A 57,671-nucleotide genomic window follows, 5' to 3' on the forward strand; every position below is an offset into this window, starting at 1 on the left:
ATTAAGCCAAATTTTACTTCTTGTAAGGAAGCTTGAGAGTTGCTTGCTGTACTGCCATCTGTAGTACCTTCTGTTGCATTGTCATTACTATTGTTACATGCAACCATTACAAAACTTAAAGCACTAATGAGTAATACTAACCTTAAATACTTGAACATCTTTTCTTCCCCCTTAATCATGATTTCATAAAATTATTGGTGCCGCTCAGACCAAACCGTTAATTTTCTTTCAATAACTCTTATTAATTGATCTGTAATCCAAGCAAGCAAACTAATTAAAATAATTGATATAAAAATCATGTCAGTACGCAAGTATCGTTGCGCAATGATCATGTAATATCCAATTCCTTCTTGTGCACCAATAAACTCAGCAGCAACAACGAGTCCAAATGAAGCAGCAGCTGCTACTCTTACAGACCCAACAAGTGCTGGTACAATAGCAGGTAATATAATCGTTCGATATATTTCACTAGACTTTGCACCTAACGTTCTCGCCGCATTTATATAGATTTTCGGCACATTTCGAATCGACTCGACGGTTGAAACGACTAGAATAACGAAACAGCCAAACACTACTAACAAAATTTGTGGTAAAGCTCCAATTCCTAACCATAGAATTAACATTGGAATAATCGCCAATGGTGGGATAGGTCGCAAAATTTCAATCAATGGATCCAAGAAAGCTTCAATGTATTTGTTCGATGCGATGAATAAGCCGACGATAATTCCTAAGGCAGATCCAAGCATAAAACCGATTACTTGTCTTAATAACGTATAGCCCATATGTTCTGCAAGATCCATATATGACGTTGTCAAAACTTCAAATAGTTGAACAGGACCTGGTAAAAACAACGGATTTACTTTCGCTATCATTGTCAAATAGACCCATGTCATTATAAGTAAAAATATAGATAAAGAACTTAACAATTTATACTTCATCGCTTGACCTCCCCAGACATTTATTCTCTATCCCAAATTTCTCTTAATTTAATCCGAAAATCATAAAATTCCTTTGATTCTCTTAATTTACTATCTCTCGGTCTGGCAAAAGGAACATCAATGATATCTTTAATACGTCCTGGTCTTGGGCTTAATAAAACAATCCGATCTGATAATAGCATCGCTTCTTCGATATCGTGAGTAACAAAGATAATGGTCGTCTTCTTAGTCGACCAAATATGTAAAAGCTCTTCCTGCATATTTTCACGGGTCACAACATCTAAAGCACCAAACGGTTCGTCCATTAATAATATTTCAGGGGCAACAGCATAAGCCCTGCCAATATCAATTCGTTTTCTCATCCCACCGGATAATTCCTTTGGGTAAACATTGGCGAAATTCGTTAGTTCTAGAAGCTCTAATAAGTCATTTGAAATTTCTGTTCGCTTTTCCTTCGCGATTTTTTTAATTTTCAATCCATATTCAATATTGTCACGAACACTTAGCCATGGGAATGTCGCATCTGATTGAAATACAACAGCACGGTCTGGACCGGGGCCACTAATTGTTTGACCATTAAGAACAACAGAACCTTCAGTATAATCCGTAAGTCCTGCAACAATATTTAGCAGTGTAGATTTTCCACACCCAGATGTTCCGACAATTGAAACAAATTCTCCCTCTTTAACATCTAAATCAATCGATTCCAAGGCAACTATGTCTCTTGAATGGGCATGAAATACTTTGGATAGATTTTTAATCTGTAATTTAGTGGTCATGTTCATCCCTCCATCTCAAACTATAGAATAGAAACACCTTCAAGGAACTGAATATCTGGTTGGGTGTAGCTTAACGATAAAACAGCTATTCCATAGATTGCTGCAGTATCAAAAAGGTCAGTAACTTCAATGTTGACATGATTTTTTGAAAACGTATGTTTTCGAAGTAGATCGTTTACCTTGTCTAAGAATAAATCCGCAGACCTAGTTAATCCACCAGTTAAGACAATCTTTTCCGGATTTGCTAAAACAATGATGTTATTGATAGCAATAGTTAAATAACTAATAAATTCATTCACAACTTTTAGAGCGTCATTATCTCCAGCCCTTGCTGCATCGAATAGTGCTCTCGTTGATTGGTGTACAGTCTTTGCCTGCTGGATTATACCTGAACCAGAGGCTAACGTTTCAAAGCACCCTTTATCACCCCAGTCTTTGTAAAGATGATCTTCGTTAAATAACATGTAGCCAATCTCCCCAGCAGCATTCCCAGCACCGCGGATAATCTTGCCATCTATAAGCATTGCCGCACCAATTCCAGTTCCCAACGAAACTAAAACAGCACTTTGAACGTTCTTGCATTTGCCTTTCCAAAATTCACCGATCAGTGCAGCACGGACATCATTGTCTACTACAACTGGGACTTGGAATACATTTTCAATGGCTTGTTTTAAATTAAAATGCTTCCAGTTTGGGAGATTCGGAGAACCTTCAATCACAATTCCGTTTGCAAAATCAATAATACCTGGGCTCGCAATACCAATAGCCTTTAGTTCGGAAAGCGACTTATTATTTTCGTACACTAATGCACGGATCTCAACGATTAATCGATAAACAAATATATCCCGATCTTTTTCTTCAAACGTTTGAATTGTTTTTTTAGCTATAAGATCACTGTTATAATCAAATAATCCTAGCGAAATTTTCGTACCGCCAAGGTCAATCCCAACAACATATCCATAATTTGGATTGTATTTTAACAAAATCCCTTTCCGCCCTACTGTTCCCTCCTTCACATCTGTTTCAAGAATTATCCCATCATCAATCAATTCTTGAACGATTTGTGAGGTAGTAGCCCTTGTTAAGTCCGCTTCTTTAGCTACATGTGCTCGCGAGATAGGACCTTTATTCTTTATAATATTTGTCACTAAAAATCTATTTATCTCCCTTAGTGTACTTGGTATGACTGATTTCAACATAAGCTCCCCTTTTACAACAAATTCCGATTCCGTGTATTTGTTTGTATTATAAACAAACAAATGACAGATAGTCAATATAATAGTAATATTCTAATAAAACAAAATCGTAAAAATAGTATAAAATTCTAATAATTCTTTTGCTAAATATACTTTTTTTATATTTTTACTTATTTTAGATTAAAGCAAATTGGACAAGGAAATAATAAAAAAGTGTTTATGAATAAAAAAAAGAAAGGAGAGGTTTACATGCCACAAGGAGCTACTGAAACAAGCACCTTAAAAGTTGGTGATCAAGCACCGGATTTCACTTTGGAAGCTCATGGTGATCGTACCGTTACTTTAAGTGACTATCACGGCAAAAAAAATGTATTTCTTTGTTTTTATCCGTTAGATTGGACCCCTGTCTGAGGCGCGCAAATGCCTTCATACGAGGATGATTTACCTCGTTTTGAAGAATTTGATACTCAGGTTCTGGGTATTTCAGTTGATAGTGTCCATAGTCATAATGCATGGCAAAAATCAATCGGAGGTATTTCTTATCCGCTTCTTTCCGACTTTTATCCGCATGGAGAGGTTGCGGAAAAATATGGGGTCCTTCGAAAAAATAAAAACGAGGATGCTTATGGAGCTTCAGAGCGTGCCCTCTTTATCATTGATAAGGAAGGAATTGTTCAGTGGATTGATGTTCATCCAATAGGTAAGCAACCTGATAATGAAGAGTTATTCGATGTATTGCGAAAGCTTTAAGTAGATAAGTAGCTTGCAGAAAAAAGGAGGATGTGTATGGAACTATCAAGAAAAGCAATCCCATATACACCTAGTAGTAAACCACTGCACGAAATGACCATTATGATCGTTTCAACTTCTGGCGTCCATATGAAGGATCAAGAACCTTTTAATACGGATCCTGCAGAAGGAGATGCAACCTTTCGCGTTATACCGGGTGATGTTGCCGCAAAGGATTTAATGGTCACCCATGCAGCCCCAAAGGAGCATTATAATACCGATGCCCCCAATGAAGATATAAACTGCGTTTTCCCTATCGACCGCCTGCGTGAAATGGTTGATGATGGAGACCTTGGTGGAGTAGCTGAAAAACATCTAACTATGATGGGATATTCAATGAGATTGGCTAAAATTAATAATGAAACCATTCCAGCCCTTGTAAAAGAAGTTGTTCGTTCCAAAGCGGATGCAGTCATTTTGACTGCTGGCTGACCTCTCTGTCATCGCACTGTAGTTACAGTGCAGCGAGGTATTGAATCACAGGGAATTCCAACATCATTAATTACGTTGGATGTTGAACAATCAAGCTTAATGAGACCACCTCGGGCGATACATCCAGTAGGATTCGATTTCGGACATTCCTTAGGAAAGCCTCATGATAAAACAACACAAACGAAAGTATTAGTTGCAGCACTGGAAGAATTAAATCAAAAACAAGAGCCAGGGAATATTCATGAAGCTCATTTCCCAACCTATTAAAAAAATCTAATTTACCATAACGGAAATTATAGTATCAGCGCTATGGATTAATCCTTTATCATGGTCTTAAATATTAAAAAGGGGGCTGTCTAAAAAGTCATAATGAATGACTTATCGGACAGCCCCTTGGACCTATTCTTTCCGTTTATCGTAATGTGAATCCCTTACTTTCTATGAATTCCCGCATATGCGGTCTTCGCTTGTCCCTTAAGAAATCAGCCATCATTTTTGTCCAATTCGTTTCCTTTGCATTACTAGACCGTGCTTTATAATAATCATTCATCCTGCGATCATACTCATTCAATGCATCTGGATATTTTCCCTCATCATATTCATTTTCATGGAGGATGATTTCGTGTGGCAGCCTAGGTTTAACTTCGTTTCTATTCACAGGTACTCCTAAGCATAAGCCAAATAACGGAAATACTTTATCAGGAAGTCCAACCAATTCACTAATTTGCCCAGGATTATTACGAACACCGCCAATATAACAGCCGCCATAGCCTAGTGATTCAGCGGCAGTAATAGCATTTTGAGAAATTAAAGCTGTGTCAATAACAGCTACTAAGAAATTTTCAAGCGTATCATGTTCAATATCTACCCCATGCTTTTTACATGCGTATTCCAAACGTTTTAAATCCCCACAAAATAAGAGGAAATCTGAACATTCGCTAACCTGCTTCAGATTGTTAGATAGTTCAGCAATTTTATTTTTCTTTTCCTTATCAGTCACATGAATAATAGAATATGCTTGGACAAAATTAGATGATGGAGCGCTTTGGGCAGCTCGAATAATTTCAAGTATATGCTCTTTAGGAATTGAATCAGAAGTAAAACTACGAACAGAGACATGATTCTGCATAACACTAATTGTTTCCGATAGTAAATTTTGTTTTGTCATTTGAAAGATCACCTTTTCTATTTTATTTATTAAAACGTCGATAATCCACTCCACTCTTGAAAACGATACATCCAATATTTTATTTTTGAATCATCCTTATACTTTTCATATTCTATTGTATAATGACCGTCTATATTTTCCCAAATTCGCTCAAAATAACTTTCTACCTCTTTGACAATAGAGTGATTATTATTGGCTATAATTTTCACATCTGCTTCTAAATTGAAATCTCCGATATTTCGTCTAGTGAAATTTGAAGAACCACCAATAATTACACTTTCTTCTTGCTTTTTTACGAAAAGTAACTTTGTATGATATTGTTCACCGTGAGTATCATACCACTTTAATTTGACTTTATTATGACTTTTCGCTATTAATTCATTTGCTACAGGGCGGTTAGGAATTCCGTTCTTTTCCATTCCAAATGCATCTTTGTTCGGATCAAGAACGATTTGTATTGATACATCTCGATTTACCGCGTCTAACAGTGCTTCGATGAACTCTCGGTCTGAAAGATAAAACATACCTAGATATATTTCATCACCTTGTTTAGTTTCATTTACAACTTGGAGGATATGCTTTTTTATTTTCCCTTCTGTAAGAAAGCTTACCTTTGCGTTTTCCTGATCGGTTCCTGCTGCATCTTTATTTTCTATTTCTCCGCTTGCCATTACTGGAATATGATTTTGTTCTATCATCTCACCTGACATCAGCGCCACATTTTTTTCTGAGGTAATGATATCCTCAATAATATTTCCTTTAACTATAAATGCAATATTAGAATGGTATCCACTAGCATCATGCGGATTAGCGGACGTAATAAGCGCTTGTTTTTCAGTTGCGATTAATTTTCTATGGTTCGCTTTGAAATTTAATAAATTTGCATAAGATTTTAGTTTTACTTTGGGAGAATCTTGACTAAAAGGATTTGGAAGCCAACCTTTTTCAAAATCTCCAATCCAACTAATAAATGCACGATAAAAACCAGAGTAAGTTGGATTAGAATCTCTTAATTGATCTAAATCTGTAAAGACTATATTTACACCACTGTTAATCATTTGATCTATATATCTTGTAGAATATGAATCATAAAATGTATTGATATCATCCGTTATAAAGGTGATTTTCAGATCCCGGTTTTCCTTCTGTTTATTAACGAGTGCTTTCGATAAGCGTTCCGTTAAACTTGGATATTGAGCAGTTTTATCATAATCATCGTTAAACAAAAACATATCTAATATAATATATTGTTCTGCATCATCAATCGTCTTTAAAATATGATCAAAAATAACTTGTTCGCTTGTTTTCTCTCCCTCCTTTAAGTATGTTAAGTCATATAAAAACTCGACATTTGAAGCTACATGTTCTTCACCTTCAAAAGACAGTCCTGCTGGAACGCTTTTATTGTACCCATATACAGAAAACATGAAAGCAACAGACAAAATCACAAGGAGAAAGTAACGCTTTTTCCATCTGAATTTTTTCAATTTTCACCATCCTTTTTTTGCTTTACTACTATTGTTATAATAATCATTTTTTGAAGTATTAGCTACACTATTTGTAATTATGCTATACCAAAATGGTCAATGTAATATGAGAAATATTCTACAGTATTAAAGAAGGCCTTTGAGTAATTTTTTTACCCAAAAGCCTACTTTTATTTCCATGGTATTAATTTTCGTTCTAGCCACTGTAGTCCTCTGTTAAAAAGTAATCCTAAAAATGAGAGAATGAGTACACCAAACATAAGCTTTGTTGTAATCATTAAATTTCCGTAATGAAGGACCATCGCGCCAATTCCATATTGGGCAGCAATCATTTCCGCTGAAACTAAAAGTAACAATGCTGTACCAGCTGATAACTTAAGCCCAGCAAAAATAGTTGGAAGTGCTCCTGGTAGAATTACCTTACGGATGACGTTGAAGTGATTGGAGCCAAATGTAACAGCTGCCTTTATTAAGCTTGGATCTACACTCTTCACACCTGAAAAAGTATTGATTAGTACTGGGAAAAAGACCCCCAGTGCAATGATTGCCACCTTAGGCATTTCACCAATTCCAAACCATAAAATGATAAGCGGCAATAACGCGATTTTTGGTATTGGATAAATCGAGTATATAATCGGTGTAAAGATAGCATCTGCCCATTTCGAAAAGCCGAGAATTAAACCGACAATAATGCCTACAGTTGCACCAATTACGTATCCACCAAAAATCCGATATAAACTTGCCGTTACATTTTTTAATAATTCACCACTACTAATCATTTCCCATCCATCGGCCAATATCGAAGTCGGAGCCGGAAGAAAAAGCGGTGGTACAAAATTCATTCGGCAAACAAGCTCCCATAACAATAGAATACTTGTAATCCCTAGAACCGATGCAAAGGGTGGAATTTTCTTTTCTAAAAATTCTACTCTATTTTTAATAACTTGTTTTGTTTGTGCCATGCTGTTACGCCTCCTTAAGCGCTTCTTGCGCATCTTGGCGTATTAAATCCCAAATTTCATTGGAATATTGTTCAAATTGATCACGATATATTTCTTGGTCGCGGCCCATTTTTGGTAAATCAATTTTTATAATTTCTTTGATTCGTCCAGGCCGTCTCGATAATACAATAACACGATCACCAAGATATACAGCTTCTTGAATATTATGAGTAACATAGAGCGTACTTAAGCGTGTTCGATTCCAAATCGTTAATAGCTCCTCTTGCATTAACGTTCGGGTTTGAGCATCCAATGCTGAAAAAGGTTCATCCATTAACAATAAATCCGGTTCAACGGATAAAGCACGGGCAATCCCCGCCCGTTGCTTCATCCCACCAGAAAGTTGTTTTGGATAAGAATTTTCAAAGCCTGTAAGGCCCACCATATCGATGTAATATTGACCCTTTTCCTCGCGCTCTTTTTTACTTACCCCTCGTTCTTCAAGTCCAAAAATCACATTTTCATAAACTGTTCGCCAAGGGAAAAGGGCGATTTCTTGAAATACAATCCCTAAATTCGGCTCTTTTCCTTCTGTGCCTTCAAAATATACTTGCCCTCTACTTGGTGACATTAAACCACCCACAATATTTAACAGGGTAGACTTTCCACAACCACTTGGGCCAACTAGAACAACTAACTCTTGCTCCTCGATAGTAAAGTTTATATTTTCAAGTGCAGTTACTTCTCGTTTTTTATTATCAATAAACTTTTTCTCGACATTGTCAATTACAATTCTCACGCTGTCACTTCCCTAGTTATTCAATGCTTCCTCTAAAAATCCAGTATTTACGATTTCAGTTGCATCAATTGCTTTATCAATTAGGTTTTCTTTTGCATACCAATCAATTTGCGTTTGAATGTCGCTTTCTAGTAATCTACCCTCGCGATCCATGTATGGTAACCCTTTTTTTATACGTTCAGCATCTTGATCTGTGTATTTTGCAATAATATTAACTACTTCATCATAGTTTTCGCCAGGTACTAATTCACCATCTTTTTTGGTTAAAACAGCGTCATAATAATATTGAGTTGCTTTTGTGTAAACCTTCATGAAACGAACAGCTAAATCTTTATTTTCTGCAAAAGCAGGAGAGAAGAAAATACCTGATGTTTGGTAATCAATTTCATCGCCTACTTGAGTAATTACTTTTCCGTACCCTTCAGCAACAACTGTTGAAATATTTGGTTCATTTAAAATTACAGCATCAACTTGTTTACTCTTAAGTGAATCCATTAATCCTGGAATACTGTTTAGAGGTACTAATTCTACATCATTAATTGTTAGTCCGTGGTTTTCGAGAATTCGCCCTACCATATAATGGAACGTTGAACCTGTTTGTGTGATCCCGATTTTCTTTCCTTTTAAATCCTCGATTGCAGCTACCGATGAATCATTTGGTACTAATAAAGCAGATGAAGAAAATCCTTTTTGTTCTCTTCCTTTATCTGCAACAATCCATAGTTGTTGACCACCTGCGACCATGTTATAGAGACTAGCTGTGATTCCTGTTGCTCCTACATCTACACTACCTCCAGCTGTTGCAACAGCAATTGGTTGTGCAGCTTCAAACCATGTTTCTGAAGCATTAATATTTTCTTCCTCAAAAAATCCTTTTTCTAAGGCAATGAAAAGCGGAGCAGAGCTAGTTAATTTTAGCATACCAATTTTTACCTGATCTTTTTCTTGAGGTGTCACTTCTGTTCCTGTCTCTGATTCTGTGGCTTCGTTTGTGTCTTGGTTATTTCCACAGCCAGCAATCGCTAGCATTAAGGCAGAAATAATTGTAAGAAATACTAGTAATGTCTTTTTCACATGAAATACCCCCTGATTTGTAATATTTTGCATAAATATATTAAAGCATACATAATCCTAAAATTCGACATAATATTCAAAAAAGATTGTACAATTGATTTAAAAAATCTTATTTTAGGATATTACCAAAAATTCACTGAACCTCATCTTCGAGTGTGGTAAAAATAGAAGACACACCTTTCCACCAATTTGGATCCTCAGCATATTTGCGATTAATCCATTGAAAAGGATCTGCATTTTCTGGGCGTTCCTCACTTAAATTTATAATGGTTTTAGCAGCAATTTGACTAGATTCTAGAATATTAGTATTAAAATCCTGCCAGCTGTGAAACACATTAAATGGGTTGTTCGCAATTTCAGTTGCATTCTCATGTGTTCTTGGCACAAATCCTTGCTCTTGACCAGTAATTGCAAATAGTAAAAACGGATGAAGATTATGACGATTGGCTACTGTAACAATAGTTGAAAAATAGGGCTCATCGGCTAAGATCGAGTTACGACCATCGAGCCATGTACGTAATGCAGACTCATTAATAGGTTCATATTGTAAATAGCTCGGTAGTTCATTTGCTGGTCTTATATAAGTCACGGCATTGGCTTCAATTATTTCAACATTATTTATCTCGTTAGAAGTCTCAAATGCACGATCCACTATAGTAGCTAAGATAATCATGATTAAAAAAGCAACAATCGCTACCAGCATATTTTTTTTCTTGCCTCTGAATGGTTTTTCCGGGAAAACATTTGTATGTAAATCACCAAAGCCTAGCGAACGATTTTCAGCTACATCCGTATAACTTGTGGCAGCAATTTCACTATAACTTAGGACAGAACGAACATTCTGTTTACTATCCCTTTTTAGGTTTTGTTGTGGAATTAGAAATTCGTCCTTTCCACCTCTCGTCATTTCATTTTCAATCTTTGTACGCTCCTCTATAAGATTATTTACATAATTTTCAATACTAGTAGGCTCTATATTAAACTTGGACTGAATCCATCTCGGCAAGCTTGTCTCAAGCTCCTCATTTCTAGCTATATGAATGCTAGTATCAATGATATCCTTCGAATTTATTGTGAACGAATTCGGAGAAAGCTTTGTAACTAGTAAAGCATTTCGAACGTTTTTCTTCGTAGTATTTGAATAATTAGGTAGAGATTGGTCTATTTTGTTATGAATCATCGTTGCCAGCTTAAATGCTTTTTGTTTTGAAGTATAGTGTGGAAATTGTAAATTTATTTGCTGTTGAATTTGTTGAATAAGCATTGGATTTACTATTTCTTCTTGGGATAATTGTTTATTAATTGAATTCAACACTTTCACACCTCTACCAAGAATAGGATATTAATATAATTTCGACCAGAAGCTTGGATTTTCCTGCCTATTCTTAGATCATGTGAGGTTGTTGGTAGTTGTATTTCAAAATAAGACACCTTATTTAGATACTTTTTCTGATTATTTATTCAAAATGAATTGAATCGCTAGCTGCAAGAACAAAAGCTATAGGCGCCCTGATTAGCGACGTATAAACTAAGAGCGCATCGACTGAGATAAACAAAACACGTCGAGGGACGAGTCGATGTTGACTTATCGCAAAAAAGATGAGCGAAGTTTACTAGTCGATTGGCGCTTGCGCTGGTCGACTATTCTCTGTGCTATAGTATTGATCCACAGGATCAAATTTTATAATTTCCCAAACAATAATAAAAGGGAATTGCAACATTTGCTGCGATCCCCTTTTTCTAATTAAACTTATAAAATACCAGACTTTTTCCTCTTTTTCCTTCGTGCTGAATCCATTTTAACCTGACCCGTTTCTTGATTTGTAGTTCCCTGTCCTTCCGTTTCAGATGAACCTAAACCAATCGTTGATGCATCAGCTTTAATCTTTTTCAATGTGTACACCTCCCTATCCGTAAGGTGTCCATTTTCAGAAAAAATCATCCAATACTAACGATTTTAGTTCAATTGCGAAATTATTGTTTTGCATTTTTCGCCTGGTGCCATAGAGGTGTCCATAGTAGTGTCCATAGAGGTTCCTGACCCCTCCATTATTTGGTATTAATTGCAAAATTTTTCAATCACTCCAAAATGAAATTTTGCAGTTTTGCGTCGATAAACCGTAAAGCCAAACCTTTCAAAGCGGGCACTTTTCCAATGATCCTTGAGAACCACCCTTGCTTTAGCTACACGAAGTGCCTGCTCAATTGCTTCATCTACTAGATCTTCGTAAATCGCCATCGATCTTAGCCCTTTAATGCCATCAGACTCTACGATATTTTCTTCAAACATTGGGTCAAAATAAACGACATCGAACGAAGCAGAAGTTTGTTGTTGTAAAAAAGTTAAATGGTCAGCTTGAATTATTGTAATTTGTCTCATTGCTTGATTAATAGGCTCATGACCACTTTCCCATGTCTGTAAACCAATTGAAAGTAAATATGCAATATATCGATTCCCTTCAATTCCTACGACACGACCTGTAGGTCCAATAACGCTACTTGCAACAATACTATCGGATGCAAGACCAATTGTACAATCCAAAAAAGATGTTCCTTTTTTTAACTTAGTTGCTTGGATAAACGGGTCTTCCTCACCCCTTACTATGCGCTTGACTCGAAACATTGCCGAGTTTGGATGAAAAAAAATCGGATTTGAGGGATCTTTTAATGGGTATATAACTAACCGATTTTTCCCTACCACTAGCACATCATCCTGTACTGCCGTTATTATTTTTTCAATTGATACTTTCTTACGCTCAAGATATAAGATCTGTAACTCTTCAGCAACTCGCTTTGCGATCTCGATCATGTGATGATTTGTTCTACCGCCTGTTGTTACTATCATTTTTGTCACACCTAACTACTTACTTAAAAAGTAGGAAATTTTTTACTAATCAAAATTACAGTCTATAAATTCTAGTGTAAATATACTATAGTAAAGTTAGGTAGAAAAGACTAAGGGGTGAATTTGTACACTCAGCTTATGAAACATTACATAAAAATTTGGACGATCTTATTTATATTTAGCGCAACACCTATCATTGTAAGTAACCTTTTACAATCCTTACAAATTGAAGATCAGTCCAACGTACTAATTGCAAAAAAAGCCTCACCCATATTAAATTCAACGAAAATAGAAAAACAATTACCATCCACTAATTTAGATCGATACAAAAAGGCTAAAAAATTATTGTACTTAACCTTTGATGATGGACCAAATAGTCATACAATAGAAATTTTAAAAGCCTTAAAATCAAAAAATGTTCAAGCTACTTTTTTTCTATTAAAAGCAAATATTGATAAACATCCAGAGATTTTGAAACAAATAATTGCTGCTGGGAACTCAGTAGGGTGTCATGGGGTATCCCATCGTATTGATATTTTTTATTCGAATGTCAATACAGCAATAACTGAAATGAAAACATGTCAGCGGGCGATTTATGATGTTACTAGGGTTAACACGCAATTAATACGGGTACCATTCGGCAGCTATCCACACTTAACACATGAAATAAAAGATGGTCTCAATAATGCTGGCTTTATATATTGGGATTGGAACATCGATAGTGAGGATTGGACCGTTGAGGATGAACATAAGGTTTTTGGAAACATAATTAAACAACTGCAATTAATTGAAGCCAGAGGGAAAACTCCGACAATACTGCTTCATGATAAAAAAGTAACAGCTAAAATGTTGCCAAAATTATTAGACGAATTACTTGCGAGAGACTATGAAATGAAAGCTCTATCAAGTGGAATAAAACCTGTACAATTTGATCGTTTTCAAACACCTGTCCAAAAATAAGACAGGTGTTTATTTTTTTTGACATAAATTCTACCACTTCTGTATATAAATAAGAGAGGGTTTGTTTTCTCATGAACTGAATACGTTATTTTGCTCCTGTCAACTTCGAGAACTTCAGCTTTGTTTAGGAGGGAAAATGATGGATAAGAAAAAGAGTATGGGCATGGCGCATAAGCTTATTTTAAGCTCTGCAATCGCTTCTGTCGCTGTTGCTACTCCTCATCTTTTTGTTGATGCTTCTTCTGAAGGAGATAAAATAGTAGACAAGAAAACATTACGCTATGGCCATGTAGGTTCCTCTGTCCGTATTTTACAAGAGGGACTTAAGAGAATGGGATATTACCCATTTCAAGTAGATGGCATATTCGGTCCTCACACCCAAGCGGCAGTTCGGAAATTCCAATTATATACGGCTCTATCTGTGGATGGTATTGCTGGTCCACAGACTTTAAGTCGAATTTTGACATTATCATCACAAAATGAGCTAGCCCAGAATGCAATTCGTAAAAATGAAATACAAAATCATATACAGGATCAAACAGAAGCGAATGTAAATTTAGCTTCAATAAATAGTAATGAGCAAGTTCCAAAGTTAATCGTACCTCTTCAATTAGGAACTAAGAGCCTTCAAGTAAACGATGCTCAAACGATCTTAAAAAAACTGAACTACTATACATTCAAGATTGACGGTATTTTCGGTAAAAGAACGAAAAATGCCGTCATTCACTTTCAAAAAAATCATAACCTTCCTGCAACAGGTGATATTGATGAGGCTACATGGAAAAAGCTTCATTCCAATAACTTAGTTTCATATGAACCCGATCATATTCCAGTAATAAATGATAGGTACGGTGTTGATACATCACTAATTCAATATGCGACAAAGCTAGTCGGCACTCCCTTTGAATGGGGTGGAACGACCCCAAACGGCTTTGACTGTAGTGGTTTTCTAAAATATGTATATTCCGAAAAAGGTATTAATATCCCAAGAACCGTAAACGAGATCTGGAATTATGGTATTGACGTTGGGAATCCAAGCATAGGAGACCTTGTCTTTTTCCAAACGTATAAACCAGGACCATCTCATGCTGGAATTTATATCGGTGATGGAAAATTCATTCACTCTAGTTCATCCAAAGGAGTTACCATTAGTAAACTAAATTTAAACTATTGGAGTAAACGATATTTAGGTGCAAAGAGAATCGTTCAATATAAATAAACAGGATGCTCAAACATCGAGCATCCTTCTTTAATGAATGGTGCCAGGGCGGTGTCCATAGTGGTGTCCATAGTGGTGTCCATAGAGGTTCCTGACCCCGGAAAAATATGGTATTAGCCGTTGAGCATTGTCTTTAGTACTTCGTTTCTTTCCTTTTGTTCTGCTTCACCTGCTAAATCATATTTCTTTAACAAATGAAAAATTTCGTTAAGTGTTTGTTGGGGTAAATCTGTTTGAAGGTATGCTTTTACTTTTTCATATAGGTCACTTGGTAAAAAATTCTTTTGGCTTTCTAGTTTGCTAATGACATCCTCTTTTGAATGATTGATACTGCATGAGCTCATAAATTGCGTCCCCTTTCTAGTGTTGTAATCTACTACTAGCTTAATTCGTATATGGAAGACTTATAACCCTTCATACTATTTTTGACTTTGAATTTTTTCAACGAGCTCAGAAAGCTCTTCCCATCGTTCCATCGCTTGTTCTAGTTCAGCCGTTAAACGTTGTTCTTCTTCATATAATGGCTGGACTTTGGCAAAATCATGTCCTGCATTTGCAATTTCAGCTTGAATATTTTCGATTGTTTCCTCTAGTTGTGTTATTTTATCTTCAATCGTGTCCCATTCCTTTTGTTCCTTATATGAAAGTTTGAGCTTTTTTGGTTTTTCATTCTGTGCAAGTGCCGTCTGCTCATTCTCGATTTTCTTTTCTTTTCCTTCTTCTTTTTTGCTGACAGCCATTTTTTGCTTTTCTTCTTCTAAAAATTCGCTATAACTACCAAAATAAATTCTAATCTTTCCATTTCCTTCAAACACAAATAATAAATCGCTCGTTTTATCTAAAAAGTAGCGATCATGCGATACGGTTAAAACTACTCCTGGAAAATCGTCTAAATAATCCTCTAAGATTGTTAACGTTTCAATATCCAGATCATTTGTAGGCTCATCTAAAAGAATAACATTTGGTTCAGTCATTAAAACCTTTAATAAATATAATCGCCTTCGCTCACCACCAGAGAGCTTTTTTATATATGTATATTGCATTGCTGGTGAAAATAAAAAACGCTCGAGCATTTGTGCCGCAGTAATTTCATGACCATCAATTGTACGGATGATTTGAGCCGTTTCTTTAATGTAGTCAATAACCCTCATATCTTCGTTCATTTCTTCATTTTCTTGGGTATAATAAGCAACTTTTACAGTTTGCCCTATATCAATAAGTCCTTCATCTGGTGTATCTTTACCAGCTAAAAGATTTAACAATGACGTTTTCCCAGAACCGTTCGGACCAACAATACCGATCCGTTCATACGGTTTGACAATATAAGAAAAGTCTCGAATTACAGTTTGATCGCCATACTGCTTCGTTATATTTTCAAGCTCAAATACTTTTTTGCCAAGCCGGCTACCGCCAATGGCAATATCAAGGTCTTCCTTTTTACGATAGTTAGATTGATTTTGCAATTCTTCAAACCGTTGAATTCTTGCTTTCTGCTTAGTTGTTCTCGCTTTCGCCCCACGGCGAATCCATGCAAGCTCGCGCCTAAGGAGATTTTTCCGTTTATCCTCACTCGCTGCTTCATTTTGTTCGCGGACCGCTTTTGCTTCGAGAAATGTGGAGTAATTACCTTCATAGCTATAAAGCTTTCCTTGATCAAGCTCAATAATTCGATTGGTGACACGGTCAAGAAAGTATCGGTCATGAGTAATAAGGAGAATGGACCCTGGATAACGCGTCATATAGTCTTCCAACCACTCAATCGTTTCTATATCAAGGTGGTTAGTTGGCTCATCTAAAATTAACAAATCAGCTGGCTGAATTAAACTTCTTGCAATGGCCACCCGTTTTTTTTGACCACCTGATAACTGACTAACATGTTGAGAATGGTCTTCTATTCCAAGCTTTGTTAATATCGATTTCGCTTGTGTACTTGCATCCCACGCATTCATTGCGTCCATTTGCTGTTGAATTTTAAAAAGAGCTTCTTGGTAACGGTCATTATCCGGATCAGCTTGTAAGTTAGCCAATGTCACCTCATAGCTTTTTAGAAGCCGAATGAACGGTGTATCCCCGTGAAAAATTTCATCTAAAATTGTTCCCTCTTCTGCAAACTCAGGATTTTGCGCTAAATATTCAATTGTATACGACTTTGGCTTTTTGACTTCGCCACTGTCCTCGGGTTCTATACCGGCAATAATTTTTAATAGCGTCGACTTCCCAGTGCCATTTACGCCAATAACACCAATACGTTGTTTTTCTGCAACGCTAAATGAAATATCCTGAAATAATACTTTTTCTCCATAACTTTTTGATAAATTTTCAACCGTTAATATACTCATTGTCTTTTACCTTTCCACAAGCTTTCATTTAAAATTAAATTAGATGATTTCAATAGTGATAAGTTTACTTGTTACCTAGATAATACTACTTCGAATTATATCGTACATGTAATTGAGAACTATAACATTTAATCTAATGGGCCTTCCCACTCATTATAAAAATCTGTTAAAAATTGCTCCATTAATGTATGGCGTTTTTCAGCTAGTTCACGAGCTGTATTCGTATTCATTAAGCCCTTTAGCTTTAAAAGCTTTTCATAAAAATGATTGATAGCCGTGGATTTACCATTTCGATATTCTTCCTTCGTAAGGTGATCACGCAGTGCAATTTTCGGATCATAAATTAGATCACCGTGCGCCCCAGCATAGGCAAATGTCCGTGCAATGCCAATTGCTCCGATAGCATCTAACCGGTCTGCATCTTGGACTACTTTACCTTCTAGCGTTTTCATTTGTGGTCGATTCCCACCTTTAAAAGACATCGTTGAAATGATCTCCAGCACTTTCTGCGTTGTATCGTCCGTTACATGTTGGGATTCGAGCCAAGCTTTCACTCTACTCAAGCCCGCTTCTTCCCCACCGACAGGATTTAATTTTTCATCAGCAATATCATGTAGGAGTGCCGCAAGCACACATATAAATTCATCTGCACTTTCTTTTTTTGCAATGTACTTTGCCAATTTCGTAACACGGGCAATATGCCACCAATCATGTCCACTTGCATCTTCTTCTAATTCGTTTCTTACAAAAGTTGTAGCATTTACGACTAATTGGGCTTTGTCCATGTTCGATCCTATATCCCCTTTCACTTATATAAAGAAATTTTATCATTTTACAGCAAAAACCTTCAACTGTTACATAGGTCGGTGCATATTCTAATAATAGTAAGTAACAGCTTTTTACTTTCTCAGAAATTGTATTGATTTCCTTTAAAAGTTAACTGCTTTTCTCATTGATTCTGTAATTTACTCAGAAATTTTAACCACCTAACACAGATATTATCTTTCTTTTTCTCCAATTGGAAAGGACGATGTAATATGCACTCTTCATACAGGCAACAACAAATAATAGGTACAGCATGGGTTGGTCGTCATGTTGTAATATTACGTTGTAACACATATAGGAATCAACTTTTATCTTTAGAAAAAAGCTTCGTGGCACCACTAGAACCTGCTCATCCAAACTGTGCTGAAACATTATCAAGATTTCTAAGTATTGGCTATGAAATTTATCATACAATTATGATCTCCGCAACAGAAATACAATATATATTAATTAAGAATAACCATTAATTTTCAACAGAAAAATGGTCTGTATGTTTTGAACACTGAAACTTATTTTTTCTTACTGAACATAAATTAACTAGCTTATTTTACAAAGAGCCAACCCCTTTACTACTAAGAAGTTGGTTTTCTTTACTATTTCAGCGCTCAATTCGAAATGAAAAAAACAGCACCTGAAACTGTACTTCGTTTCAAGCGCTGTTTCCATTTTTTGCCGGGGTCAGGAACCTCTATGGACACCACTGTGTCCCTCCATTTTATACCATCACTTTACAAATATCATTTGTAAATTCGACTGGATCGTTGATTGGTAAGCCTTCGATTAATAGAGCTTGGTTATATAATAAGTTTGTATATAATGTCAGCTTGTCTTTGTCGGATGTAAATGCTGCTTGTAATGATTTAAAAACGTCATGATTAATGTTAATTTCGAGAATTTTGTCCGCTTTGACCTTTTGTCCGTCTGGCATCATGCTTAGTACTTTTTCCATTTCGATTGATAATTCACCTTCTGAAGTTAAGCATACCGGATGAGACTTTAACCGTTTTGATATGCGGACATCCTTTACTTTATCCCCAAGAACACCCTTCATGTAGTCGAATAGCTCTTTGTTTGCATCTTGGTCAGTATCTGTCTTATCAGTTTGAGTTTCATCTGCTTCAATGCCAAGATCACCGCTGGAAACAGAGCGGAATTCCTTATCTTTATACGTCATCAGCATTTTGATCGCGAATTCATCAATATCCTCAGTGAAGTAAAGGATTTCGTACCCTTTATCCGCGACAAGCTCAGTTTGCGGTAGCTTATCGATACGTTCATTCGTTTCGCCAACAGCATAGTAAATATATTTTTGCTCCTCTGGCATTTTTGATACGTACTCATCTAATGTCACCATTTTCTTTTCTTTCGAAGAATAGAACATGATCAAATCCTGCAAATCTGCCTTGTTGCTGCCAAAGTCACTATAAATACCGTATTTCAATTGTCTACCAAATGATTTGTAAAACTCATCATACTTCGCGCGGTCATCTTTTAAAAGCTTCTGCAGCTCATTTTTAATTTTCGTTTTAATGTTTTTAGCAATGAGCTTTAATTGGCGGTCATGTTGTAGTATCTCACGGGAGATGTTCAACGATAAATCTTCAGAGTCAACCATCCCTTTAATGAAGCTGAAATAATCCGGAAGTAAATCCGGGCATTTTTCCATTATTAACACGCCATTTGAGTAGAGCTCCAAGCCTTTTTCAAATTCCTTTGAATAGTAGTCAAATGGAATTTTCTCAGGAATAAACAAAATCGCGTTATATCTTACCGCACCATCTACACTGATGTGAATATGCTTAATTGGCTTATCAAAACCATAGCGTTTTTCCGCATAAAAATTTTCGTAATCCTCGTCCTTTAGCTCATTTTTATTTTTTCGCCAAATTGGAACCATGCTATTAATAACTTGTTCTTCAACAACATCCTCGAATTCATTTTCGCTATCGTCTTTTAGTTTACTAGTCGTGATATCCATTTTAATTGGATAACGGATAAAATCCGAGTACTTTTTGATAATTGACTTCAAACGATACTCTTCTAAATAATCGCCGTACTTTTCTTCCTCTGTATCCTCTTTAATTTTTAAAATGATTTCTGTACCCACTTCGTCTTTTTCAAACGGAACAATTGTATAACCATCAGCACCTTTTGACTCCCACTTGTACGCTTCATCACTGCCGAGAGCTTTACTAATTACCGTCACCACATCCGCAACCATAAACGCTGAATAAAAGCCGACACCAAATTGACCGATTATATCAAATCCGTCCTTGATCTCATTTTCATTTTTAAATGCCAACGAGCCACTTTTCGCAATAACCCCAAGGTTATTCTCAAGCTCCTCTTTTGTCATTCCGATGCCTGTATCACTAATTTTTAAAGTTCTTGTTTCCTTATCAGCCGATACTTTTATGTAGTAACTATCTTTGTTAAAGGATAATGAATCATCTGTTAATGCTTTATAATAGATCTTGTCAATCGCATCGCTTGCGTTAGATATTAACTCTCGTAAAAAAATCTCTTTATGAGAGTATATCGAGTTGATCATCATCTCGAGAATTCGTTTGGATTCTGCTTTAAATTGTTTTTTGGCCATCACAATTTCTCCTTTCAGAAGTTTGATTCTTTACATACTCAACCCACTACAAATTTTTGGTTAAGTACTAATAGGTTAAAAATGATCGATCATGTGTTAGCACTCGTAACCAAAGAGTGCTAACAATAAATTTAATAACATAAAACTCTAGTAAATGTCAATGAATTTGGAGCTAGTTTTATAATCATCTACTTTCAATTTATCAATACTTCTTTTTGCTGTTCTATTAACGTTGTTTATTTGATTTCGCCTTACCAATTGATCGCATCCGACTACTATTATTTTTTAATTTAGGATCGTTATTCTTGTTTGTACTTTCATTTTTGTTTGTCTTTCTAAAGTTTTGACGTTCAAATGAGGCTTTTTCGTGTAGTCGATTTTTGCCTGTTGTTTTATCTTTGGCGCGTTTTTCATTATTGCCTTGTTTAACTGCAGAATTACGTTTTACTTTAGAAATTGTACGTTCAGAATCACGCTTCGTGATCTGTTCATCAATCATTTCACCTCTATAAAGCTCTTTTTTCATCATAGCTAGCTTTAGTTCTTTCCCATACTTCAATAACATCTTTTCTTCACTAGACGTTACGATGGAAACAACAGTCCCTGACGCACCCATTCTCCCTGTTCGACCCGAGCGATGAACGTATTGCTCGATTTTCTCAGGCATATCCAAATGGATGACATGAGTAAGGTCCTCTATATCCATCCCACGAGCTGCAATATCTGTTGCTAACAAAAGGGAAAGCTTCCCTGCTCGAAATTGCTGAATGGCGGCTGCTCGTTCCTTTTTATTAGCTTCACTGTGCAAAATCCCAACAGGAATTTTCTTATAACGAAGCTTGTCCGCTATACGATCAATATGAAGTGCATCGTTGATAAAAATTAAAGCCTTCATTTTTTCATCCATTTTATAAAACTTCCGCAAAACCTCGATCTTATCCCGCTGCTCACACACAAAATATATGTGATCGACATTTGCATTTTCCTTGCGAGCAACCTTAATATATAGCGGCGCTGTCATCATTTCATTCGCTATCCCTTTAACATCATCAGTAATTGTTGCTGAAAAAAATAATAGTTGGCGATCCTTTAACGTTGATTTGACAATCATTTTGACATCAAAAGATAAACGCTGTGCAATCATTTGGTCGACTTCATCAACTACTACCGTTTTCACTTCGTGCATTTTCATTTTTTTCTTATCTATTAACTCATTAATTCGTCCTGGAGTGCCAACTACAATTTGCGGATTCTTTTTTAATCGATCAATATGGCGCTTTATGTCAACACCTCCGATAAATGCTGCACTTACGATCGGACTGTTCAATGTAAAAGTTTGGATAACTTGATGAATCTGCATAGCTAATTCCCTAGTTGGTGACAAAACTACCACCTGAATCTGTTTAAGCTCAGGATTAATGTTGTTTAACAACGGTAGTAAGTAGGCTAACGTCTTCCCTGTACCGGTTGGTGATTCAGCCACGATGTCTTTCCCTTCCAATATATGTGGTATCGATTCCTCTTGTATTTGCGTTAACGTTTCAAAACCTGCCTTTTCCCATGCATCTTTCAAAAATGGGCCCATTGAAGCTAATAAGTTCATATTTTCGATCTCCTTTTAAAAATTGCATCAATTAATTTTTGTTTAATATTTCATTTAATCGATCAATTGATTCGACCATGTGATCAACTATAATTGGCAGATCCCCAACCTGTGCTTCAGCAATTTTTCGATCAAACTTTAAACAAATTGAATTCGATAGTTGTTTCGTACGATCTTCATAAAAAAACGACAGTTGTTGCGTAATCGATGGTCTATTCCCCCAGATTGTTAATAGTGAAAGTTGAATAGCAGAACAGTCATTTTCAATGTCATTCACCTTTGTAAAAAATGTAACCTCGACAGTACATCCTAAATCATTGTCTTCGATATCTTTTTCTAGTATTTCTGAAGATAAGTCGTGAGCACCAACATCAATTTGAAGCTTTCCCTGAACAGAATTTTGTGACACATCCGCTCTTCGGAACGTAATCGAATAATGTCGTGATAGCTTTGCTAAATCAACTTGATCAACGCGATTTGTTACGACAATCTGGCCGATTAAATCTAAATCATATACCGCTCCTTCAGCGACGACCTTTAAATTTTCAAAAATAGTTGGATCAAACATAACCACGTGTCCTCTCTTACTATTACCAATTTTTTCAGATTTCCTTGCATCTGTCCAATCGTACAACCCTAAATGGTATATTTTCTTCATTTACTAAAGTACCTTTACCCATTGTATCGGAAATTTTTCCAATCCACGAATTTTTTCATATACAAGATTGTTATTTTATAAAGTATACTTTAACTATTATTTTAATTTTCCAGTGGCTAAATTTACATATATTATTATGTTTATTTATTTTCAACTGCTGTTTTTTTGTTTTTTGATTGAACAATTACTTTAATCTTTCTATAATAGATTAATCAAACAATTTCACTAGCCTTTGCGGAAATTGATTTATCATCTTTCCAAAAAAATCTGTTTGTATATATACATTACAAATTCTTTAATGGCATTAATCGCGTATAATCGTACTTAAAGGGGGGTTTTTTATGCCTATAAACATTCCAAAAAATTTGCCTGCAAAAGGTATCCTTGAAAATGAGAACATATTTATCATGGATGAAGAGCGCGCCTATACACAAGACATTCGTCCTTTAAATATTGTTATTTTAAATTTAATGCCAGAAAAAGAAAAAGCAGAGACCCAATTGTTACGTCTGTTGGGTAACTCGCCATTACAGGTGAATATCACACTTATGCATCCAAGAACTCATCAATCAAAAAACACAGCGAGCGAACATCTTAGAAACTTCTACCGGACATTTGATCAAATTCGCAATCGCAAGTTTGACGGGATGATCATTACTGGAGCACCGATCGAGCATTTAGAGTTTGAAGATGTGAATTACTGGGATGAATTAAAGGAAATTATGGATTGGACCGTTACAAATGTCACATCAACTTTGCACATTTGTTGGGGTGCACAAGCAGGGCTTTTCCATCATTTCGGAATTCCAAAATATCCGTTACCAGCAAAAATGTTTGGTGTTTTTAAACATAAAACGTTTTTACGAAAAACACGCCTTCTTCGTGGCTTCGATGAAGTGTACCTTGTACCTCATTCTAGACATACTGATGTTAAAAAAGAAGATATTGATAAAGTGGAAGAGCTTGAATTACTTTCCCATTCAGATGAAGCAGGTGTTTGTCTTGTTGCATCAAAGGACCGGAAGCAAATCTTTCTAACTGGTCATCCAGAATACGATGCTACAACTTTGCGAGATGAATACTTACGTGACAAAAACAGAGGATTAGATATCGCAATACCAGTTAATTATTTCCCTAATGACGATCCTAATAAACAGCCATTAAACATGTGGCGTTCACATGCAAATTTGCTGTTTGTAAACTGGCTCAATTACTATGTATATCAAACAACACCGTATGTTTGGGAATAAAATTATGATGTCCTTCATCGACAGAATGAAGGACATTTTTTTTGTATTTATCTTATCTAGTTTTGGGCTTCATCGCCTGAATGAAATTTCCCAACCAAAATTTGGACTTCATTTTCAGGATTGATGATTATTTCATATTTTAACCTTCATATACTTTTGTAGCTTTTCTCCCTTTTTCTTTCTCATCACATTCAAAGCAACTCAAAGTTCCGTTTCCCTTTACTACTCCATTTAAAAACCCATCTAGACAATATATCTCTTTCCCACATATTTGGCAGACGCCTACCTTTTCCTTCACACAAAATCCCCCCTGTTTTTGACCGTTTGTAAATGCAATCCAAAACACACCAACACACCTAGTAATGAATACCAAATATAATAAACTTCTATCGACCTATCTAAGCTACCTATTTGGAGCGAGAAAGTTTGTTACAATAATTTTATACTTACTAAACATATAAAAAAAGCATTTTTTAGTATTTTAAACATAATTATATTGTTTTCAGCAAAGATTGATCCTTAGTTAATTCATAACTAAAAGTTATTAATTTAATGTTTATTAACAATTAGAAGTTATGATATTGATAAAGTATGATATTTTATAAATAAACACGAAAAACATATGAGGTATTAAAATGGAATGGCATCAAATAACTTATTTTCAAATGGTGGCAAAAACAGAGCATATCACACGGGCTGCAGAACAATTATCGATTTCACAACCAGCTTTAAGCAGAGCAATATCAAAGCTGGAGGATGAATTGGGGGTTAAACTTTTTCAACGCAAAGGGAGAAATATTTACTTAAACCGCTATGGAAAAATGTTTTTAAGCAGGGTTGAACAATCAATTAGCCAAATTGAAATAGGAAAACAGGAATTACTAAATGAAATTCATCCAGATAATGGCACGATTTCACTGGCTTTTCTACCTTCACTTGGAATGGGGATAGTTCCTGAAATTTTAAGCTATTATAGAGGTAATTTTACGAATGTAAAGTTTGTTTTGAATCAAGCGTCTAATCAAGAAATTATTAAACAATTAAAGTCTGGTATGGTCGATCTAGCTCTAGTTGCCCTTTTAGACGATGATAACGAAGTGATATGGGAACCACTTTTAAGCGAGGAATTGTTTCTGATTGTTTCGGACAACCATTCATTAGCAGCTTATGATGAAGTGGATTTACAAGTCATTGAAAGCGAACCGTTTATTTCTTTTAAAGAAGGATATGGATTACGAACGATTATTCAAAATATTTGTTTAGAAGCGGGTTTACAGCCTGATATTGTCTTTGAAGGTGAAGATATCGGAACGGTTTCCGGATTAGTAAGTGCAAAATTGGGGGTTTCCTTAGTTCCTGACATACCTGTGTTAAATAAAAATAACGTAAAGCTTATTCGTGTAAAAAATCCGATATGCAAGCGAGAAATAGGTATTGCTCGTTTAAAGGATAGCTATGTTTCACCTGTCACCCAACAATTTATCGAATATGTAAAAGGTTTATTTTAAATCAGTTAAAGGGGTATGCTTCAATTATGCAATACATTCAGCGTGGAACACGCACATTTAAAATGGTAAACGTTGCTTTATTTGTAGGGGGATTTAATACTTTTGCAATCCTTTGGGGGACACAACCAATCCTACCAGAAATAAGTAAAGAGTTTCATATTTCACCTGCTATTTCTAGCTTAAGCTTATCGTCTACTACAATTGCTTTAGCGATTAGCATGTTAATTGCAGGCTCCTTATCCGACGTATTTGGAAGAAAATCAGTCATGACTTTTTCTTTGGTGGCGTCATCAATTCTTGCAATTTTAACGGCTTTTAGCCCAAGCTTTCATCTTTTAATTTTGGGCAGAATATTTCAAGGTATTACTCTTGCCGGATTACCGGCAGTAGCAATGGCTTATTTAGGTGAGGAAATTGATCCAAGAAGTTTAGGAATGGCAATGGGATTGTATATTAGCGGAAATTCCGTTGGTGGTATGGGTGGCCGGATTATAAGTGGTATTTTGACGGATCTTTCCGGGTGGCGTATAGCATTAGCAGGAATAGGAATAATTAGTTTACTTGCTAGTATTATTTTCTGGTTTATTTTACCGAAATCTTCTCATTTTAAACCACAAAAACTTGCTATGAAGCCGACTATCACTTCTTTATTTTCTAAGTTTAGAGAACCAGGTCTACCTTCCATTTTTATTACTGGCTTTCTATTAATGGGTAGTTTTGTATCATTATATAACTATATTGGTTTTCAACTTATTGCTCCACCCTACTCTTTAAGTCAGACATTAGTTGGATTTATATTTATTGTCTATACGGTAGGAACATTTAGTTCGACATGGATGGGGATGCTAGCTGATCAATACGGAAAAAGAAGGTTATTACAAATATCCCTTTTAATATTGTTATTAGGGGCATGCTTGACGTTGCACACGTCGTTATGGATAAAAATCAGCGGAATAGCTATTTTTACGTATGGCTTTTTCGCAGGGCATTCGATCGCAAGCGGCTGGGTTGGCCAATTAGCTACTCACAACAAGGCGCAAGCATCTGCTATCTATTTATTTTTCTATTACTTAGGTTCTAGTATTGGCGGTACAGCAAGTGGTACATTTTATAGTAGCTTTGGCTGGACAGGGGTTGTTGCGATGATCGTCGGCTTAGCCGTCATATCTATTATTATTTCGATTCGCATCAGGGTTACTTCAACTAACCGTTTCATGCAAACTCCTCATAGTGTATAAAGGGATGAGACAATACCAGTCTCTTCCCTTTTCAATTTTCCCAAGAATCCCCGTACCAAAAAACTCCCAAAAAAGTGTCATGATTTTGATTTTTTAAGGCACATTTCGAATGATAATTCAATCATTTATTGGTAACATTTAATAAACGTAAACTGTTTAGTGTAACTAGCAACGTTGCTCCCATATCTGCAAAAATGGCAATCCAAAGTGTTAACCATCCTGGAATAACTAAGAGTAATGCTAATACTTTAATCGCTAAAGAAAAGCTAATGTTTTGCTTAATAATTGCCAAGGCTTTTCGGCTAAGCTTAATTGTATAAGGTAGTTTATGCAAATCATCAGACATTAAGGCAATATCGGCAGTTTCGAGTGCGGTATCCGTGCCAACACCGCCCATTGCAACACCAATGTTCGCTGCAGCTAAAGCTGGTGCATCATTCACCCCATCTCCCACCATTGCTACACTTTTATAAGTGGCTCGAAGTTCTTTAATATAATTTAATTTGTCTTCCGGAAGTAAATCAGACTTAATCTCACTCACTCCAACTTGAATCCCAATTGCTTCTGCTGTCCCTCTGTTATCACCTGTTAACATAATAGTTCTAACAATACCTAACTCGTGAAGCTTCTGGATAACCTCTTTTGAACTTTCTCGCACAACATCAGCGACTGCAATAATTAAAAGAATCCCTTGTTCTGTTCCTACCATCATTACCGTTTTTCCTTCTGATTGGAGTGTAGCTATTTTATCGCTAGTTTCGAGATCAATCCCATTTAGTAAGATGTCGGAAAATAGATTGGTACTGCCAACATAGTACGTTTGATTATAAACGGTTGCTTTAACGCCTTTACCAGTGATTGCTTGAAAGTCTTGAATTTCAATAGCGTTAAAATTTAGGCTAGTTTCTTCAGCTTTCTTGATCACCGCAGTTGCTAGTGGGTGTTGTGATCCTTTTTCAATAGCCGCTGTAATCGCCAATAATTCATGTGCAGTTTGATTAGCGCGATTGATATCGTTGCCATTTTTGGTTTTCCTTTGTATACACGTTATAATATCCGTTACAACTGGAACACCTTTGGTCAATGTCCCTGTTTTGTCAAAAGCAATCACCTTTAATGCTCCCGTTTCTTCTAAATAAACCCCACCTTTAATTAATACTCCATTTCTAGCCGCATTGCCAATAGCAGTGACAACTGCAACCGGAGTAGAAACAACTAAGGCACAAGGGCAACCTACAACTAATGCAGCCAATCCCTGGTATATCCAGATACTCCAATCAGCACCAAACAGGATCGGTGGAACTATTGCAATAAGAAGTGCCAAAACAATAATCGCAGGTGTATAGTATTTTGCAAATTTATCAACAAAAGCTTGTGAAGGTGCACGTTCTGCTTGCGCTTCTTCGACTAAATGAATGATCTTTGCCAATGTTGTATCATCTACTCTTTTTGTAACTTTTACTTCAAGTAGTCCTTCTTCATTTAATGTTCCTGCATACACCTCATCGTTCTTTGATTTAAGTACAGGAACACTTTCACCTGTAATCGCTGCCTGATTTATTGTGGATGTACCCTTTGTGACGATACCATCCATCGCTAGTTTTTGCCCTGGCTTGACAATCATTGTGTCACCGACTTCAATATCATCAGTTGCTACCATTATTTCTTTAACGCCGCGACGAATTAGTGCTTCTTTTGGTGCAATATCCATCAATGCTTCCAGCGACGCTCGAGCTTTATCCATTGAATAACGTTCTAGTGCTTCACTTATTGCAAAAAGAATGACCACTGTTGCTCCTTCGCCCCATTCACCTATTAGAGCAGCTCCGATGATCGCAATCGTCATAAGTGTACTCATATCAAACCTACATACACTTAAATTTTTGAGACCTTTCCGAAACAAGGTGAAACCCCCGATTACGATAGCTGCGGCATAGCCAATCATCGCTGAAACGTGACCATCACCGGATTTCACAGCAAAAAACAAGCTGATAACAAGAATAATCAAGGAAATATATACTTTAATGTTTTCCTTTTGTTTCCAAAAGGGAATACGTTCCATTTTTTTTGTAGTTTCATCACCGATTTTTAATTTTTCAAATTCTCCGGCTTTTTCAAGCTCCTTAATCGTTGTCTTACCTGTGACTGTAATTTTGGAAGCAGCAAAATTTACCTTTGCATCTAAAACACCATCCAGGCGTTTCACGTTCATTTCGAACGTATTCGCACAGCTAGCTCAAGAAAACCCTTGAACGCGGTACGTTTTTTTCTCTACCGTAACCATATTTTCAGTAGCGCTTATTTTATAATGTGAATTACGTCTGGAAAACTCTGATGCTCGTTCTTCAATCATTGATTTTCTCCTCTTTCTTATATTCAATTGCCATCATCATGATTTTTTTTACGTGATCATCAATAAGAGAATAAAACGCCATTTTCCCTTCTTTTCGATATTTTACAATTCCTTGCTTATAAAGGGCTCGTAAATGATGTGATGTCGTTGCGACTGAAGCGCCTATAATATTTGCAATGTCACAAACACACAACTCTTGATCTTGGCATAAAGCGTAGACAGTTTTCGCCCTATTTTCATCAGCTAATGATTTAAAAAGTTGAACAATACTTACTATATCTTCAGTTTGTAAACCCTTTTGAATTCGATCTACCTTCACGGCGTCAAAACAGTATATTTCACATGTATCTTTCGAAGTCATTTCTTTCACTCCTTCATCATTCCAATATACTCTTGAATATATTTTATAGTATTACACACCTTCAATCAAATGTTAATTTGAATGAAAATATCAAGTCAAGCTATCTTGTGTAATCTTTATGAAACCGTTCCGAAAAAGGTTATTACGATATATGATTTCAATATTAAATTAGTTGTTTGTTTTGCATATTTTGGAAAATGTATGGGAAGCTAAAATAAAATATGTAACCCTACTCGGAGGAACCATTATGGAGAAACAAATTAGATTAACATCAGGTGAAATCGCTCAGCTTTGGGCGCAATACATGAATGATACTGCAAGCATATGTGTACTAACATTTTTTTTAGAGAAAGCTGAAGATGCTGAAATTAAACCAATTATTGAATACGCTTTAGATATATCTAATAAACATATCCAAAAATTAACATCAATTTTTTCTGAAGAAATGTTTGCAGTTCCCCATGGTTTTAAAATTGAAGAGGATGTTGATTTAACCGCGCCTAGATTGTATTCTGATAGCTATGTATTAAATTTTCTTCATCAGATGGCAATGATTGGACTTACGACTTACTCAGCTAGTGTATCTGCGTCTGCGAGGGCGGATTTAACAGAGTATTACATGGACTGCCTTACTGAAACTATGCTTCTGTATAAAAAGTCAAAAAACTTACTTTTATCTAAAGGGCTTTATATAAGATCTCCATACTTGCCAAACACAGAAAAGGTCGAGTATGTCAATAAGCAAGGTTTTCTGTGGGATGTTCTTGGTGAGAAAAGACCGTTAGTCGTATCGGAGATTAGTAACTTATTTTCTAATATTCAAAGAAATGCTTTAGGGGCTGCTACATTAGCCGGTTTTTGTCAAGTCGCTCAAAATAAAGAAGTAAAACAATTCTTTACTAAAGGTATTGAGATTGCCAAAAAGCATATTAAATTGTTTGGGAAAAAATTAGAAGAAAGTTACCTACCTGTCCCTACAACTTGGGCTTCTGAAATAACAGATAGCACTGCTTATACTTTTTCAGATAAGCTGATGATGTTTTTCACATCCGCGTTAATAGGTCTTAGCATTGGATATTATGGTACTGCTATATCCCAAAGCCCTAGGTTAGACTTAGGTGTTATGTATAATCGATTAATGTTAGAAATCCAACTTTACTCTGAGGATGGTTCTAATATCATGATTAATAATCGCTGGTTAGAGCAGCCACCAATCGCAGCAGATAGAGATGAGTTAGCTAAGAAAAACAAAAACGGTTAATATCCACCAGTACTACGGACAAATCTGTTACACGATCGTCACAACATTACTGTTATAAGGGTATAGTATAGGGTCATCGCTATACCCAAGTATAGAGATTAAATTGACACTTCAAAATTTAATTAATATAATTATCTTTAATTCGAGATAAAAAGAGGAATGGTAATGATGGAAGTTAACAACGATCATAAATTGGACGAGGATTTATCCTTAAAGGTATTTATTGTTTTGACACGAGCTTTGCAATCAATAAATAAACGGGTTGAGGAAGACATTAAACGTAGGGGACTAAATCCAACAGAGTTTGCAGTTTTAGAATTAATTTATAGTAAAGGTGAACAACCAATCCAAAAAATTGGGGGAAAAGTTCTAATAGCAAGCAGCAGTATAACTTATGTGGTGGACAAGTTAGAAATGAAAAAATTAATAGAGAGAAAGCCTTGTCCGAAAGACCGTCGTGTCACTTATGCTACGATAACTCCGGCAGGAACTGAATTGATGAATGAGATCTTCCCTAAACATAGAGCGGCGATAAATGAAATATGTAGTGGGCTAAATATAAATGAAAAAGAAGTCTTGATTCAACTGTTAAAAAAATTAGGATATCATGCTCAAGGCTAATATTTTTTTATTATTTATCTCGAAATCGTAATATACTAATTAAAAATTATTATTGACACCTAAAACTTTTACGTGATAAAATTTATCTCAGATTCGAGATATATTGTTTCGAGGTAATACGTTAGCTACTTCTTATTTTTTAAATATATATCTCGAAATCGAAATAAATGAATTGGAGGAATTTATAATGGCAAAATGGATAATCGATCAATCACACTCTAACATTGGATTTGAAGTAAAACATATGATGGTTTCTAAAGTGAGAGGTCATTTTGATGAGTATACTGCACATATTGAAAGTGAGGACTTAACGGATTTAACAACAGCAAATATTTCATTCAATTTTGATGTAGCCAAGATTAATACAAACAACGTAGACCGTGACAATCATTTGAAATCAGCAGATTTCTTTGATGTAGAAATATTCCCCTCCATCGAGTTCAAATCTACTAACATTACAAAAGATGGCGACGAATATAAAGTAACAGGTGACTTAACGATTAAAGATGTAACAAAACCAATAACATTTGATGTTGAATATGGCGGTAAAGGAGTGAATCCTTGGGGCGTAGAAGTGTACGGTTTTGAAGGAGAAGCAAAAGTTAATCGTGAGGATTTCGGACTTACTTGGAATGCGCCTCTTGAAACTGGTGGATTCCTAGTTGGGAAAGACATTAAAATCAAAGTAGAATTAGAAATAAACCCACAATCCTAAATCATTTTAATAAGGATAATTAAACCTCTCGACTAAAGTCACGAGTATTCTACTAAAATGTTGAATAAATAAAAAGTATGTGTATATAATATAAAATAATTATATATTTTTATGTTTTCTAGGGTTCCGCAACAATCAGTTGGTCTGGTCCGAGAGAAAACTCACAGCTCTAGCTGTGTCACGGAGGGATAAAAGCCTGGGAGAAACTGTTGAACGGTTACTTCATAGGCTTTTTTTATTTGGATGGTACATTTTATACTGAATAAAAATATTTCGGAGGCTTTTCATGAACGTAAACTGGTTAAAAGTATTTATTGCTGCCTTTTTTGAAGTTTGTTGGGTAATTGGCCTAACCCATGCTTATGACTTTTGGACTTGGTCTGGAACAATTATAGCCATTATCATTAGTTTTTATGTATTAATTATGGCTGGGGAAAAATTGCCAGTTGGAACGGTATACGCTGTTTTCGTAGGGTTAGGTACCGCAGGAACAGTTTGTTCGGAAATCATATTTTTTGATGAGACATTTAACGTTATAAAAATAGCTTTAATCGTACTTTTACTTGTAGGTGTAATCGGCTTAAAAGTAGTGACGAATGACAACACCGAGGAAGGGACTGATTATTAATGGCGTGGATTTCGTTATTTTTTGCAGGGATTTGTGAAATGATCGGTGTTACGATGATAAATAAATTGCATCGAGATCGGAATTGGATCTCATTAATTCTATTGTTAGTCGGGTTTGGCGCAAGTTTTATATTTCTGGCAATTGCGATGAAAACAATCCCGATGGGAACGGCTTATGCGATTTGGACAGGAATTGGTGCGTCGGGCGGGGCGATTATCGGAATGCTCTTATATGGGGAACCGAAGAACTGGAGCAGAATTGTTTTTATTGTGATTATTTTGAGTGCAACAATTGGCCTAAAATTAGTTTCCTGACCCTCTCATGACTAAAGTCAAGGGTGTTCTAGGCTATTTTATAAATTCAACACGATCATATTCTAAAATTGATAGGCAAAACCTTACCTCAAAAAATCATCATGTTATTTGATTTTGTTTCGTACATTTATTAATAAACAAGGCTGTGTTAAAGCGCAATGTTGATTTTTATATTTATATTGATTGTAGCGACGGGCGGCGACTCCAGCGGGAATAGCATGAGCTGAAGATCCCGCAGACGAGTTTGAGAGTCGAGGAAGCTGATGCCGTGCCCGCTGAAAGCGTCCGCCCATAGCGAAAATCAACAACCGAGTTTAACAGAGCCATAAACAAAATTTAATAAGGGGGCCGTGAGACATGTCGACTTCTGTCCGAACCGTTGAGCGAAAGGATAAAAACCAACTTAAAGACCTTATGTATGAGTACATTGTTGATTTTTATAAAAGACCAAAACCGCCACTTGAAGACGTCGAGCAGCTAATCGAATTGTTATTAAAAAAGGAGAAAGGCATACAATTCATCGCGGAAAAAAACGGGGAATTTCTCGGCTTTGCAACATTATATTTCAGCTTTAGTACAACAAAAGCTGCTAAAATAACGATCATGAATGATTTGTATGTTGTTGAAAAAGCACGGGGTACTGGAGTAGCTGAGAAGTTATTTAGGTCTTGTGAAAATTTCACAAAAGAAAACAACTATGCTCATATGTCCTGGATCACTGCATCTGATAATAAACGGGCACAAAGATTCTACGAAAAGATGGGTGGTATTCTTGGAAATTGGTTAAGCTATTCTATATAGAAAGGTTGAGCTATTGTTATAAAATGTTACCCTATTGTGTGCTATTGTTTACAGTGCAAAAGATATCGAGCAAAAGGAAAATCGAATCCTTTTGCTCTATTTTTTTATCATATTAGTTTTTGTCATTATCAAAATTCTCATTTATAAATAAAACCACTTAGTTGGTAATAAAAATGTCCAAGGAATTGTTACGATAGCAATGGTAAGAGCAACTTTTAATCTCAACCTTTTATTCTCAATGATTGATTGAAAAGTAAATCTATAATTAAAGTAAAATATTAATACGGATGAAACAAGCATTGCAACAATAATGATAAATACCGCTAAAGGCTGGCTAAATGGATCGTAATTGATGCCAGTTATTAACTCATTAGATAGCCCTAACTCCGATCCAAACATTCCAGTAATAAATAAAAGGGCGGCACCCAATATATCAGCTAAAAACCCGAACAGCCAAACCTTTACAATACTTTTCTTATAAAATTCCTTTCGTTTATGCTCACTCTTAGTTAATTTAAACATGTAAAAACAAGCAATGACAACTATTGAATCAATGATAAAATTACCAATCAGTGTAACAAAAATTACTGGTGGAAAAAATAATAGAAACCAAATTGGAAAAATAACATTATAGATTTTTATATCCTTCATTTTGCGAACTCCTTTTTTTTAAAAAAATGGTATTGGAAAATTTCTCACTTCTTCTTTTAGTGTAATTATACACTATTTAAATACTTTTACAATTTAAATTTTTTAAAAAATTGGTAAAAAAAGAAAAAAGTAGCACGATGGCTACTTTGAAAAAATCGTTCTAAATTGTTACGGAATATTAGATTTCAATAATGATTGGTAAAATCATTGGTTTCCTTTTAATTTCCTTAAATATAAATTGTCCTACCGCCTTTCTCAAGTTATTTTTGATATCACTCCATTGGTTTTTGCTTGCCTCATTTAAGTTACTTATTGTTTTTATAATTAGTTTATTGATTTCCCTTAATAATTCTTCTGAATCTTTGACAAAAATAAACCCCCTCGTTATCGTATCTGGATCTGAAATGAGTTTGCGATCCCTCTTAGACATAGTCAGAACAATTACAAGCATACCATCCTCAGAAAGCTGTTTGCGATCGCGCAAAACAATTTCTCCGACATCACCTACACCTACTCCATCTACGTAAGTATCGCCTGAAGGAATGCTTCGCGTCTGTCTAGCAATTGAATGTTCAATGTCAACTACGTCCCCATTCCTCATAATAAACGTATTCCCAGGCTCAACCCCTACAGCTTCTGCAAGCAATCGGTGCTGAAATAGCATTCGATACTCGCCATGAATCGGAATAAAGTATTTAGGCTTCATTAGAGTAAGCATAAGCTTTAAATCCTCTTGATACCCATGACCAGATACATGCATTCCAGTTGTACTTCCAGATCCATATATTACTTTTGCTCCAAGCATAAATAAATTATCTATGATGCGGGTAACATTCCGTTCATTTCCCGGTATTGGACCTGCAGCAAAAATAACAGTATCTTCTGGCAAAACCTCTACGCCCCGATAGCTTCCGGTTGAAAGACGAGCAAGAGCTGCTAACGGTTCCCCTTGACTACCAGTGCATAAAATAGCTACCTTTTCAGGGGCTAGCTCCTCTATTTCGCTCGAATCAATAATCATGCCTTCAGGAACTAGTATATATCCACGTTCAATCGCAACACCAACTACATTTACCATACTCCTACCAAGTAACGCAATCTTACGATTTGTTTTCATTGCAGCATCAACAACTTGTTGAACACGATTAATGTTTGAAGCAAAGGTTGAAATAAACACCTTTCTTGTTGCTTTCATAAATGCATCATTAACATGGTCGGCAACAATTCGCTCTGACGGAGTGCCGCCAGGTCGTTCCGCATTTGTGCTTTCAGATAATAATAATAAAACTCCATCCCTACCGATTTCAGCCATTTTATGAATATCTGAATGTTCATCATTAGCTGGAGTTAAATCAAACTTAAAATCTCCTGTATGAACTATTTTCCCCTGTGGTGTATGGAAAACTGTCCCTAAGCAATCAGGAATACTGTGATTTACCTTAAAAAAACTAATTTTTATATCACCAAATGGTAGGATTGTATTAGTATTTATTTCCTTTAACTCCGTCTCCCTTAACAATCTATGCTCCTCTAGCTTCAATTCAATTAGTCCTAATGTAAACCTTGTCGCATAAACTGGAACATTTAGCTTTTTTAAAAAGTAAGGAACCCCACCAATATGGTCTTCATGACCATGGGTGATGATTAATGCTTTCACTTTATCGCGATTATCTTCGAGATAACTCATATCGGGAATGATCAAATCAATTCCTAGCAGGCTTTCATCAAGAAATTTATTTCCGCAATCAATGACAAAAATATCATCACCATATTGAATGGCATACATGTTCTTCCCTATTTCATTCAATCCGCCTAATGCAAAAACTGATATTAATTTTGTTGAGCTCAAACGAATTCCCTCCGGACATTCAAAATTTACTAATAGTATGTCCGCTTAAGATTAATTTCATAAAAAAGTGGCCGTACCAACAAAAAAAATAACCCCAGTATGAGGTTATTTACAGATTTAGGCTTTTTTTACAAATTCAGATTTTAATTTCATTGCCCCAAAGCCATCAATCTTGCAATCAATGTTATGATCGCCATCTACTAAACGGATGTTTTTAACTTTTGTGCCTACTTTTAAAATAGATGAACTACCTTTAACTTTAAGATCTTTAATAATTGTCACGGTATCTCCGTCTGTTAACAAATTGCCGTTTGCATCTTGAACAATCATAGTATCTTCGTTAGGTTCATTTCCAGATTCAAGAGTCCACTCATAAGCGCATTCTGGGCATATTAATAGACTTCCATCTTCATACGTATATTCTGAATTACATTTTGGACAATTTGGTAAACTTGTCATCTCTTATCCCCCTATTTTCCCCTAATGGTTATATACTGGCATAGCCTCCTTAAATTGACAACCCTTTCCTTTGAAATTCCTGTTTGCGCCCCAAATAGAAAAGAAATAAAAGCTGTATCCTTTAAATGAATCTGACTCAAGAAAATTACATTCCAGCTTTAAGTAATACTTTGTTGCCAAGTAAGAAAAATCCTTGAATAAACAACAAAATACCCGTTCCGATTAGAAGCCATTCTATTTGAATAATATCAGCAATAGGACCAAACACTAACATTCCTAAAGGCATCATTGAGGTTGATATCATACCTAAAACACCGAATACTCTTCCTAAATAATCCCCTTCAACCTTCTCCTGTAACAAAACTGTCGCAGGAGTATTAAAGATCGGCATTGCTATTCCGGTAATGCCCATAAACGTTAAATAAATCGAAAAACCTGGAACGACTCCTAATGCGAATGTACATATCCCGAACATTAAGCTTGCAACTGTCATTGTATGAATTTTATTTTTAAAACCTTTCCAAGAAGCAATAATAACCCCCCCGAACATCATGCCAATGGAAAAAATCACCTCGATCGCCGTTAGACGCCATACATCACCACCAAAGCTTCGTGTCACTTGGAGTGGTGTAAGAAAGGCAGCTGGTGCGGATAGGAAGAGAAATATCGCAAAAAACATGAAAAACGGCTTTAAAAAATTATGATGATGAATATAAACAAAGCCTTGCTTTAAATCATCAAAATAACTAATTGATTTCCCTTGTAACGCTTTAGCATGAGCTGGAACCGAAAGAAATACTAACATTATTAAAACTGCTATTGCTGCCGTTATAACGTCAATAAAGAAAATTAACTCCAGTGAGGTCATTGTTAGTAATGCCGCACTAACCATTGGCGAAACTAGCATGATTAATGATTGAATACTGCCATTTATCCCATTCACCTTTGTAAGTTGATTTTCAGGCACAAGCTGTGGAAGAATAGCTCCGACTGCGGGCGTTTGAACTCCGGTGCCCAAAGCCCGAACAGCATACATCACAAATAATAGCCAAATATCATCATAGCCTATCATGAAAAAAATCGCTAATACAAGTGTTGCAATGGCTATTAGAGAATCTGACAATATTATTAATAATTTTCGATTGTAGCGGTCAGCCCATACTCCAGCAAATGGAGATAAAAAAAATGTTGGTAGAAATCCGCAAATAATTGCAATCGTCATCATCGTGCCAGATTTCGTATTTAAGGTAATATACCAAAAGATTGCATATTGTACTAAGGATGAACCAAATAACGATATTGTCTGGCTCCCTAAAAACAGGATAATATTTTTTTCCCAATTTTCAATTGCTTGTTGATGTTTATATTTCATACGATGGTGCATCCTTTTTATTTTTCATTATTTTTTTTAATTAATTCTAGCGGCTGTAATGCACCACTCTGTAAAATTTCTTCTACTTCTTCAAATCCTTGAGGGAATGCATAATTATATCTTGCTGGTAGAGCAAACACGTACGATTGATTTCGCCCAAGCTCTGTAGGGTTCATAGGTGCAGCACCAATGTGAAATTGATCTTGGGTAAGAGCGTTCCACTGGCTCATTGTAAAAATCATAATCGGTATGTCTTGTCGTTCTGCATCCTTTTTCCATTTAGGGTGCCTAATAATAACCATTGAACCAGTTTCGACAGTCTCACCGTTACTTTCGATCGAAAATCCTTCCCATTTATCTGTTACAAGCCGGTAATTCCGCCAACTTCCCGGTAAATTAATGACAAAGCCATAATCTGTATTCTTATAAAGAACGCTTCCATCTTCCGCGTCTAAATTGACGATTATGCTGTCGATTAACCAACTACCATCAATGTTTTTCACAATGAGTGTAATCGGTGTTGTCACAGGGTTGCCCATATTATTTTCTTTCTCTACACTAGTCACTTCAATCACAACACCATTAACTTCATACGTATTATCTGAGGTTTTATTTAGTTCCCTAATATCTATCCGCTCCGGCCAAGGGCTTGATACGAGCCTGCCTATTGCAGTTTCTGGATTGTTCAGCCAAGCTGACAGTAATGAAGGAGATAGAAATTCACGATAATTCTCTTCTATACTCTGCTTCACAACATCCTCCGGAGCAAGCAAACTTACTAGCTTCAATTTACGACCAAAGTTCTCAACAACAGATGTAACTTCATCTTCCTCTGTAACTTGTAATGGTGGAGTGTCTGTTACTTCTATCGGGTATTCACTTTCAGATTGTTTAGAAACAGGAACCACACCTGCACATCCTGTAAGGAAACTACTACTACCTGCTAATATAAGTCCAATAACTAAAATAGGTGTCTTTTTCATAATAAAGCCTCCTTGTATTTCCCCTTTAGCTATTGGTCGAAAAAAGTAGCTATTTTGTTTCATTCTTTCCCATTATTTTTGCCATGCCACATATTCAAATATTCCTTCATTTGGAGACTCCCACCGTAAGATGAACTATTCCCTAGAACTAATTTCTATATGGATTTTTCTGAACTTTCTCCATATATAGTTGAGGCCGTGTTATCGGTTCAAAACCAAATTTGCTATATAGGGTGTGGGCGTCATTTGTAGCTAACATAAACCGTCGCACTCCTTGAAGATCATGATGAGTAGTGATTACCTCCATAAGCCATTTTGATAACCCTAATTTACGATGATCCTCGAGTACAAATACATCTGCAAGGTATGCAAATGTTGATGAATCTGTTATTACTCTTGCAAATCCCACCTGCAGAATAGCCCCTTCACTAATATACCCTTTATATATACCAAAACATAAAGCAGTATTCTCAATTGCCTTTGTTACTATTTCTTTTGGTACACCTTGTGACCAATAAGACTCATAACTTAAAAATTTATGTATTAGATTAATATTCAAATAGTTTTTTTTCGTTGAAATGGAATATCCATTCTTTTCCCATACTTCCATATAAGCTACCCCCTAAACTTTTTAAAGGATCGTTTCACGAGTTTTCAATCAGTGTACTCATTAGCACCTAGCTATCTACTATGATCATATCAAACTTATTTTTGTAAGTATATGTAAAAGGTATTACATACCGTAAATTGCCTCACCAAGTAAAAACGCTCAGATTAGCATCTGAATTTTACATAATACTATCTCCAATACAGTTTCATTTATAGCTTGAAGGTAAGTAAAATCTCCTATTACATGATTTTACTTGCTTATTTTTCAATTAATTAAAATATATATACATGGATTAGTGTTTACAAAAACAAAAAGCCATTTTTGATCTTTCCTCAAAAAATGGCTTTTAAAAATCAACAAAATATTTATATGCATTGGATAAATCGAACATACTTTGCCCCCTTTTTTTATAAGTAAGCTTTTTATACAACGTCTGAATACTGAACGCCCTTTAATTCGACCTTCACTGGTTTATGATTTTCGCGCACTAAATCATTCGCAATCTTCTGGATTTGTGTGAAAGCATCCATCATTCCACAAGCTTCGATAGATTGTTCACGTATATACATGCTTTTGTTCCTATCTACTAATAAGAACACATATTTTTTCACGGGATTCCTCTCCTTATAATGGTGATCGTGATTTGTGAAAATATTCACATTGTGACACAAAGAAAAAGATCAGTACAGTATTAAAAAAACGCGTAATTTTGATCAATTCTTCACATTCTTTTGCAACAGTCTAATCTTTCCTTGTAAGCGTTACCTTTATTATATATCGTTATTAGCCTTTTTTTCTTTTTGTATTTGACAAATTTGTGAATATTATCACAAAGTTAGCGGCTTTGCGGAAACAACTACACCGTCTTCATCAGCGTAGACATAATGACCAGGTGTCCAAATTAAACCACCAAAAGTAGTCGAAACGTTAGTATGACCTTTCCCTTCCTTTTTGCTCTTTAACGGCATTGTACCAAGTGCGAATACACCGATATCCATATCGGCAATTTCACCACTATCACGTATCGCTCCATTAATAATTACTCCAGCTAACCCACGAGATACAGCAATATCAGCTAAGCGGTCGCCAAGCAAGGCACATTTCTTTGAGCCGCCGCCATTTACAACTAATACAGATCCTTTCGGAATTGTTTCAAGTGCTTGTTTTACTAAAACATTGTCTTCAAACACTTCTACAGTCTCAATTCTACCAGCAAATTGCTTTTTACCACCATAAGAATTAAATTCTAATTCACAAATGGACAGTTCGTCTGAATATTGGTCGCAAAGATCAGCTGTTTTTAGTGATTGTGTTGAATTCAAATCATATCCCCCCATATCAAATGTATACTAGTCTATTATATATTATTTGTAATATTTTTAAAATATCGACAATATCAAACCAAAAAATAAAAAAGCCACTATGAAGTGACTTTTTTCTATTTTAAATTCTAAACGTAGCTATTCTATTCGATAATATGTAAAATTTCTGTTATTTCTTTACGTGACAATTGTTTTGGTGTTTCCTTCGGAAAGCCTAATGCAACTACCATATTAATTGTTTTCTCTTTTGGAATTTGCAAATACTCTCGTAATTGGCTTTCAGCAAATAATACAGGACCTGTCATTGGGCATGAACCTAATCCTTTTGCATGCGCTGCTAATAATATGTTTTGGACTGCTAAACAGCTGCTTTTAATTCCTTCTTCCTGCCATACTTCCTCTGTTGCTAATTCAATTGGGTCAAATACTTTTTCACGAAACTTTGATACGTAAGGTGTCGCTAAACATATAATTAACACTGGGGCACCAGAAAATGCCGTAGCATATGGACCGAACGATTTTACTAACAGCTTTGCTGGTTTTTCTTGACCCCGTTCAACCGCTTGTTTTGCTTTTTCATGGATAGCATCCCATGTCATTTCTTCAATTTTTTTTATTTTTTCCTTATTTTTAATAACAATAAATTCCCATGTTTGTGAGTTTGTATCACTTGGGGCAAATCTTGCACAATCAATCAATTCGATAATATCTTCTGTCGAAACATCTTTATTTTCAAACTTGCGAATACTTCTTCTTCCGACTACAATTTGTTTGAACTTACTATAATCCATTTACGCCTCCATAAACACTAATTTTATTTTCAATTTTTAATTATACCTTTCTTTATATAAGACAGTACTATAATAATAAAAATTATGGAATATTTGTGGAGATTTTTGCAAATTTACAAAATAAGTATTTTAAAAATGGCGATGTAAATGTATATTTGATAGGATTAAGAAAAAATTCACTTTTGTTATTATTACAATTTATTGTTAATAATTAAATCGGCTTGAATAGGAGGAATCCATAGTCGTGACGTTAGGGCCACGAGTTATTAAAACAGGCATCGCTGTTACACTTGCTTTATATATTTGCTCGTTGTTAAATCTTGAATCAGCTGTTTTTGCCGGAGTTGCTGCGATTTTTACAATTCAGCCTTCGATTTACCGGACGTGGAAACAAATCTGGGACCAAGTCCAGACGAATACACTTGGTGCAATCATTGCTCTACTAGCATTATACTTTCTAGGGAACGATCCTCTCGTTATTGGGCTCGTTATGATCATTGTTATCCTTATTAGCCTAAAATTAAAGATGGAAACAACAATATCACTAACGCTAGTTACAGTATTGGCTATCATGAGCGCTCCTGGTAACGAAGACTTAAGCTTTGCACTACATCGCTTTGCGATTATTTTAATTGGAATGATGTCGGCATTAGTTGTTAATGTTTTAATTGCCCCACCGAAGTATAAGAAAAATTATTTGGACAGAGTGAATTCTGTTTTCCAAAACATGTCTATTTTAATGCGTACATCTATTTCTAATGAAATGACTGAAAAATCATTTCAGGACCAAATGAAACAATTAGAGGATGATCTGTTAAAGCTTGAGGAGCAATACAAGCTTTTTGATGAAGAACGTGAGAAAATGGCACGATTGAATAATATGAATTTACGAGAGATCGTTGTGTTCAAGCAAATGCTTAAATCTCTCCAGCAGGGCTTTGTTGTACTAGAAAATATTGATGCGTTTTATTTTCAAAGTAAACCGAGTCCTGAAGAAAATTCAGTATTTGATCAGCATTTAGAGCATTTAATTAAATATCATGAAATATTTCTGCTGAAATATGATGGAAAAATAAAAGCTGACGAACCACACCTTGAAGAAGATATCATGGTGCAAACAAATTCTTTCTTGGAAAAAGTAATGGATTCTTATAATCAAGATCATGAATTAAAAATTCAATTAGCTGTTGTTGGCTCTTCCATTTATAAATATGCTTTTCAAATTGACCGACTAAATCGACTAATTGAACAATATCTAAAAAAAGCTTGATCGAATATAGAAAGCGATCTATGCTATAGTATTTATCCACAGGATCAAATTTTATAATTTCCTAAACACGAAAAAGAGGCGTTCAGCCTCTTTTTAAATTTTTGCAACAATATCACGAGCGATCCAAATACCACACGCACTTGCTTGTGCTAATCCGCGCGTAATTCCTGCTCCATCTCCACCAAGATATAATCCGGCTATTTCAGATTCAAACTTATCATTTAAGTTTGGTCTTGCAGAATAAAATTTTGCCTCTACTCCGTAAAATAAAGTATGTTCTGATGCTAATCCTGGTGTGACGTGATTTAAAGCTTCTGTCATTTCAATTAAGCTTTTCATTGTGTTATACGGAAGTACCAATCCAAGATCTCCTGGTACTGCCTCCTTCATCGTAGGTTCAATGAAGCTTTCCTTAATTCTCTTTTCAGTAGAACGGCGTCCTTTTAAAATATCACCATACTTTTGCACGATAATACCACCACTAGATAACTGATTCGCTAACCGCGATACCTCATGGGCATATTCATTCGGTTCATTAAAGGGCTCAGAAAACTTATGCGATACTAATAAAGCGAAATTTGTGTTGTTACTTCCTAATTTCGGATCATTATAGGCATGACCATTAGCCAGCATAATTCCTGAATGATTTTCGACTACAACGTGACCTGAAGGGTTACTACAAAATGTTCGGACCGTTGTTCCTACTGATGTATTAAAAATAAACTTTCCTTCGTAAAGATTATTGTTGATCTCTTCCATTACAATATCGGATGTTTCTACACGAACTCCAATATCAACCTGGTTGTTATACATTTTTAAGCGGCGCTTCTTTAGGATTTTTGTTAGCCACGCTGAACCATCACGACCAGGTACAATAACGACCTTCTTAGCAGTTAGTGATTCACCATTTTTCAGTTGAATTCCAGACACAACTTGCTTACTATCTATCTTCTCTGTCAGTATATCTTCAACCTCTGTTTTAAAGCGCATTTCAATTTTATCCTGCAAATACTCATAAATATTTTGCATGATTTGAAGGTTTTGTTCCGTACCTAAATGTCGTACTTGAGCTCGTAATAGCTTTAGTCCTGCTGCATAGCCCCGTCGCTCAATTTCTTTAACTGCTGGTGTTAAAGGGTCTGTAATAGTTTTTGTTGCACCATGGTTTAAATTTATTTCATCAACATATTTTATAAGGTCGACAACAACAGACGGTGACAAATAATCAGTCATCCAGCCTCCAAATTCACTAGTAATATTGAATTTCCCATCAGAATAAGCACCTGCTCCACCAAATCCATTTGTAATAGAACAAGCAGGTAAGCAGCCTGCATATTCTTTTCTACCTGCAGCAGGAGGACATTTCTGAATACTTTTTTCAAGAATTGGGCAGCGTCTACTGTATATATTATGTCCTTTATCTATAAGTAAAACGTTTGCATTTGGCATTTTTAATGAGAGTTCATAACACGTAAATATTCCTGCAGGTCCTGCTCCAACAACAATTACATCATAGTTGTTTTTCATCATCTTCCCCCCAAACCTAATACTTTGCGTTTCCTTAACCCTCTGATAATATATCAAAATACTTTTATACAGTCAAATAAAAAACGAACATTCTTTTTTTCTTTGTTATTTTTTGTTCGTATTTTCGCTTAAGCGCCTATGCTTTTTTTATTATTAAGGCAAATTTTATCGAATTCGACATTTATTAACATTTTCCGACAGTTTTCTTTTGTTACTTCTGTTGAACACATTGTATGGTACTATTTACTTGTATAAAATTCTATTTTTATCCTTTTATTACAGACACTTTTTTTCAATATACACATAATTTCAATACCAGCATATATAATATAGTGTTTCATAGCTTTGGTTTTCATATTTATTATAGGAGGATGTCAAAATGACAGAATATGAAGTGGCCAGTTTATTAGCTTATGGTATTGGGACTATCTTTATTTTTCTACTACTATTTATTGTGGTTTACATTCTTAGCTCCTTTGGGTTGTACACAATGGCGAAGCGAGCAGAAATAAAAAATGAATGGCTTGCTTTCGTGCCGATTGGTAATGCTTATATTTTAGGGGAATTAATAGACGACAAATTAGATTGGATTACCTTTGGAAAAAGCGGTGGCATAAAGCTTTTGATCATCGCAATTGGATCGATCGTATTAAATGTTATCCCCATATTAGGTACGCTTTTTTCATTTTTGGTAGGTATTTTCGGTTTTGTTGTATTGCATTGGTTATTTACGAAGTACTCAGAAAATGCTGTATTAATGACTGTAATAAATATTATTACTGCTGGTATTGCCGGAGCATTTATTATCTTTGCATTACGAAATAAAGATCCAAAAACGATGGTTTAATTATGTAATAAAAGGGCTGACACTAGGTTGTCAGTCCTTTTTATTTTGGCCCCAGTTATTCCGCTATACGGATCTTTGTTATAACGTTTGAATCTAGATTAATTTGCCAATGATAAAAATAGAAATTTTACCACAATAAACCTAAACAACATTTGTAACGTACGTAAAGTATTCTCGTCTAATGAAGCGATATACCAAATAATCATTTCAGGAGGAATAAAATGAAAAAAGCAGCGAGCATATTCATTTCATTAGGAGTTTTATTGAGCCTAGTAGCGTGTAATACAGATAACAATAAAACTGTTGAGGAAAATACTATAGAAAATGACCGAAACGAAACTGAAGTTACCGAAGGTGAGAATAATCGAGAAGGTAATGGAAGTATAGAACTGCCAGAGTTAGAAAAGCAAAAAACAGTCAAAATGATGATTGAAGGAATGGAAGAAGATAAGCTTGTTACATTAGAACAGCATAAAGAACTAGGATTCTCAACATATATCCCAGATGATATGGTTGTTGAGACTAGTCCAGAATCATTCGATGTATTTACAAATTTCGGTGGAAATAAAAATGAAAATGCCAAATTGCAAATTTCAGCAAAAACTGTTGAACAAATCACAGAACAAATGGAGATAGAAGGCTTTACAATCGAAGAAACAACTGAAAAGGCCTATGAATTTACAACAAAAGAATTCTCCTTAAAAAAGGAAGGAATGATCGGTCGTGTGGTGCATTTCCAACATAATGAAAAGGATTACTCACTAATCTATTTCTTTCCTGAAGAATTTGCAGATGGCTTTGGACCTAGAGCGGATATAATCGTAAATGAACTTGTTTGGCATGACAAATAGTGTGAAATTCGCTATAGTAACGTCCTATAAAGAAAACCCATTGGTTAACACCAATGGGTTACTTACTAATTTTACATTTTAATCGTTCCATCAATTAAATCATGTATAGTTTTTTCATACTTTACTATACTTCCAACATCTGACCAATATCCTGATGTTTTAAAACCATAGATCGGAAAGCCGTCATTCATTAACCTTGGAAATAAATCTAAACTAAAATCAAACTTTTCTCCCTTTTTAATGTAGTTGAAAATCTTTGGGTCAACAATATAAATCCCTGTGTTTATTTGATTGGAAAAAATCTCGGTTTCTGTTGGTTTTTCTAAAAAACGGACTACTTGGCCTAATTCGTTAGTTTTAATAATTCCGTATTCTAAAGGATTATGGACGGTTGTTGTAAAAATTGTAAGCAAAGATTGTTTTTCATAATGAAACTGTATACCTCTCATTAAATCAAAATCGGTAATTACATCGCCGCAAATTGCTACAAATGGTTCAGTTAAAAATTCTTCTGCATTTTTTATACTACCCGCAGTACCTAATGGAGATCGTTCCTCGTAATAAGAAAGTCGCACCCCAAATTCTTCACCATCACCAAAATAGTTCATGATCTTATCAGATAAATATTGAACTGTTACAGCAATTTCTGTGATTCCATACCTCTTTAAATACTCGACACAATACTCCATAACTGGCTTTTCTAAAATTGGAATCATTGGCTTTGGTAAATGATCTGTTAAAGGCCTCAATCTTTTACCTTTTCCACCAGCAATAATAACTCCTTTCATCTTATCACCTTACCATTATAGTTTTTGGTAATGTACTAGACAGTAGTTATTTACATATATGGCTACCACCACATATTATGTACTGGAAAAGCTTTGTATTCCGATTATAATCATCCTACTTGTTCAACATTATCATTCAGTGGAATCTTTACTTGTATCGTTGTTCCTTTACCCACTTCAGATTCGATTGTAAATTCGCCATTAAGCAAGCTAGCCCGTTCATGCATCCCAATCAAACCCATACCCTTTCTTTCTTTGTTTACTTCTTTTACATTAAATCCGTTCCCCTCATCTCTAATAACCATTTCAAGCTTGTCTTCATAGTCACAAATTGATAAATAAACCTTTTTTGCATTAGCATATTTGGCAATATTATTGAATGCTTCCTGACATATTCGGTACAAATACATTTCAATCGTATCACTATAACGTTTTTTTACATGGGAGCATACTTGTAAATCAACTTCAAAACCAAAACTTTTTTGAAACTTCTCTATCAATGAACGAATAGCTGGGATCAATCCTAGGTCATCGAGAGTACTTGGACGTAACTTCAATGCGATATTTTTAACCTCTTCCATCGCTGCTGACACCATTTTTTCGATATTTTGGATATGGTTTTTTAATTTATCCTCTTTAGCCATCTCATTTAGTAATTTCGATGTAACTAAAATACTATACAAAGATTGTCCTACACTATCGTGAAGATCCTGCGAGACCCTTTTTCGCTCACGATCTTCTGCTTGAATAATTTTTTGCTTCACAATTTTATGAAAGTCTTTTTCCTTTTCCGATAACAGTTTTCTTGAATGAATAACCTCTCGGTAAAGCTCCAACAAATCTGGTGAAAATAATCTCATATCTGTCTCATCATTATCTAAGCTTTGAACACGCTCTTTAAAAACTTTTAAGCTATGTGTATATTGCCGTAGTATCAAATAGGTTGCAAATAAAGAGAATAATAGCAGTAAAATAATGAGCAAAATTTTGTCTTGAAAATAAGCCCAAAAATCAGTGTAAACAGAATTTATTTCAATATTACCCCAAACATGACCAATAACTTCTCCGTTTCTCAGTAACGGATGAATAATTGCAACAACTTGCCCATCTCTTGTTTGCGAATAATCACGAAATTTATATGGTTGCTTAGTCTCGTAAACAATTCTAGCTTTCGAATCAGTGGAAATATCGATTAACTCATCCTGATTAAAATTAGGACCAAATGCAATGATTGAATTTAGCTCCTTTGAATAATACCCTGCTCCATATGTTGGAAAAGCCTGTGTAATTTGATCTATAACAGGCTGCAGCTTTTGATTTAATATCAATTTTCTTTGTTCGAAGCTTAGATCTGTTTTTAAATCAAGCAATTGATTATAGTCCTCTTGAAGATGTGCATCTAAGAGAATTGCAATTGCTTCGACTTTCTCAAATTCCTTTTCTATCATCGTCTTCCAATGATCATATATATTGTTGGCAACCATAAAAGTAGTAACAAAAACAACTAACAAAATGGTATGAATATAAAATCTCTTCTTGAATGTCATAGTAAACATTAAAGTCCACTCTCTCTAAACAAAATTACATGATCGAACAAACAGCTAAAAAAATCCAAATTTGTAGATATTTATATCATAATGGAATTTCTAGAAAAAATAAATAGTTTTTTGAAATATTTGAATATTAAGGTAATATGATTATTTAGACCTAAAATTACCACCTTTTTAAGGTGGTAATAGTACTTTTGTAAGATTATTTTGTTCAAGCTTCTTAACGGTCAAAGTCCATTTTCCAACTAAAATAATCATTGTTTTCATTTTTCTCATATCGCAACTTCGCATCAAATTTATTACCATTTTTACTTATGAGCCCTTTGACTTGGACCACTCCATTTTTTAGAAGTGCTTTTACCATTGCTTTGGTTGGTTTCTTTTTCATTGACACCAAAAATTTATCATTTTTCCAAATTACATATTTACATCCATTTCTCCAATTACTACATCCGTATCCCTTCGTTCCTTCTATTACACTATGACCACATAACGGACATTTCCCTAAAGGTTCAACATCCCTTCTTTGTTGTGTGGCTTCATGAATCGTGACATCTTGATCATTTTTTACTTTTTCAACAGCATGAACAGTGAAATTTGTAATAACCTTTAAGAAGTCATCCTTCGAATGTTTCCCTTTTTCAATATCTGCCAATGTTTTTTCTAAACGACCAGTAAACTCCAAATCAAATAAAGAATCGATCGGAAATGTTTCAATTAACCGTCTCCCAAGCTCTGTACAGAAAAGATTCTTGTTTTGTGCTTCGACATAGCCTACGTCTTTAAGCTTTTTAATTGTTTCTGCTCTTGTGGCTGGCGTCCCTATGCTAAATCCAGTTAAGATCGCTCTTAGCATTTCCTCATTTTCTTCATCGTCAAAGTTTTTTCCACAGGTTTCCATGACTCGTAGTAATGTTTTTTCTGTATGATGCTTTGGTGGTTTCGTAACATGTGAACGAATCTCGTGTTTTTCAATATCAACCATTTCATTCCTACTAACGTTTGGCAGAATCATGTCCTTTGACTCTATTTGTTCTACTTTTTTCCAACCCTCTACTAACTGAATCTTTCCTCTAGTTGAAAAGACCCCTGAAATCCCATCAACCTTAGTGGTTATTTTTGTTTCTTCGTGTTCAGCTAAAGGCATAAATTGAGCAATAAAACGATTTTTTATCGTGTTATAAACAATCTCTTCATCTTTTGTTAATGATTTGGGCCGTAAGTACGTTGGAATAATGGCACTATGACTTTCAACCTTAGAATTATCAAACACTCGTTTAAGTTTTGAAAATTGAATTTCATCTGCAAATGGCAGTTCCTGTTTTAACCCGTCTAATACCTTTTTTGCTCGCCCGACTAGACTTTCCTCTAAAACTACACTTGCGGTCCGTGGATAGGTTATGTATTTTTTCTCATACAGGCCTTGTGCCACTTTTAACACTTTATCAGCTGTCCAGCCCTTATATTTACTCGTAATTGTTCCTTGTAAATTTGATAAGTTAAATAAGTATGGAGGATATTCACGTTTATGCTCGACTTGTTTGTCGATCACGATCCCTTTTTGACTTGACATCGTTTGTTGAATTTTCTTTAGAGTATCTACATCCTTAAATTTCTCTTCCGTTCCTTCATTATAAATCCCTTCATAAAGGTTGTTGTTATGAGTCCGAAATGTAGCTACTAATTTATAGTAGTTTTCTGGAACAAAGTTTGCGATTTCATTATCACGATCGTAAATTATTTTTAAAGTTGGCAGCAATACTCTACCAATATTTAATGCTTTCCCTTTCCCTTTTTGATATTTTAATGTTGCGACAGAAGTTAAATTAATTCCAATTAGCCAATCGGCCCATTGCCGACTTATTCCTGCATCCTGGAGCGACTTCATTTCTGTATTTAGCTTTAAATTATTAAGACCTTTTATCACTTCATCAGGTGTCCATTCGTTTAGCAACAGACGATAAACTGGTTTACTCACTTTAAAATTGTAAATGATTGTATCTCCGATAATTTGACCTTCACGATCATAATCACAGGCAGAAATAATCACGTCTACATCAGCTCGTTTAAATAGAGAATGAATAATTTTTAATTGTTTGTCAGCACCAAAATCTTTTTGCCCTTTTTTACGAGGATCTGCTTTGACTTTATAGAGAAAGGTAGTGGGGATAAAAGGAAAGTATTCCATCCTCCAGCTTGTCATTGTAGGTTCATAGTCCTTTACATCATATAGTTGCAATAAATGTCCAAATGCCCACGTAATGATATAGCCATTCCCTTCATAATAGCCATCTTTCCTGCCCTTAATTTTCAGCGCATCTGCAATATTCTTCGCGACTGACGGCTTCTCCGTCAAAATTGCTTTCATATTTATTTCCTCATTTCTATTCAAGCACTTGTTAATACTAGCTTACTATAATTTCTTTATGATTTTAAATAAAAATTACAGTTCATTCTGGAAATACACAAAACCCTACCTAAAAATGAAAACTAGGTAGGGTTATAATCCGAAAGTGCTGATAAAATCATTAAAATCATGTCAGCCAGCTTTAGCTAATTGCTTTCTTTTTATATTCATTTAATTGGTCTTCTGTTAAATATTTTACAAAATGGTCGTAATTAACTGATTCTAGCCCATAGCTTTCACAAGCTGTTAGATATACCTCGTATGCATCATGATATGGTCTCATTGCTATCCACCTCTAACTGTACTATAACACTTCTAATGTTTCTGTTATTAATATATAACAGTATATCGCAACTGTCAATATACTTTTTTAAACTAGCCGATTTTTTCAAAACGAAATTTACAGAGTAATAGGTATTAACACATTATATCTTACTTTTACATATAGTAGATTATTAATAATATTACGGAGGAGATATGTAGTGATTATTCATGTAGTTAGTAGTGGGGAAACGCTTTGGCAAATTGCTAATCGTTACAACGCAAATTTGAATTCGATTGTCCAAGTAAATGAATTAGCAAATCCAAACCAGTTAGTCATCGGGCAATCGATTGTTGTTCCTTCTCCCAGTACTTCACACGTTGTCAAAGCTGGGGAAACGTTATGGTTAATAGCACAACAATATGATGTCTCAGTGAATGCAATCATTCGAGCAAACCAATTACAAAACCCAAACCTTTTATATCAAGGGACTAGACTTATCATTCCACCAATAACACATATCGTGCAGCCTGGTCAATCATTATGGCAAATTGCAACTAGATATAGTACAACAATTCAAGCCATCGTTAATGAAAACCAAATTCAAGACCCAAATCTCATCCATGCAGGTACCTCATTACTTATACCAAGAAGGAAACCAACAATTGATGTCAACGCTTATACGTATCAAGCAAATGAAGCTGCCGCAGCCAGGTCTATTAATGAGGTTGGTCACCTACTTACTTATCTAAGTCCATTCGCTTATATGATTACTGAAACTGGCACACTAGAGCCATTCCCTGATTCACAAGCGATCGCAGCCGCTTATTCAAAAAGAGCTGTACCAATGATGTCGATCACTAACTTTACCTCAACCTCATTAGGATCGAATTTAGCTCATACGATTTTAGCTAGTCCAGAATTGAGTGAAAGAGTTTTAACGAATGCCCTACAGGTTATGGATGAAAAAGGATACCTTGGTTTAAACATCGACTTTGAAAATGTTTTACCTGAGGACCGTGAAAATTATAATCAGTTTCTTCAACGTGCTGTAGATAGACTTCATCCTCGTGGGTACTTTGTCTCTACGGCTGTAGCACCAAAAACGAGTGGTGCCCAAACGGGTCTGTTGTATACGGCTCATGATTATGAAGCACATGGTAGAATTGCTGATTTTGTTGTATTAATGACCTATGAGTGGGGATATCGGCTTGGACCACCGCGGGCAATCTCACCAATTGATCAAATGAGGCGGGTTGTTGAATATGCGGTATCCGTCATGCATCCGAAAAAAATATTTTTAGGTTTTCAAATTTATGCCCGTGATTGGACGCTTCCTCATGTTCAAGGACAATCCGCAAGAACATTTGGTATTCAATCAGCCGTGAATCTAGCTATCAGACATGGAGCGACGATTCAATATGATGAAAAAGCACAATCTCCATTTTTCCGTTATGTTGATGATCAAGGACGCCAACATGAAGTATGGTTTGAAGATGCACGAAGTGCTCAAGCGAAATTCGACTTAGTAAAGGAATTTAATCTTGCGGGTATTAGTTACTGGGCATTAGGGTATTCTTATCCGCAAAACTGGGCGCTATTAGAGGACAATTTTAATATACGAAAGTTAATATAAATCTAACGAGGCCTGCCACGTTAAACGGTCTTAAATCGCGCGTAGATTAAGTCATAAAAGCTGTTAATCTAGTTAACTACTAGACTAACAGCTTTTTTAGTTACTTAGTTAGCGATTATATTTACCACGTTCTTGTAAAAATTGATAAAATACTTGTGCTCCTTCTCCACGTGTTACTTTTTGACTAGGTTCAAACTTACCATTTATTGCCGGCATAATTTTTAAATGGTGCACAATTGCGGCTTCCACTTTTTTCTGAATTTGATCTGCATCTGTAAAATTAATATTAAACAATGCTGGAGCTTGTGCAAGTTTATCTAATTTCATTGCTTTAACGATTAGCTCTGCTAGCTCTTCTCGAGTAATTGGTTCATTAGGTTTAAATTCCCCGCTCGTTTTGTCAATCAATCCTTGTTGGACTGCTGATTCAACATAAGCAAAGTATGGTGAGCTATTTTCTACATCTTTGAAAGTTGCGACTCTGTCTGCACTTAAAAAAACCATTTTATAATAATAAGGGTCAGGATTTGTAACAAGCATTAATGTTTTTATCATCTCTCCTCTTGTCATTTCTTCATTCGGTTTAACGTAACCGGAATCATCAAGATCAATCGCTTGATAGTCAATTAAGAGCTTTAACGCCTTCTCAGCAGGATGTCCTTGAATGTCAAGCGCTTCTCTTTTCTCACGAATCACTTCTCCAGTTTCCATCGAGATCCATTGCCCTTTTTCCGCATCTAAATATACCCCACCATACTCTTGTGGCTTCATCATTAATTGATAAACAAGCTTTACTTCAGGTTTTCCCTTTGGAAAAGGTGAACTATAATCAATATTCTCCAAGTAAACGTATCTTGGTTTAATCATGTAATTATTAAAGTAAATTTCTTTAGCTTTTTCTAAGGAAATTGCATTATTTGCTGCTGGTATTTCGAGCGCATCGTCCCAATTTTGGTAAAGCCGAATGATTTCACCTGTTTCAGACGAAATACTTATGTTGTAAAAATGATCTTGGACAACAATTCCATTAATAATTCGATGGAAATTAAAATTAAATTCGCGCATTTTTTCTGGTTTCTCTGGTTTTTGATTTGCAGCCGGATCAAATGTCAGTTCATATAAACGATTTTCGGCAAATTTCTTTAAAAATTCAAACGCCTTTTCTTTCGCTTTCTCATAATCGACAACCTGTTTTAAAGTTTCACTGTCTGAAACAGGGCGGTATATAGATGGGTCATCTTTGCTAAAATTTATGATCTCACCTGTATCACCGTTTATCGAAACGTAAATCCAAACTTCATGATTACCTTTAACCCAAGTTAAATCCCAGCTAGGAAATGAACGATATTGATTACGATCATTAAAATAAATATTTTCAAGTCGCATGTTAGACAAAATCGGGAATTTATCCTTGGCAATCTGAATTGCTTCATCTTGGGTTAATTCTTTTTTGACTGGTTGAGTTTGTTTTGTACTTGATAGTGGTTCTAGCTTTGTAGACAGATTATCAAAATTCACAGCTTTTCCGCTATAATCTAGCCACTGTTTTGACTTTGCATCAATATAAGGGTACTCTGCCCGGCTATTATATGTTAACTTTATCGTATTCGGTTTGTTAGGCATAAAGTTCGATTGATAAAACGTTTGGTACTTCAATTCAATTGGATAATTCTCTTTAATGTAATTTTCTGCTTCCGCCTGAGACATCATACCTTCAGTAGGTGGAACTTTCACATCTTCATTCCATCGATATTCATATCCTGTTACTTCGCCATTTCCATTAACTGTTACACTAATCAGTTGCTCAGTAAATGGAATATTATTTTCAACACGTAAAAAAGAAAAATAGTAGTATGCATTCCCTTGAAGTGGCGGCTTTTCAATCGCCTGATACGTGTCATCAAGCTTTACAGCATTCACTTTATGTGGAGCTTTTTGCTGTAAAAACTGCTCGGCAATTAAGAGAGCACTCTCACGGTTATACTTTGGTGGATACAATTGTTGTTCATTCAATGAATCATCCCAACGATTCATTGCGACAACAGTACCTGTTTTGGCGTCAACTGTAATAGAGATATTTCCATAGCCAGTTGGTCCTTCCTTATACCAGCTAATGTTCCAAACATTGCGATTTCCAGGGTACCAATTGCTTTGATAATTTACAGATTGCTGGCTATACTCACTTGGAACCGTAGTAAATTGTTTTGCAATATCAAGCGCTTCATCTTTCGTAATCTTTGCTTCCACTATTGATGAATTTTCGTTTTGTGCCGCGATTATTTTAGCTTGTACAGGTACACCCTCTACATGTTTTTCTGTCATATACTTCATTGATGTCGATTCAGCATCTACTAGGGGAACTGATAATAACTGCGGCAAAACAAGCATACAGCTTAACATCATCGCCTTTTTTTTCATTTTAATTTTCCTCCTAAGGAATGATAAAAGTTCTTTATATAAATACGACGAAGTATAGTTGGATAAAGTTTCACTGATTTGAAATAATTTCTTATTTTTATTAAAAATAATTTTAAATATCTTGTTTTTTAAACAGCGGAATGATATAGTTAAGGCAATCAACTTATTATGGTTGATATATTTTTTAGCACGATTGTGCAGGATTTTTAGGAGGAAAAGAAATATGCAAAACGGTAAAGTAAAATGGTTTAATGCAGAAAAAGGATTCGGTTTTATCGAAGTTGAAGGTGGAGACGACGTATTCGTTCACTTCTCAGCAATCCAATCAGAAGGTTTCAAAACATTAGAAGAAGGTCAAGAAGTATCTTTCGAAATCGTTGAAGGTGCTCGCGGACCACAAGCTGCTAACGTTGTTAAATTATAATTTGAAACTTTAAATTGACTTGAAACATAGATGTGAAAAGGTTACCCAATGGGTAACCTTTTCTTTTTTATTATGTATGATTTTGGATTTAGAACAAAAACTACCTATATATTATTCATTACATATAGGAGGTGTATATAAAATGGGGGAACCGTTTAATGATTTACAGCAAGTTGAACTTTCCATAGATGCTGCACAAAAAATGGTTGGAACTGCAACGATGAGTATGGAACCTGGGCAGCTTCAAGCAGCAGAAGAAGCAGTACAAATTGCGAAAAACGCCTTGAATGAAATAAAGAAACAAAATAACGATAATGACCATAACAAATTTTTAGAGGAACAAAAATCCATTCTCAACGCTTGCACTGAGCAATTAAAGGAAGCAAAAAGATAAAATCTCCCTCTACATTTTAACCACTATCGATAGTACCATAAAAAAAGCTGAGGATAAGTCGGATTTTTCATACGGCTTATCTTCAACTTATCATGTTTATTCCTCTACTAATTTTCTTCCGTATTTTTGAAGTTGTTCACCAACAGTACATTTTTGAATACAAAAGCTTTGAGCATATTTTTTACCATATTGTTTACGATGATGATGGAGCAAAAAACAACCTGTGCAATATGTATCTAAAATTGAATTCACCTTTTGAATCACTTGTTTTCTATCCATCCATACAACCCCTACTGCAATTTATTCTTGGGTAAGCTCTAAGCGGCTGTCTATATCTGTACCGTTTAGAGCTTGAAAAGCCAATTGATCTGCTTCTTTATTTAATTTCCTTGAAATTGGTTCAAAGCTTGGTTTTATTCCTAACTCCTTTATTTTCACTTCAATACGTTCTATCCAGCGAATAAATTCATCTTCATATACAGGCCATTCTCCGCTAAGCTGATTCAATACAACCTGAGAATCGCCTTTAAAGATAACTTCAGTATGATGAACCCCTATGTTTTCCAGCTCTTGTAGTAGCAACCAAAATGCTGCATATTCTGCTTCGTTATTCGAATTGATTTCTTCAAATACTGCATTTTTCCTTAGTCGGTATTGTTTATTTGATTGAGTAAAATATATAACTATTCCAAGTCCAGCCTTATGTGTCTGTATATCGTAGCCCCCATCAAAAAATGTAACAATCTCTTGAGGCTCTGTCTCAATACCTTTCAACAATTTTTGCAATTCTTTTTTTGTCCAAGCCTGGTCAGAAGTGTCATAAAAGATTATTTCCTTTGTACGGCCCGTTTTCTCAAAATCTTCACCAAGAAATAATGCTTCCTTTGCTGGCATCATGTCGGATTGAAGTTTAACCTCTCTTCCCTTTGGGTGTTTATATGTCCAGTGGATTGATACTCTCACAAGTTTTTCCCCTTTCAATAATACCTTGTCTTCTTATCCAACTACTGCGTTCGAGAAATTACTGCAACGGTGTTTTTCTCAAGTGGAATTGCTTCATTGTATGTTAGTTTAACATAAATCACCCAAATTAAACGTAGTTAATTTTACTAACTATTTTTAAAATTCTATGTTAAAATACTAATTATTGTATTTTTTAGTAAGGAGCCTATCGATGAAAAAACAACAGTTATTTGCTGACCTTAGTCTCTTATTCGTTGCTTTCATTTGGGGAGCAACGTTTGTTTTAGTGCAAAATGCAGTAGCATTGCTTGAACCTTTTACCTTTAATGCTGTACGCTTTGGGTTAGCTGCCATATTTTTAATTATTTGGTTACTGGTTGTGAAGAGAGGCTTATTAAAGCATATGAGTAAAAAGCTTTTTATCGCTGGTTTTATAATTGGCACATGGCTGGCAGTAGCTTACGCTTTACAAACATTTGGGCTTTTATATACAACTTCCTCCAAAGCAGGATTCATCACTGGTCTAAGTGTTGTACTAGTACCATTATTTTCATTTTTATTTTTAAAGCAAGCACCGAAAAGATTTGCAATATTTG

At 35.3% G+C, this 57,671-nt stretch carries 60 protein-coding genes and 1 riboswitch (2 of these 61 cut by a window edge); of the genes, 22 read left to right on the top strand and 38 right to left on the bottom strand.

Annotated features, from left to right (window positions below):
• The 4 genes in view from D612_RS0110185 to D612_RS0110200 are tightly spaced (at most 33 nt apart) and all read right to left on the bottom strand, a layout consistent with a single transcriptional unit that may run on beyond the window.
• On the bottom strand, window positions 1–158 hold the 5' portion of the coding sequence (locus tag D612_RS0110185) for an ABC transporter substrate-binding protein (RefSeq protein ID WP_017755364.1). 964 nt of this gene lie to the left of the window's left edge; the window shows 158 of its 1,122 coding nt (coding positions 1–158); its start codon is at window positions 156–158; the stop codon falls past the left edge of the window.
• A gap of 33 nt (window positions 159–191) precedes the next feature.
• Window positions 192–938 carry an ABC transporter permease gene (locus tag D612_RS0110190; RefSeq protein ID WP_017755365.1) on the bottom strand — a complete coding sequence of 249 codons (747 nt, stop codon included), beginning with the start codon at window positions 936–938 and terminating at the stop codon, window positions 192–194.
• 20 nt (window positions 939–958) lie between these two features.
• Window positions 959–1,717 carry an ABC transporter ATP-binding protein gene (locus tag D612_RS0110195; protein ID WP_017755366.1) on the bottom strand — a complete coding sequence of 253 codons (759 nt, stop codon included), beginning with the start codon at window positions 1,715–1,717 and terminating at the stop codon, window positions 959–961.
• A gap of 20 nt (window positions 1,718–1,737) precedes the next feature.
• Window positions 1,738–2,913 (bottom strand): ROK family protein, encoded by a 1,176-nt coding sequence (locus tag D612_RS0110200; protein ID WP_017755367.1) that lies wholly within the window; start codon window positions 2,911–2,913, stop codon window positions 1,738–1,740.
• A 249-nt stretch (window positions 2,914–3,162) separates the two neighbouring features.
• Here D612_RS0110200 and D612_RS0110210 point away from each other — a divergent pair, with 249 nt between their 5' ends.
• Genes D612_RS0110210 through D612_RS19755 form a run of 3 tightly spaced genes read left to right on the top strand, consistent with a single transcriptional unit; the run spans window position 3,163 to window position 4,401 of the window.
• Window positions 3,163–3,663 carry a peroxiredoxin gene (locus D612_RS0110210; RefSeq protein WP_233274990.1) on the top strand — a complete coding sequence of 167 codons (501 nt, stop codon included), beginning with the start codon at window positions 3,163–3,165 and terminating at the stop codon, window positions 3,661–3,663.
• A 36-nt stretch (window positions 3,664–3,699) separates the two neighbouring features.
• Entirely contained in the window at window positions 3,700–4,134 is a 435-nt protein-coding gene (locus tag D612_RS0110215) for a glycine/sarcosine/betaine reductase selenoprotein B family protein (protein WP_017755370.1), read from the top strand.
• 27 nt (window positions 4,135–4,161) lie between these two features.
• A complete protein-coding gene (locus D612_RS19755; protein ID WP_017755371.1) occupies window positions 4,162–4,401 on the top strand; it encodes a hypothetical protein in 240 nt (79 codons plus the stop codon).
• A 145-nt stretch (window positions 4,402–4,546) separates the two neighbouring features.
• Here D612_RS19755 and nfsA read toward each other — a convergent pair whose 3' ends face one another.
• From nfsA to D612_RS0110265, 8 genes are all read right to left on the bottom strand, one after another.
• Entirely contained in the window at window positions 4,547–5,302 is a 756-nt protein-coding gene (gene nfsA / locus D612_RS0110225; protein ID WP_017755372.1) for an oxygen-insensitive NADPH nitroreductase, read from the bottom strand.
• 29 nt (window positions 5,303–5,331) lie between these two features.
• On the bottom strand, window positions 5,332–6,789 hold the full coding sequence (locus D612_RS0110230; protein ID WP_017755373.1) for a phospholipase D family protein: 1,458 nt from the start codon (window positions 6,787–6,789) through the stop codon (window positions 5,332–5,334).
• 170 nt (window positions 6,790–6,959) lie between these two features.
• Entirely contained in the window at window positions 6,960–7,751 is a 792-nt protein-coding gene (locus D612_RS0110235; protein WP_017755374.1) for an ABC transporter permease, read from the bottom strand.
• Between the two features lie 4 nt (window positions 7,752–7,755).
• On the bottom strand, window positions 7,756–8,529 hold the full coding sequence (locus tag D612_RS0110240; protein ID WP_017755375.1) for an ABC transporter ATP-binding protein: 774 nt from the start codon (window positions 8,527–8,529) through the stop codon (window positions 7,756–7,758).
• Window positions 8,530–8,541: 12 nt separating this feature from the next.
• Window positions 8,542–9,603, bottom strand: coding sequence for an ABC transporter substrate-binding protein (locus D612_RS0110245; RefSeq protein WP_017755376.1), 1,062 nt, complete (start codon window positions 9,601–9,603; stop codon window positions 8,542–8,544).
• A gap of 133 nt (window positions 9,604–9,736) precedes the next feature.
• Window positions 9,737–10,915: a hypothetical protein gene (locus D612_RS18745; protein ID WP_017755377.1), complete on the bottom strand. Its 1,179-nt coding sequence runs from the start codon at window positions 10,913–10,915 to the stop codon at window positions 9,737–9,739.
• A 438-nt stretch (window positions 10,916–11,353) separates the two neighbouring features.
• The gene (locus tag D612_RS19470) at window positions 11,354–11,497 is read right to left on the bottom strand and encodes a YuzL family protein (protein WP_017755379.1); all 144 of its coding nucleotides are present in this window, start codon (window positions 11,495–11,497) and stop codon (window positions 11,354–11,356) included.
• 165 nt (window positions 11,498–11,662) lie between these two features.
• Window positions 11,663–12,448, bottom strand: a complete 786-nt coding sequence (locus D612_RS0110265) for a class I SAM-dependent methyltransferase (protein ID WP_017755380.1) — start codon at window positions 12,446–12,448, stop codon at window positions 11,663–11,665.
• Between the two features lie 117 nt (window positions 12,449–12,565).
• Here D612_RS0110265 and D612_RS0110270 point away from each other — a divergent pair, with 117 nt between their 5' ends.
• Window positions 12,566–13,408: a polysaccharide deacetylase family protein gene (locus D612_RS0110270; protein ID WP_407637461.1), complete on the top strand. Its 843-nt coding sequence runs from the start codon at window positions 12,566–12,568 to the stop codon at window positions 13,406–13,408.
• Window positions 13,409–13,547: 139 nt separating this feature from the next.
• The gene (locus tag D612_RS18265) at window positions 13,548–14,627 is read left to right on the top strand and encodes a C40 family peptidase (RefSeq protein ID WP_017755382.1); all 1,080 of its coding nucleotides are present in this window, start codon (window positions 13,548–13,550) and stop codon (window positions 14,625–14,627) included.
• Between the two features lie 113 nt (window positions 14,628–14,740).
• Here the strand turns inward: D612_RS18265 and D612_RS0110280 are convergent, their stop codons facing one another.
• From D612_RS0110280 to D612_RS0110290, 3 genes are all read right to left on the bottom strand, one after another.
• The gene (locus tag D612_RS0110280; RefSeq protein WP_017755383.1) at window positions 14,741–14,971 is read right to left on the bottom strand and encodes a hypothetical protein; all 231 of its coding nucleotides are present in this window, start codon (window positions 14,969–14,971) and stop codon (window positions 14,741–14,743) included.
• Between the two features lie 75 nt (window positions 14,972–15,046).
• Complete coding sequence (locus D612_RS0110285) at window positions 15,047–16,966, bottom strand: ABC-F family ATP-binding cassette domain-containing protein (RefSeq protein WP_017755384.1); 1,920 nt, start codon at window positions 16,964–16,966, stop codon at window positions 15,047–15,049.
• Between the two features lie 128 nt (window positions 16,967–17,094).
• Window positions 17,095–17,751, bottom strand: a complete 657-nt coding sequence (locus D612_RS0110290) for an HD domain-containing protein (protein WP_017755385.1) — start codon at window positions 17,749–17,751, stop codon at window positions 17,095–17,097.
• Window positions 17,752–18,003: 252 nt separating this feature from the next.
• Here D612_RS0110290 and D612_RS0110295 point away from each other — a divergent pair, with 252 nt between their 5' ends.
• Window positions 18,004–18,258 (top strand): hypothetical protein, encoded by a 255-nt coding sequence (locus D612_RS0110295; protein ID WP_017755386.1) that lies wholly within the window; start codon window positions 18,004–18,006, stop codon window positions 18,256–18,258.
• A gap of 248 nt (window positions 18,259–18,506) precedes the next feature.
• On the opposite strand, the gene htpG is transcribed toward D612_RS0110295, so the two are convergent.
• The 3 genes from htpG to D612_RS0110315 form a co-directional block, all read right to left on the bottom strand.
• A complete protein-coding gene (gene htpG / locus D612_RS0110305) occupies window positions 18,507–20,390 on the bottom strand; it encodes a molecular chaperone HtpG (protein ID WP_017755388.1) in 1,884 nt (627 codons plus the stop codon).
• A gap of 226 nt (window positions 20,391–20,616) precedes the next feature.
• Window positions 20,617–21,993: a DEAD/DEAH box helicase gene (locus tag D612_RS0110310; RefSeq protein ID WP_017755389.1), complete on the bottom strand. Its 1,377-nt coding sequence runs from the start codon at window positions 21,991–21,993 to the stop codon at window positions 20,617–20,619.
• 31 nt (window positions 21,994–22,024) lie between these two features.
• Complete coding sequence (locus tag D612_RS0110315; RefSeq protein WP_017755390.1) at window positions 22,025–22,651, bottom strand: hypothetical protein; 627 nt, start codon at window positions 22,649–22,651, stop codon at window positions 22,025–22,027.
• A 341-nt stretch (window positions 22,652–22,992) separates the two neighbouring features.
• On the opposite strand from D612_RS0110315, the gene metA reads away from it, so the two are divergent.
• Window positions 22,993–23,901 (top strand): homoserine O-acetyltransferase MetA, encoded by a 909-nt coding sequence (gene metA, locus D612_RS0110320; protein WP_017755391.1) that lies wholly within the window; start codon window positions 22,993–22,995, stop codon window positions 23,899–23,901.
• Window positions 23,902–24,040: 139 nt separating this feature from the next.
• Here metA and D612_RS19760 read toward each other — a convergent pair whose 3' ends face one another.
• Window positions 24,041–24,199, bottom strand: a complete 159-nt coding sequence (locus D612_RS19760; RefSeq protein ID WP_169330973.1) for a hypothetical protein — start codon at window positions 24,197–24,199, stop codon at window positions 24,041–24,043.
• Between the two features lie 337 nt (window positions 24,200–24,536).
• On the opposite strand from D612_RS19760, the gene D612_RS0110330 reads away from it, so the two are divergent.
• Together D612_RS0110330 and D612_RS0110335 are read left to right on the top strand one after the other, a co-directional pair.
• Complete coding sequence (locus tag D612_RS0110330) at window positions 24,537–25,409, top strand: LysR family transcriptional regulator (RefSeq protein ID WP_017755393.1); 873 nt, start codon at window positions 24,537–24,539, stop codon at window positions 25,407–25,409.
• A 26-nt stretch (window positions 25,410–25,435) separates the two neighbouring features.
• Window positions 25,436–26,647, top strand: coding sequence for an MFS transporter (locus D612_RS0110335; RefSeq protein ID WP_017755394.1), 1,212 nt, complete (start codon window positions 25,436–25,438; stop codon window positions 26,645–26,647).
• A gap of 121 nt (window positions 26,648–26,768) precedes the next feature.
• On the opposite strand, the gene D612_RS0110340 is transcribed toward D612_RS0110335, so the two are convergent.
• On the bottom strand, window positions 26,769–28,931 hold the full coding sequence (locus D612_RS0110340) for a heavy metal translocating P-type ATPase (protein WP_083888540.1): 2,163 nt from the start codon (window positions 28,929–28,931) through the stop codon (window positions 26,769–26,771).
• A 61-nt stretch (window positions 28,932–28,992) separates the two neighbouring features.
• Complete coding sequence (locus D612_RS0110350; protein ID WP_017755397.1) at window positions 28,993–29,361, bottom strand: ArsR/SmtB family transcription factor; 369 nt, start codon at window positions 29,359–29,361, stop codon at window positions 28,993–28,995.
• Window positions 29,362–29,608: 247 nt separating this feature from the next.
• On the opposite strand from D612_RS0110350, the gene D612_RS0110355 reads away from it, so the two are divergent.
• The 6 genes from D612_RS0110355 to D612_RS0110380 all read left to right on the top strand — a co-directional run bounded on the left by D612_RS0110355 (window position 29,609) and on the right by D612_RS0110380 (window position 33,701).
• Window positions 29,609–30,622 (top strand): DUF3231 family protein, encoded by a 1,014-nt coding sequence (locus D612_RS0110355; protein WP_017755398.1) that lies wholly within the window; start codon window positions 29,609–29,611, stop codon window positions 30,620–30,622.
• A 165-nt stretch (window positions 30,623–30,787) separates the two neighbouring features.
• Window positions 30,788–31,243 carry a MarR family winged helix-turn-helix transcriptional regulator gene (locus D612_RS0110360; protein WP_017755399.1) on the top strand — a complete coding sequence of 152 codons (456 nt, stop codon included), beginning with the start codon at window positions 30,788–30,790 and terminating at the stop codon, window positions 31,241–31,243.
• Window positions 31,244–31,430: 187 nt separating this feature from the next.
• On the top strand, window positions 31,431–31,958 hold the full coding sequence (locus tag D612_RS0110365) for a YceI family protein (RefSeq protein ID WP_017755400.1): 528 nt from the start codon (window positions 31,431–31,433) through the stop codon (window positions 31,956–31,958).
• A 107-nt stretch (window positions 31,959–32,065) separates the two neighbouring features.
• A riboswitch (guanidine-I (ykkC/yxkD leader) is annotated at window positions 32,066–32,163 on the top strand.
• Between the two features lie 81 nt (window positions 32,164–32,244).
• Complete coding sequence (locus tag D612_RS0110370; protein WP_017755401.1) at window positions 32,245–32,586, top strand: DMT family transporter; 342 nt, start codon at window positions 32,245–32,247, stop codon at window positions 32,584–32,586.
• Window positions 32,586–32,900, top strand: coding sequence for a DMT family transporter (locus D612_RS0110375; protein WP_017755402.1), 315 nt, complete (start codon window positions 32,586–32,588; stop codon window positions 32,898–32,900). The genes D612_RS0110370 and D612_RS0110375 overlap by 1 nt, the downstream gene beginning before the upstream one ends.
• 357 nt (window positions 32,901–33,257) lie before the next feature.
• Window positions 33,258–33,701 (top strand): GNAT family N-acetyltransferase, encoded by a 444-nt coding sequence (locus D612_RS0110380; RefSeq protein WP_017755403.1) that lies wholly within the window; start codon window positions 33,258–33,260, stop codon window positions 33,699–33,701.
• Window positions 33,702–33,842: 141 nt separating this feature from the next.
• On the opposite strand, the gene D612_RS0110385 is transcribed toward D612_RS0110380, so the two are convergent.
• The 9 genes from D612_RS0110385 to D612_RS0110425 form a co-directional block, all read right to left on the bottom strand.
• On the bottom strand, window positions 33,843–34,352 hold the full coding sequence (locus D612_RS0110385) for a hypothetical protein (protein WP_017755404.1): 510 nt from the start codon (window positions 34,350–34,352) through the stop codon (window positions 33,843–33,845).
• A 178-nt stretch (window positions 34,353–34,530) separates the two neighbouring features.
• Complete coding sequence (locus D612_RS0110390) at window positions 34,531–36,138, bottom strand: ribonuclease J (RefSeq protein ID WP_233275015.1); 1,608 nt, start codon at window positions 36,136–36,138, stop codon at window positions 34,531–34,533.
• A 180-nt stretch (window positions 36,139–36,318) separates the two neighbouring features.
• A complete protein-coding gene (locus D612_RS0110395) occupies window positions 36,319–36,660 on the bottom strand; it encodes a zinc ribbon domain-containing protein YjdM (RefSeq protein WP_017755406.1) in 342 nt (113 codons plus the stop codon).
• 145 nt (window positions 36,661–36,805) lie between these two features.
• Window positions 36,806–38,032: an MFS transporter gene (locus tag D612_RS0110400; protein ID WP_017755407.1), complete on the bottom strand. Its 1,227-nt coding sequence runs from the start codon at window positions 38,030–38,032 to the stop codon at window positions 36,806–36,808.
• Window positions 38,033–38,049: 17 nt separating this feature from the next.
• On the bottom strand, window positions 38,050–39,015 hold the full coding sequence (locus tag D612_RS0110405; RefSeq protein ID WP_017755408.1) for a hypothetical protein: 966 nt from the start codon (window positions 39,013–39,015) through the stop codon (window positions 38,050–38,052).
• A 148-nt stretch (window positions 39,016–39,163) separates the two neighbouring features.
• Window positions 39,164–39,625 carry a GNAT family N-acetyltransferase gene (locus D612_RS0110410; protein WP_017755409.1) on the bottom strand — a complete coding sequence of 154 codons (462 nt, stop codon included), beginning with the start codon at window positions 39,623–39,625 and terminating at the stop codon, window positions 39,164–39,166.
• 422 nt (window positions 39,626–40,047) lie between these two features.
• Complete coding sequence (locus tag D612_RS0110415; RefSeq protein ID WP_017755410.1) at window positions 40,048–40,236, bottom strand: hypothetical protein; 189 nt, start codon at window positions 40,234–40,236, stop codon at window positions 40,048–40,050.
• A gap of 216 nt (window positions 40,237–40,452) precedes the next feature.
• On the bottom strand, window positions 40,453–40,947 hold the full coding sequence (rraA, locus tag D612_RS0110420) for a ribonuclease E activity regulator RraA (RefSeq protein ID WP_017755411.1): 495 nt from the start codon (window positions 40,945–40,947) through the stop codon (window positions 40,453–40,455).
• Between the two features lie 143 nt (window positions 40,948–41,090).
• Window positions 41,091–41,738 (bottom strand): nitroreductase family protein, encoded by a 648-nt coding sequence (locus D612_RS0110425; protein ID WP_017755412.1) that lies wholly within the window; start codon window positions 41,736–41,738, stop codon window positions 41,091–41,093.
• Between the two features lie 244 nt (window positions 41,739–41,982).
• Here D612_RS0110425 and D612_RS0110430 point away from each other — a divergent pair, with 244 nt between their 5' ends.
• On the top strand, window positions 41,983–43,008 hold the full coding sequence (locus D612_RS0110430) for an FUSC family protein (protein ID WP_017755413.1): 1,026 nt from the start codon (window positions 41,983–41,985) through the stop codon (window positions 43,006–43,008).
• Window positions 43,009–43,101: 93 nt separating this feature from the next.
• Here D612_RS0110430 and D612_RS0110435 read toward each other — a convergent pair whose 3' ends face one another.
• Window positions 43,102–44,535, bottom strand: coding sequence for an NAD(P)/FAD-dependent oxidoreductase (locus tag D612_RS0110435; protein WP_017755414.1), 1,434 nt, complete (start codon window positions 44,533–44,535; stop codon window positions 43,102–43,104).
• Window positions 44,536–44,914: 379 nt separating this feature from the next.
• On the opposite strand from D612_RS0110435, the gene D612_RS0110440 reads away from it, so the two are divergent.
• Window positions 44,915–45,382 carry a hypothetical protein gene (locus tag D612_RS0110440; protein WP_017755415.1) on the top strand — a complete coding sequence of 156 codons (468 nt, stop codon included), beginning with the start codon at window positions 44,915–44,917 and terminating at the stop codon, window positions 45,380–45,382.
• Window positions 45,383–45,603: 221 nt separating this feature from the next.
• A complete protein-coding gene (locus D612_RS0110445; RefSeq protein WP_017755416.1) occupies window positions 45,604–46,233 on the top strand; it encodes a hypothetical protein in 630 nt (209 codons plus the stop codon).
• A gap of 71 nt (window positions 46,234–46,304) precedes the next feature.
• On the opposite strand, the gene D612_RS0110450 is transcribed toward D612_RS0110445, so the two are convergent.
• From D612_RS0110450 to D612_RS19765, 4 genes are all read right to left on the bottom strand, one after another.
• Window positions 46,305–47,021, bottom strand: coding sequence for a nucleotidyltransferase family protein (locus D612_RS0110450; protein ID WP_017755417.1), 717 nt, complete (start codon window positions 47,019–47,021; stop codon window positions 46,305–46,307).
• A 110-nt stretch (window positions 47,022–47,131) separates the two neighbouring features.
• Window positions 47,132–48,577: a histidine kinase gene (locus D612_RS18750; protein WP_017755418.1), complete on the bottom strand. Its 1,446-nt coding sequence runs from the start codon at window positions 48,575–48,577 to the stop codon at window positions 47,132–47,134.
• Window positions 48,578–48,791: 214 nt separating this feature from the next.
• Window positions 48,792–50,939 carry a type IA DNA topoisomerase gene (locus D612_RS0110460; RefSeq protein ID WP_017755419.1) on the bottom strand — a complete coding sequence of 716 codons (2,148 nt, stop codon included), beginning with the start codon at window positions 50,937–50,939 and terminating at the stop codon, window positions 48,792–48,794.
• Between the two features lie 181 nt (window positions 50,940–51,120).
• The gene (locus tag D612_RS19765) at window positions 51,121–51,261 is read right to left on the bottom strand and encodes a hypothetical protein (protein WP_017755420.1); all 141 of its coding nucleotides are present in this window, start codon (window positions 51,259–51,261) and stop codon (window positions 51,121–51,123) included.
• Window positions 51,262–51,460: 199 nt separating this feature from the next.
• Between D612_RS19765 and D612_RS0110470 the strand changes: the two genes are divergently transcribed.
• Complete coding sequence (locus D612_RS0110470; RefSeq protein WP_017755421.1) at window positions 51,461–52,876, top strand: LysM peptidoglycan-binding domain-containing protein; 1,416 nt, start codon at window positions 51,461–51,463, stop codon at window positions 52,874–52,876.
• A gap of 108 nt (window positions 52,877–52,984) precedes the next feature.
• On the opposite strand, the gene D612_RS0110475 is transcribed toward D612_RS0110470, so the two are convergent.
• Window positions 52,985–55,294, bottom strand: a complete 2,310-nt coding sequence (locus D612_RS0110475; RefSeq protein ID WP_017755422.1) for a YcdB/YcdC domain-containing protein — start codon at window positions 55,292–55,294, stop codon at window positions 52,985–52,987.
• Window positions 55,295–55,517: 223 nt separating this feature from the next.
• On the opposite strand from D612_RS0110475, the gene cspD reads away from it, so the two are divergent.
• Both cspD and D612_RS0110485 read left to right on the top strand, forming a co-directional pair.
• A complete protein-coding gene (cspD, locus tag D612_RS0110480) occupies window positions 55,518–55,718 on the top strand; it encodes a cold-shock protein CspD (protein ID WP_017755423.1) in 201 nt (66 codons plus the stop codon).
• A 142-nt stretch (window positions 55,719–55,860) separates the two neighbouring features.
• The gene (locus tag D612_RS0110485) at window positions 55,861–56,112 is read left to right on the top strand and encodes a DUF2564 family protein (protein ID WP_017755424.1); all 252 of its coding nucleotides are present in this window, start codon (window positions 55,861–55,863) and stop codon (window positions 56,110–56,112) included.
• Window positions 56,113–56,208: 96 nt separating this feature from the next.
• On the opposite strand, the gene D612_RS0110490 is transcribed toward D612_RS0110485, so the two are convergent.
• Entirely contained in the window at window positions 56,209–56,391 is a 183-nt protein-coding gene (locus D612_RS0110490; RefSeq protein WP_017755425.1) for a zinc-finger domain-containing protein, read from the bottom strand.
• Window positions 56,392–56,412: 21 nt separating this feature from the next.
• Window positions 56,413–57,075 (bottom strand): ribonuclease H family protein, encoded by a 663-nt coding sequence (locus D612_RS0110495; RefSeq protein ID WP_017755426.1) that lies wholly within the window; start codon window positions 57,073–57,075, stop codon window positions 56,413–56,415.
• A gap of 211 nt (window positions 57,076–57,286) precedes the next feature.
• On the opposite strand from D612_RS0110495, the gene D612_RS0110500 reads away from it, so the two are divergent.
• Window positions 57,287–57,671 carry the 5' end (the start) of a DMT family transporter gene (locus tag D612_RS0110500; RefSeq protein ID WP_017755427.1) on the top strand. Its footprint extends 536 nt past the window's final position, so the window shows 385 of its 921 coding nt (coding positions 1–385); the start codon lies at window positions 57,287–57,289; its stop codon lies off the right edge, out of view.

Source organism: Calidifontibacillus oryziterrae (assembly GCF_000331575.1).
Classification (GTDB): domain Bacteria; phylum Bacillota; class Bacilli; order Bacillales; family Bacillaceae_J; genus Calidifontibacillus_A; species Calidifontibacillus_A oryziterrae.

Excerpts from the sequence above, each read along its gene's own strand:
- D612_RS0110190 (WP_017755365.1), bottom strand. The coding sequence starts at position 938 with ATGAAGTATAAATTGTTAAGTTCTTTATCTATATTTTTACTTATAATG.
- D612_RS0110195 (WP_017755366.1), bottom strand. The coding sequence starts at position 1,717 with ATGACCACTAAATTACAGATTAAAAATCTATCCAAAGTATTTCATGCC.
- D612_RS0110215 (WP_017755370.1), top strand. The coding sequence starts at position 3,700 with ATGGAACTATCAAGAAAAGCAATCCCATATACACCTAGTAGTAAACCA.
- nfsA (WP_017755372.1), bottom strand. The coding sequence starts at position 5,302 with ATGACAAAACAAAATTTACTATCGGAAACAATTAGTGTTATGCAGAAT.
- D612_RS0110235 (WP_017755374.1), bottom strand. The coding sequence starts at position 7,751 with ATGGCACAAACAAAACAAGTTATTAAAAATAGAGTAGAATTTTTAGAA.
- D612_RS0110265 (WP_017755380.1), bottom strand. The coding sequence starts at position 12,448 with ATGATAGTAACAACAGGCGGTAGAACAAATCATCACATGATCGAGATC.
- D612_RS18265 (WP_017755382.1), top strand. The coding sequence starts at position 13,548 with ATGGATAAGAAAAAGAGTATGGGCATGGCGCATAAGCTTATTTTAAGC.
- D612_RS0110280 (WP_017755383.1), bottom strand. The coding sequence starts at position 14,971 with ATGAGCTCATGCAGTATCAATCATTCAAAAGAGGATGTCATTAGCAAA.
- D612_RS0110285 (WP_017755384.1), bottom strand. The coding sequence starts at position 16,966 with ATGAGTATATTAACGGTTGAAAATTTATCAAAAAGTTATGGAGAAAAA.
- D612_RS0110290 (WP_017755385.1), bottom strand. The coding sequence starts at position 17,751 with ATGGACAAAGCCCAATTAGTCGTAAATGCTACAACTTTTGTAAGAAAC.
- D612_RS0110295 (WP_017755386.1), top strand. The coding sequence starts at position 18,004 with ATGCACTCTTCATACAGGCAACAACAAATAATAGGTACAGCATGGGTT.
- htpG (WP_017755388.1), bottom strand. The coding sequence starts at position 20,390 with ATGGCCAAAAAACAATTTAAAGCAGAATCCAAACGAATTCTCGAGATG.
- D612_RS0110310 (WP_017755389.1), bottom strand. The coding sequence starts at position 21,993 with ATGAACTTATTAGCTTCAATGGGCCCATTTTTGAAAGATGCATGGGAA.
- D612_RS0110315 (WP_017755390.1), bottom strand. The coding sequence starts at position 22,651 with ATGAAGAAAATATACCATTTAGGGTTGTACGATTGGACAGATGCAAGG.
- metA (WP_017755391.1), top strand. The coding sequence starts at position 22,993 with ATGCCTATAAACATTCCAAAAAATTTGCCTGCAAAAGGTATCCTTGAA.
- D612_RS0110330 (WP_017755393.1), top strand. The coding sequence starts at position 24,537 with ATGGAATGGCATCAAATAACTTATTTTCAAATGGTGGCAAAAACAGAG.
- D612_RS0110335 (WP_017755394.1), top strand. The coding sequence starts at position 25,436 with ATGCAATACATTCAGCGTGGAACACGCACATTTAAAATGGTAAACGTT.
- D612_RS0110350 (WP_017755397.1), bottom strand. The coding sequence starts at position 29,361 with ATGACTTCGAAAGATACATGTGAAATATACTGTTTTGACGCCGTGAAG.
- D612_RS0110355 (WP_017755398.1), top strand. The coding sequence starts at position 29,609 with ATGGAGAAACAAATTAGATTAACATCAGGTGAAATCGCTCAGCTTTGG.
- D612_RS0110360 (WP_017755399.1), top strand. The coding sequence starts at position 30,788 with ATGATGGAAGTTAACAACGATCATAAATTGGACGAGGATTTATCCTTA.
- D612_RS0110365 (WP_017755400.1), top strand. The coding sequence starts at position 31,431 with ATGGCAAAATGGATAATCGATCAATCACACTCTAACATTGGATTTGAA.
- D612_RS0110370 (WP_017755401.1), top strand. The coding sequence starts at position 32,245 with ATGAACGTAAACTGGTTAAAAGTATTTATTGCTGCCTTTTTTGAAGTT.
- D612_RS0110375 (WP_017755402.1), top strand. The coding sequence starts at position 32,586 with ATGGCGTGGATTTCGTTATTTTTTGCAGGGATTTGTGAAATGATCGGT.
- D612_RS0110380 (WP_017755403.1), top strand. The coding sequence starts at position 33,258 with ATGTCGACTTCTGTCCGAACCGTTGAGCGAAAGGATAAAAACCAACTT.
- D612_RS0110385 (WP_017755404.1), bottom strand. The coding sequence starts at position 34,352 with ATGAAGGATATAAAAATCTATAATGTTATTTTTCCAATTTGGTTTCTA.
- D612_RS0110390 (WP_233275015.1), bottom strand. The coding sequence starts at position 36,138 with ATGTATGCCATTCAATATGGTGATGATATTTTTGTCATTGATTGCGGA.
- D612_RS0110395 (WP_017755406.1), bottom strand. The coding sequence starts at position 36,660 with ATGACAAGTTTACCAAATTGTCCAAAATGTAATTCAGAATATACGTAT.
- D612_RS0110400 (WP_017755407.1), bottom strand. The coding sequence starts at position 38,032 with ATGAAATATAAACATCAACAAGCAATTGAAAATTGGGAAAAAAATATT.
- D612_RS0110405 (WP_017755408.1), bottom strand. The coding sequence starts at position 39,015 with ATGAAAAAGACACCTATTTTAGTTATTGGACTTATATTAGCAGGTAGT.
- D612_RS0110410 (WP_017755409.1), bottom strand. The coding sequence starts at position 39,625 with ATGGAAGTATGGGAAAAGAATGGATATTCCATTTCAACGAAAAAAAAC.
- D612_RS0110425 (WP_017755412.1), bottom strand. The coding sequence starts at position 41,738 with ATGGATTATAGTAAGTTCAAACAAATTGTAGTCGGAAGAAGAAGTATT.
- D612_RS0110435 (WP_017755414.1), bottom strand. The coding sequence starts at position 44,535 with ATGAAAAACAACTATGATGTAATTGTTGTTGGAGCAGGACCTGCAGGA.
- D612_RS0110440 (WP_017755415.1), top strand. The coding sequence starts at position 44,915 with ATGACAGAATATGAAGTGGCCAGTTTATTAGCTTATGGTATTGGGACT.
- D612_RS0110445 (WP_017755416.1), top strand. The coding sequence starts at position 45,604 with ATGAAAAAAGCAGCGAGCATATTCATTTCATTAGGAGTTTTATTGAGC.
- D612_RS0110450 (WP_017755417.1), bottom strand. The coding sequence starts at position 47,021 with ATGAAAGGAGTTATTATTGCTGGTGGAAAAGGTAAAAGATTGAGGCCT.
- D612_RS18750 (WP_017755418.1), bottom strand. The coding sequence starts at position 48,577 with ATGTTTACTATGACATTCAAGAAGAGATTTTATATTCATACCATTTTG.
- D612_RS0110460 (WP_017755419.1), bottom strand. The coding sequence starts at position 50,939 with ATGAAAGCAATTTTGACGGAGAAGCCGTCAGTCGCGAAGAATATTGCA.
- D612_RS19765 (WP_017755420.1), bottom strand. The coding sequence starts at position 51,261 with ATGAGACCATATCATGATGCATACGAGGTATATCTAACAGCTTGTGAA.
- D612_RS0110475 (WP_017755422.1), bottom strand. The coding sequence starts at position 55,294 with ATGAAAAAAAAGGCGATGATGTTAAGCTGTATGCTTGTTTTGCCGCAG.
- cspD (WP_017755423.1), top strand. The coding sequence starts at position 55,518 with ATGCAAAACGGTAAAGTAAAATGGTTTAATGCAGAAAAAGGATTCGGT.
- D612_RS0110485 (WP_017755424.1), top strand. The coding sequence starts at position 55,861 with ATGGGGGAACCGTTTAATGATTTACAGCAAGTTGAACTTTCCATAGAT.
- D612_RS0110490 (WP_017755425.1), bottom strand. The coding sequence starts at position 56,391 with ATGGATAGAAAACAAGTGATTCAAAAGGTGAATTCAATTTTAGATACA.